The organism is Pseudomonas sp. YQ_6 (genome assembly GCF_043103245.1).
GTDB classification, from domain to species: domain Bacteria; phylum Pseudomonadota; class Gammaproteobacteria; order Pseudomonadales; family Pseudomonadaceae; genus Aquipseudomonas; species Aquipseudomonas alloputida.
The window spans coordinates 56,204-113,874 of record NZ_JBICJR010000054.1; the positions used below are offsets into that span (position 1 = coordinate 56,204).

A 57,671-nucleotide genomic window follows, 5' to 3' on the forward strand; every position below is an offset into this window, starting at 1 on the left:
TCGCCACCGCCCTGGTGCTGTGCGCGGTGTTCGTACCTGCAGCGTTCATTTCCGGCCTGACCGGGCAGTTCTACAAGCAGTTCGCCCTGACCATCGCCATCTCGACCGTCATTTCGGCGTTCAACTCGCTGACCCTGTCGCCAGCCTTGGCCGCGGTGCTACTCAAGGACCATCACGCCCCCAAGGACCGTTTCTCACGGTTCCTCGACAAGCTGCTGGGCAGCTGGCTGTTCTCCCCTTTCAACCGCTTCTTCGACCGGGCCAGCCACAGCTACGTCGGTGGCGTGCGCCGCGTCATCCGCTCCAGCGGCATCGCCCTGTTCGTGTATGCCGGCCTGATGGGCCTGACCTACCTCGGCTTCTCGTCCACGCCGACCGGTTTCGTGCCGGCCCAGGACAAGCAGTACCTGGTGGCCTTCGCCCAGCTGCCGGACGCGGCCAGCCTCGATCGTACCGAAGCGGTGATCAAGCGCATGAGCGAAATCGCCCTCAAGCAGCCTGGCGTGGCCGACTCGGTAGCCTTCCCGGGCCTGTCGATCAACGGTTTCACCAACAGCCCTAACAGCGGCATCGTGTTCACCCCGCTCAAGCCATTCGATGAGCGCAAGGACCCGAGCCAGTCGGCGGCAGCCATCGCAGCCGCGCTGAATGCCCAGTTCGCCGACATCCAGGACGCTTACATCGCGATCTTCCCACCGCCGCCGGTACAGGGCCTGGGCACGATTGGCGGCTTCCGTCTGCAAATCGAAGACCGTGGCAACCTGGGTTACGAAGCGCTGTACAAGGAAACCCAGAACATCATCGCCAAGAGCCACAATGTCCCGGAGCTGGCAGGCCTGTTCACCAGCTACCAGGTCAACGTGCCACAAGTCGATGCCGCCATCGACCGGGAAAAGGCCAAGACCCACGGTGTGGCGATCACCGACATCTTCGACACCCTGCAGGTTTACCTGGGCTCGCTGTACACCAACGACTTCAACCGCTTTGGCCGCACTTACCAGGTCAACGTCCAGGCCGAGCAGCAGTTCCGCCTTGATGCCGAGCAGATCGGCCAACTGAAGGTGCGCAACAACCTTGGCGAGATGATCCCGCTGGCGACCTTCCTCAAGGTCAGCGACACCTCCGGGCCGGACCGGGTCATGCACTATAACGGCTTCATCACTGCCGAGATCAACGGCGCTGCCGCCCCGGGCTACAGCTCTGGTCAGGCGGAAGCTGCGATCGAGAAGTTGCTGAAAGAGGAACTGCCCAACGGCATGACCTTCGAGTGGACCGACCTGACCTACCAGCAGATCCTCTCGGGCAATACCGCATTGCTGGTGTTCCCGCTGTGCGTGCTGCTGGCGTTCCTGGTGCTGGCCGCCCAGTACGAAAGCTGGAGCCTGCCGCTGGCGGTGATCCTGATCGTGCCGATGACCCTGCTGTCGGCCATCACCGGTGTGATCGTATCGGGTGGCGACAACAACATCTTCACCCAGATCGGCCTGATCGTACTGGTTGGCCTGGCGTGCAAGAACGCGATCCTGATCGTCGAGTTCGCCAAGGACGAACAGGCCAAGGGCCTCGATCCGCTGGCTGCGGTGCTGGAAGCCTGCCGCCTGCGTCTGCGGCCGATCCTGATGACCTCGATCGCCTTCATCATGGGTGTGGTGCCCCTGGTGTTCAGCTCCGGTGCAGGTTCGGAAATGCGCCATGCCATGGGTGTGGCGGTGTTCTCGGGGATGATCGGCGTGACCGTGTTCGGCCTGTTCCTGACCCCGGTGTTCTTCTTCCTGATCCGCCGTTTCGTCGAGCGTCGCCAGGCCCGCAAGGCTGAACACGCTCAAGTGCTGGAGAACCATGCATGAACCTGCTCAAACCCTTGACCCCAAGCCTGCTGGCACTGGCCCTGGCGGCCTGTGCGGTAGGCCCGGACTACCAGGCGCCAGCCACCGAACCTGCACAACTGGGCAGCGATGTGCAGGCCAGGGCCTACGACCGTAGCCGCTTCGAGAGCCTGTGGTGGAAGCAGTTCGACGACCCGGTGCTGAACCAGCTGGTGCAGGCTTCGCTGGACGGCAACCGTGACTTGCGCGTGGCTTTCGCCCGCCTGAAGTCCGCTCGCTCGATTCGAGAAGATGCCGAGAACGACCCGTTCCCGGTGGTTACCAGCCGTGCCAGCAGCGACATCGGTAAGGGTCAGATCCCCGGCCAGACCACCGAACGGGTCAATAGTGAGCGCTACGACCTGGGCCTGGACATGGCCTGGGAACTTGACCTGTTCGGGCGCATCCAGCGCCAGATCGAAGCCAGCGAAGCCCAGGAAGCAGTGGCCGCCGCCGACCTGCAACAGTTGCAGGTCAGCCTGATCGCCGAACTGGTCGATGCCTACGGGCAGCTGCGCGGTGCCCAGTTGCGCGAGAAGATCGCCCTGGCCAACCTGAAGACCCAGCAGGAATCGCGCACCATCACCGAAACCCTGCGCGATGCGGGCGTGGGCAATGACCTCGACGTGGTGCGCGCCGATGCGCGCCTGGCCGGGGTCGAAGCCACCGTGCCGCAACTGCAAGCCGAACAGGCACGAGCGCGGCATCGCATCGCCACCCTGCTCGGCCAGCGCCCTGACGCGCTCAGCGTAGACCTGTCGCCCAAGGCCCTGCCGGCCATCGCCAAGGCGCTGCCGGTCGGTGACCCGGGTGAGCTGCTGCGCCGCCGCCCGGACATCCGCAGCGCCGAGCGCCAGCTGGCGGCCGCCACCGCCAACGTTGGCGTGGCCACCGCCGACCTGTTCCCCCGCGTCAGCCTCAGTGGCTTCCTCGGCTTTACCGCCGCACGCGGCTCGCAGATCGGCTCGTCGGCGGCCAACGCCTGGGCGCTGGGCCCGAGCATCACCTGGGCGGCCTTCGACCTGGGCAGCGTGCGGGCCCGCCTGCGCGGCGCCAAGGCCGATGCCGAAGGGGCACTGGCCAACTACGAACAGCAGGTGCTGCTGGCACTGGAAGAGTCGGCCAACGCCTTCAGCGATTACGACAAGACCCAGCAGCGTCTGCTGTCGCTGATGCGCCAGAGCGACGCCAGCCGCAAGGCTGCAGAACTGGCCTCGATTCGATATCGCGAGGGTACCGTGGACTACCTGGTACTGCTCGATGCCGAACGTGAGCGGCTAAGTGCTGAAGATGCACAAGCTCAGGGTGAAGTCGACCTTTATCGCGGCATCGTTTCGATCTACAAGGCCCTGGGTGGCGGCTGGCAACCGGAGACAGTGGCCAGCGCACACTGATTCCACTGTCTCAACGACTCCTTTGGTTGGCTCCTCCCCCAACCGTTTGCCCCGCAGGCCATGGCCCGCGGGGCTTTTTTATGTTTGCCATCGTATTCACCCCAATACGCAGTGCATGGAATGCCACCTCAGGCCTGGCGCCAGGCGAGCGGCGTGCCCGGTTCGGTTGCATTTACCCCCCGGCTGGCCCAAGCTCTGCCCTTCCCGCCCCCACGGATCGTCCGATGCCCCGACGCAACCGCTACCTGATCGCCCTGCTGTTGTCGATTCTGGTATCGGCCCTGTTCGGCTACCTGTGGCGCGACGCCCCGCCAACCCCGCCGACCTTGCCAGCACACAGCTACGCCAAGGCGCTGCGCCAGGCCCACGACGGCCAACCCGGTGCCGCACGGGTGCTGTACCAGCAATTGCAACGTACCGACCTGCCTGCGATCCGCCGTGCGGCGCTGTACGCCGAGTTGCCCAACTACCCCTCGCCGCAGGCATTGAAACTGGCCCGCCAGGACCTGGAACATGCCGAGCCGCTGGTGCGTCGAGCGGCCATTGCCAGTATCCGCCGCCTGTTACCGCCAGCACAGCGCAGCCTGGTACTCGGCCCGCTGCTGGACGACAGTGAGCAAAGCGTGCGTTTTGCCGCCGTGGATGCCCTGCTGGGCCTCGATCCCGACGCCATCGGCCTCTATTTCGGCCCCCTGCAGTCAGCCCTGGAGCAATACCAGCAAGCCCTCGAGCAACAGCCTGAAGATGCCGACGCCCAAGTGCACCTGGCGCGGCTGTACCTGCACGAAAACGACTACACGCACGCTGCTGTGGCCTTGCAACGTGCGCTCGCGGTTGCCCCAGGCAACCTCGATGCCCTGGCGACTCAGGTACGCCTGCTCGAGCGCCAGGGCCACCACGACGCCTCCCGCCAGGTGCTGGGCAAAGCCCTGGCGCTGAGCCCCGACTCGGCCTTTCTGCAGTATGAGCTAGGGCTTTGGCTGAAGCGCCACGAACAGCGCGAGTACGCCTTGCTGGCCCTGTCCCGCGCCGTCGAACTGGACCCGGACAACGCCGATTACCGTTACACCCTGGCGGTCACCCTGCATGAGCTGGACCAGCTCGACGCCGCCCAGAAGCAACTGGAAACCGTGCTCAATCGCCAACCAGCCAATCGCCGGGCGCGGGTGCTGCTGATCCAGTACTGGAAAGAGTCCGGCCAACTGCAGAACGTGCAAGTATCGCTAGCCGAGCTGGAGCGCCAGAACCCGGACGACCCTGCGCTGCAACAGGGCCTGTAGGCAGTGCCTGGATTCAGTTGAACCCTGAGCCTGTGCCAGGGTCCAGTGGGTATCAGGCCACCCTAAAGGAGAGTCGTTTTGGCCAGTTCGTTGGCGCTGGATGAACGTGCCTTGATCCTCGCACCGCCACAACTGGCGGCGGATACCTCACGTCTGCTGACTTCCGCCGGCATCAACAGCCTCTGCGCGGTCGACCTGGCCAACCTGCAGGCGCGTCTGACCGAAGGTGCAGGCTTGGCGATCATTGCCGAGCAGGTGTTCAGCCAAGGCCCAAGCGCCTTGCTGCAGTCATTCATCGACCAGCAACCGAGCTGGTCGGATTTGCCCATCGTGCTGCTGAGCCAGAGCACCTGGTCGCCCGCTGGCGTGAGTCATCATCCGGTGGGCAATCTGCTATGGCTGGTCGCGCCCTACGAAAATGCCCAGTTACTGCACATGACACGGTCCGCGCTGCGCAACCGCCGGCGACAGTACGTTACACGTGATCAACTCCATGGCCTGCAGCAGCGCCTGGACAGCCGGCCTTCAACGCCGGAAGAAGAGCAGGACCGCGGTGAATTCGCCCGCTGCCAGGCACGCAAGATGGAGGCCATCGGCCAACTGGCCGGCGGCGTGGCGCATGACTTCAACAACCTGCTCACCAGCATCAGCGGCAGCTTTGAACTTATCCAGCGGCGGCTGAGCCAAGGCCGCGGCGAGGGACTGGATGGCGTTCTGTGCATGGGCCGCGAGGCCGTTTCACGCGCCGCCCGCCTGACCCACCGCCTGCTTGCCTTCTCTTCCCGCCAATCGCTGCACAGCCAACGTATAGACCTGCCTACCTTGCTCAAGACAGAGCGCCTCGAAGCTTGCCTGAGCCCGTCGATAACCCTGCAAGTGCAAGCGGCCAAAGACCTGTGGCCTGTGGAGGCGGATGACCAGCAGTTGCAAGAAGCCCTCGGCAACCTGCTGCTCAATGCCAGCGAGGCCATGCCCAACGGTGGCCTGCTGCGCATCGAGGCGAACAATAATCACATCGCCACCGAGCAAACTGCTGACGGCGCTTTGCGCACTGGCGACTATGTGCGACTGCGAATCACTGACAACGGCCAAGGCATGGCGCAAAGCACGCTGGAGCACGCCTTCGAACCGTTCTTCAGCACCAAGGCGACCGGCCAGGGCATTGGCCTGGGGTTGTCGATGGTGTACGGCTTCAGCAAGCAGTCCCATGGGCATATCACCCTCAGCAGCGAGATTGGCCAGGGAACCCAGGTGGAGCTGTATTTGCCACGCCATGTCGACCAGGCCCTGCCATCCAGCGAGCCTGTGCCGCCAAGGCAAGATGGCTGCAGCCGACAGGTGCTGATTGTCGAGGACGATCCCCATGTGCGCCAACTGCTCTGCCAGGCGCTGTGCGAAAACGGCTTCCCCTGCCAAAGCGCAGCCGACGCCAGCGAGGGACTGAAGGTGCTGCGCTCGGCACAACCGGTGGATTTGCTGATCACCGATGTCGGCTTGCCCGGCATGAACGGCCGGCAACTGGCAGAAATTGCCCGCAGCCTGCGGCCTCGATTACCGGTGCTGTTCATCACCGGTTACGCGGAAACGGCCATGGCCCGCGAAGGCTTCCTGGGCGCAGGCATGCACCTGATCTGCAAGCCCTTCGAGTTGCAGCAGTTGCAGGCGCGAGTGACACAGATTCTAGGCAAGCCTTGAAGCGCCTTACGCGTCAAGCATGCGTAGCGCCTCATCGGCAAGCAGCGCCAGCGAAAACGGCTTGTTCAACAATGCCGTGCCCGGCTGATCGAGCAATTGCGCTTCAATGGACTGATCCGCATAACCGGTGATGAACAGAATTTTCTGCTGTGCAAGCTGCATGCGCATGGCCTTCGCCACTTGCCGGCCACTGAACCCACCCGGCAAACCGATATCGGTTATGACCAGATCGAAAGGGCCGCCATGGCGGAAGCGCTCCAGTGCGCTATTGGCATCGCCCACATCCGTGACGTCAAACCCACGCTCAGTCAGGTACTCGCGCATGACCGCGCGCAGATCAAGCTCGTCATCCACCAGCAGCAGGCGCTTGCCAAGTGCCATGCGCTGCGAAAGCGGTACCGGCACGGGCTCATCCGGAACCGGCTCATGGCACCTGGGGAAAAGCATGGACACCTTGGTGCCCTGCTCTGGCGCCGACTCGATCCAGGCATACCCGCCCGACTGACGGACGAAGCCATATACCATCGACAGACCAAGCCCAGCCCCACGCCCGAGAGGTTTGGTTGTGTAAAACGGTTCGAAAGCCCGGGCGATATCCGCCGCGGCCATGCCATGGCCATCATCCTCGACATGCAAGGCCACATAGTCGCCTGGCGGCAAGCCACCTTCATCCGGGAAAAAGGCGGTCAGCCGTTCGTTGACGCTGCTGATGGTGACATTGCCCTGTTCCAGGCACGCTTCACGCGCATTGGCACACAAGTGGATCAAGGCATTCTCTAGCTGGGGTACGTCCAGGCTCACTGCCCAAGGTGCAACGTCCAGTTGCCAGTGCAAACGCATCTCTGCCCCCAGCGCCCGCAGCAACAGGGGTTCGCTCAGACGTAACTGCCGATTGAAGTCCAGTGGCCGAGGGGCCAATGGCTGATGGCGGGAAAATGCGATCAACCGATGGGTCAGGTCCATGGCACGCTGCACCGAGTCGCGCGCAACGTCCACGTAGGCCTCCACACGCTCCAGCCGCCCCTCCTGCAGGCGCCGCTGCAGCAGTTCGAGGCTGCCACCGATACCGGACAGCAAGTTGTTCATTTCATGGCCCATGCCGCCCGCCAACTGGCCAACCACCTCCATACGCTCACTGTTGTGCATCAGCGCCTCTGCCTGACGCGCAGCCTCTTCACGGTCTGCGGTGATGTCCCGGCCAACCGCCGTCAGCAGGCTGCCGTCAAACCGCGCACTCCAGCGAAACCAGTGATAGTGACCATCGCGGTGTCGCAGGCGGATCTCCAGCTGCTCCGCGTGGCTGCATTGGAACAGCCCGGACACTGCCAATCGTACTTCGGTACGCTCTGTCGGGTGCACCAGCTCCATCACCGACATCGCCTGCACCTGCTCTTGTGTCCAGCCCAGAATGCGGTACCAGGCCGGGTTGGCAGCATGCAGTTTCAATTCAGGGGTGAGCATCATCATCGCTTCACGCGACAGCAACCAGAACTGCTCTCGCTCGGCCACATGCTGCTCAACCTGGCGTTCAAAGCTCTGCATCTGATCACGCCAATGGCGGTGTGCCTCGACGCTGGCCGTGGTCTCGATCACTGTGTGCAGAAACCCTGCCACGTTACCGAGCTCATCGTGCAGGGGGGCATAACCGAATGCGCACCATAGCGGTTCGGCGCCTTCATTGCGGACGATACGCAGGGGTGGGTCCTCGACAAAATTCGACTGGCCCTCCAGTGCCTTGAAGACCCAAGGTCCCACTGCAGGCCAGATATCACTCCACAGGGTATCGAACGCCATGCCCAGCGCATCCGGCAATGCCCGCAACGCCCGGTAGCCATCGTTATGCACTACACACAGGTCGGGCCCCCAGACCACCGCGCACGGGAAGGGTGACAAATGCATCATGTCCACGGCAATGCGCAACGAAGCAGGCCAGCGCGACAATGGCCCAAGCGAGGTACGCCACCAGTCGAACTGGGAAATCCGCTCCCCCATCGGCTCGATCAATGGCAAAACAGGCGACTGCAGGATGACCTGCGGCGCGGGCTCGCGTGAATTACCGTTAGCGACCAATATCGTGACTCCAGCAATACTCAGGGTTGACCACAGCGCCGCCAAGCCTGGCACGCTCGCCCGGGGATGGGTTCAAGTTAGCACAGCACGTCCCGAACACCATGGCGGACTTGCTGGTGGCAGCTATGCTATTTAGGTTTTTCCTCGGGCCAGGGAGCACCGGCCCATTCAGGTTGCCGACGGGAGCAAGGGTCATGAGCAAGAAAATTCTGGTGGTGTTGACCAATACAGCGAAGTATCCAACCCTCAAACGGACGACCGGGTTGTGGCTGGGTGAAGCCGTTCACTTTGTCGAGAAAGTCGAAAAGGCCGGCTACACGGTCGACTATGTCAGCCCACAGGGCGGTTACGTTCCCGTCGACCCGCACAGCCTGCAGATGGCCCCGGACCTGGACTGGCAGTGGTACGACGACAAGCGCTTCATGACGCGCCTTGGCAGTACCTTGGCCCCAGGGCAGGTGAAGGCTGACGAATACAGCGTCATCTATTACACCGGTGGGCATGGGGTGATGTATGACTTCGCAGACAACCATGCTCTGCAGGAACTGGCACGCAAAATCTACGAAAAAGGTGGCATTGTCGCAGCAGTCTGTCACGGCGTTGTCGGCCTGCTGAACATCAAGCTGAGTAACAACTGCCTGCTCCTCAAAGACCGCAAGGTGACCGGCTTTTCCAACATAGAGGAAAAACTGGCCGAACTGGACGACGTAGTGCCGTTCTTGACGGAGAACGAACTTGGGGCTCGCGGCGGTGAGTACAGTAAACATGATGAGCCGTGGAAGCCGTACGTGGTCGACGATGATAGGCTTATCACCGGGCAGAACCCCGCTTCCACTGCCTTGCTGGCCGAGACAGTGCTGAAAAAGCTCAAGGGCACTTAGCTACATCAAGGCGCTCGATTTCCTACCGCTTCAACTGCAGCCGGACTACAGCAGCCCGGAAAGCAAATACATAGGCTCAGGGCTCAGCTGTTCACCACGGACAGTTTCAGAGCGGAGAACTATTAGCCTATGTCGAAAATCATGCACGCGGGGCGCAGCATGGTGGAGCTGCTGCTGCTCATTGCAGTGGCGCTGGTGCCTGTGGTTTCCGGTTTGCTGGTGATGGCTTTCCAGCTGGAAGCGAAACTTGCGGAAAACGCCAGCATTTCCGTTCAGGAGGCGGTTTTCAGTGTCGACAATGCACTGGACAGAATGCACGAGACGGCCCTGCGCACCCTGCCATTTGCAGGGGAATCTTGCGATAACGTCAAAAGTGCCTTGCAGGACCAGGTTGCCATTCGCTCCATGGTCAGGTCGCTGACCTTGCTCAAAGACAATCAACCCTACTGCAGCACGGCTTCAGGTTCGCTGGAGCATTATTCATCATTCGCGTCGTCCGGCCAGCGGGTCGCGCTGTCCTACGGCCCCCCTGACACGCGCCAGAAGCTGCTGGTCGACTTTCACCAGAAGGGCAAAAGCCATAGCATCATCGTGACAGCCTATGCCATGCAGATTCGCAATGAACTGGATGGCTTTCTGGATGGGCTGACACTGCTGGTTGAATTTGGCGACCGCTACATATGGAGCAATGGTGACAGCCGTGACCTTGAGCGCCCTTCACAGTCCGAATTCTTTACAAGCGCCATGTCGGCCAAGTATGGATACACGGTCAAAGGTGGCTACCCAGAGGGTTTCACCGCTCAGGAAATCCGCCAGTCGGTGCTGCAGATCGTCCCCTCGCTGATGCTGGTGGGGATCGTGACCGGCTCGATCGTCTACCTGGCCCTGTTCAGGGCACGTGCCAACAGACGGGGTACCGCCGCCGAACAAACATGACGACGACGGTACTCCAGGGGCGGTCAGTCTGTGCTCAGCACGCCGCGGCGTACCTGGTCACGCTCGATAGATTCGAACAGTGCCTTGAAGTTGCCCTCACCGAAGCCATCGTCACCTTTGCGCTGGATGAACTCGAAGAAAACCGGGCCAAGCAGGGTTTCCGAGAAAATCTGCAGCAGCAGGCGCTTGTCTTCGGGCTGCGAGGCACCATCGAGCAGGATGCCACGGGCTTGCAGTTGGTCGACCGGCTCACCATGGCCAGGCAGGCGCTCTTCGAGCATTTCGTAGTAGGTTTGCGGTGGCGCGGTCATGAAGCGCATGCCCAACCCCTTCAGCGCATCCCAGGTCTTGAGCAGGTCATCGGTCAGGAAGGCCACGTGCTGGATACCTTCACCGTTGAACTGCATCAGGAACTCTTCGATCTGCCCTGCGCCCTTGGAGGACTCTTCGTTGAGCGGGATGCGGATCATGCCATCAGGCGCAGTCATGGCCTTGGAGGTCAGGCCAGTGTATTCGCCCTTGATGTCGAAGTAGCGGATTTCACGGAAGTTGAACAGCTTCTCGTAGAACCCGGCCCAGTAGGCCATACGCCCACGGTAGACGTTATGGGTGAGGTGGTCGATGATTTTCAGGCCAGCACCTACCGGGTTACGATCCACGCCTTCGATGAAGTTGAAGTCGATGTCGTAGATTGAACTGCCTTCCTCGAAGCGGTCGATCAGGTAGAGCGGTGCCCCCCCGATACCCTTGATCGCCGGCAGGCGCAATTCCATCGGGCCGGTTTCGATTTCTACCGGCTGGGCGCCCAGTTCCAGGGCGCGGGCATAGGCCTCATGGGCATTGCGCACGCGAAAGGCCATGCCACATACCGACGGGCCGTGTTCAGCGGCAAAGTACGAAGCGATGCTTTTAGGTTCATTGTTCAGGATCAGGTTGATGCCACCCTGGCGATACAGGTGCACATCCTTGGAGCGGTGGGTGGCCACTTTGGTGAAACCCAGTATCTGGAATACAGGCTCAAGTACGCCAGGGCTCGGCGAAGCCAGTTCGATGAACTCGAAGCCCATCAGGCCCATTGGATTGTCGAAGATATCAGCCATGTTCGTGTCCTCATCTGCTGCGAAAATTATAGATTGCGTAGGATGTGGAACAGAAACGGCGGTGAGCACGGGATACCGCGCACGCTGCGGGCGAGGAAGTCACCTATGATCAGCTTGAACCCATGGTATGTCATATGGACCCATTCTCGGCGGGCTTGATCCTTCGGACGTGAAGGACCTTATTGTTGTATTCGTAAATCGATTCTACATTGCGTAAAATGGTTTGTCGCGTTTTAGTTGCTCGTACGCGGCGACAAACGGCTATCCTCTCGTTTTACGCCATGATAGTCAGGTCAGCATGCCCCTTACCGCCAAACGCCGCGCCGCACTCAGCTGGCGCACGCTCTTGCCTTGGGTCGTCGGCCTGCTGCCGGTCATGTGCGGCCTGGCCGTGATGAACTGGCAGGTCGAACGTGAAATGCAGGCCAGCAGCCACGCCACCACCCGCCAGGCGTTGGAACACGTCGAACACATCCTCGACAACCTGTCCCATGCCGCCAATTCGCTACTTCCTCTGACTGACAGTTCATGCGAGCAGGCCCAGCTTATGCTAAGGGCCCAGGTTACCCGCAATGCCTTCGTGCGCTCGACCAACCTGTTCAGGCACAACACCCTTTATTGCACCTCGCTGTTCGGCGAGTTCGAAGAACCGGTCAATCCTGGCGATTACGTCGACGGCAAGTTATGGCTGATGGACGGCAACTCGGTTACGCCGGGCCACCCGCTGCTGGTCTACCGTGCCAGCGACGGCGACCACGGTGCAATCACCACGGTGGATGGCGACCACCTGCTGACAGCACTGCGCCTGATCGGCCCCGATGAAGAACTGCAAATCCGCGTGGGCGACGCCTGGATGGGCAAGGACGGCGTGGTCCACAAAGGCGTCTCCCCTGCTGCCGCCAGTGCCAACGTGCTGTTAGGCTCGACGCGTTACCCTTTCAGCGTGCAGGGCGGCTACAGTGCCGACAAGCAAGGCCAACTGTTACGCAGCCACTACCCTGGCCTGTTCAGTCTGCTGCTGGTACTGGGTGCCCTGGCGGCGCTGGCATGCCGCTGGCAGATTCGCCGCGCCACCTCACCGCGTGCCGAACTGGACCGTGCCCTGCAGGCCGATGAATTCCTGCCGTATTTTCAGCCAGTGGTGCGCAAGGGCGATTACCGCTGGGCCGGTGCGGAAGTGCTGATGCGCTGGCACCACCCACGAGAAGGCCTGGTTCGCCCCGACCTGTTCATCCCCTATGCCGAACACAGCGGGCAGATTGTCGCCATGACCCGCGCGCTGCTGACACATACCGCGCAAAGCCTGGCGCCCTATGCCGGCTTGTTGGAAGACGGCTTCCATATTGGTGTCAACATCACCGCTGACCACTGCCGCGACCTCAGCCTGCTGGATGACTGCCGTACGTTCCTGCAGCACTTTCCGCCCGGCCGGGTGGTGCTGACCCTGGAACTGACAGAGCGCAAGCTGATCGAGCCTACGCCGGTCACCCTTGAGTTGTTCGAAAACCTGCATGCCATGGGCGTGATGATTGCCCTCGACGATTTCGGCACCGGCCAGTCGAGCCTCAACTACCTGCGGCAATTCAAGGTCGACTACCTGAAGATCGACCAGAGCTTCGTTGCCATGATCGGCGCCGATGCGCTGTCAGTGCACATACTCGAGACCATCATCGAGCTGTCGGGAAAGCTGGACCTGGGCATCGTTGCCGAGGGAGTGGAAACCGACATGCAGCGCGACTACCTGGCCGCGCACGGGGTGGACTTCCAGCAGGGTTACCTGTTCGCCAGGCCCATGCCGGCCGCCCAGTTCCTCGAAGCTCTGGCCACTCGCCCGGGTGCAACGCAGTTGCCGCAAGATGCGCCCCCTGAGATCATGCGCAGTTGATCAACCCGCTCAATTCCCGTATCCGAGGCATTCGTGTCAAAAGGCATTGTTTCATCGGTCATGGCGTCCTGCCTGTTCGCTGTGATGTACTTCTATACCTCCCTGCTCAAGCCACTCGATGGCGAAGAAATCTTTGGCTGGCGCACCCTGCTGACACTGCCCTGCCTCACCTTGTTCATGCTTGTCTCGAAAGACTGGAAGCGGGTGGGCGAACTGATGGGCCGGGTAAAACGCACGCCGGTGCTGTTGCTCGGCATGGTCGGCACGTCCTGGCTGATGGGGGTGCAACTGTGGCTGTTTCTCTGGGCGCCTCTGCATGGGCGCAGCCTGGAAGTGTCGATGGGTTACTTCCTGCTGCCACTGGCCATGGTTCTGACCGGGCGGCTGGTCTATGGCGAGCGCCTGTCACGCCTGCAGACGGTAGCCGTGGCCTGCGCCGCACTGGGCGTGGGCCACGAGCTTTACCAAAATGGCAGTTTTGCCTGGGAAACCCTGCTGGTAACGATCGGCTACCCGGTCTACTTCGTGCTGCGTCGACACTGCCGCACCGACCACCTGGGCGGCCTGTGGTGCGACATGTGCCTGCTGCTGCCGTGGGCGCTGTACTTCGTGATCCAGAGCCCACTTTCCAGCGCTGACCTGCAAGCACACCCCGGGCTGTATGTGTTGGTCCCGATCCTTGGCGCGATCAGCGCTTCGGCGCTTATTGCCTACGTGCTGGCCAGCCGCATGCTGCCATTCAGCCTGTTCGGTCTGCTCAGCTACGTCGAACCCGTGCTGCTGGTGGGCGTGGCGTTGCTGCTGGGCGAAACCATCGGCCCGGATCAGTGGCTGACCTACCTGCCAATCTGGGCCGCAGTACTGGTGCTGGTGCTTGAGGGCTTCAAGCACCTGCTACGTCAGCGTCGCCGTTCGGTGTAAGCCGAACCTGGCGTACCCGTCGCTCTTCAACCGCCTCCACGGTCAGCATCCAGCCATTCCAGGCTAGCCGGTCACCGACCATCGGCAGGCGGTCGAGCAAGCTCATCACCAGGCCCGCAAGGGTCTGGTAATCCTCGGTAGCACGGGCGCTGAAGCCAGTACGCGCCTGCACCTGGCTGAGATTCAGCGCACCGCTCACCACAAAGCCTTCGCCCTCCTGAACGATGCCCGGGCCTTCGACTTCACTGGCATCCGGCAGCTCACCGGCAATCGACTCAAGGATGTCGGTCATGGTCAACAGCCCGGTGAAGTCACCGAACTCGTTGACCACGAAGGCAATGTGGGTCGATTGACCGCGCATTTGCTCCAGGGCATTGAGGATGCTGAAGCTCTCCAGCAGGTTCAACGGCGCCCGGGCCATGCTTTCCAGGTCGGGCTGGCTGCCCGAGAGCAGTTCTTTCAGCAGTTCCTTCTTGTGCACAAAGCCCAAGGGCTCGTCCACGCGACCATCGCGGATCAGCGGCAGGCGCGAGTACGGCGAATTGGCCAGGGCCTGGGCAATGGCGTCGGCCGGTTGCGCCAGGTCGATCACATCAACCTCGGCACGGGCTGTCATCACCGTACGAATCGGCCGCTCGGCCAGGTTCAGCACGCCGCTGATCATGACCCGCTCACGGCGGTCGAACAGCACCTGTTCCCCGCCGCCCTCGACCAGGTCGGCAATCTCCTCGCCAACCTCGTCAGCCTCGACCCGGCGGCCGCCCAGCAGGCGCAGCACGGCATGGGCAGTGCGTTCGCGCAACGGCCGATGCTGTTGCAAGCTGCGCTTGCGGCGGGCACGGGCCAGCTGGTTGAACAGCTCGATCAGGATCGAGAAGCCGATGGCCGCGTACAGGTAGCCTTTGGGGATATGGAAGCCCAGGCCTTCGGCGGTGAGGCTGAAACCGATCATCATCAGGAAGCCCAGGCACAGCATGATCACCGTGGGGTGGGCGTTGACGAAGCGGGTCAGTGGCTTGCTGGCAACGATCATGATACCGATCGAGAAGATCACCGCGATCATCATCACGGACAACTCATCGACCATGCCGACCGCCGTGATCACGGCATCCAGCGAGAATACCGCGTCCAGTACCACGATCTGGGCAACGATCGGCCAGAACGCGGCATGGCGCAGCGTGCCGCTGGCCTGGGTCACGTGACCTTCCAGGCGTTCATGCAGCTCCATGGTGGCCTTGAACAGCAGGAACACACCACCGAACAGCATGATCAGGTCACGGCCAGAGAAGCTCTTGCCGAACACTTCGAACAGCGGTGCGGTCAGGGTGACCATCCACGAAATGCTGGCCAACAGGCCCAGGCGCATGATGAGCGCCAGGCTCAGGCCAATGACCCGCGCGCGGTCGCGCTGATGGGGCGGCAACTTGTCGGCGAGAATGGCAATGAACACCAGGTTGTCGATACCCAGCACCAGCTCGAGGACGATAAGCGTCAACAGGCCTAACCAGGCCGTGGGGTCGGCTAGCCATTCCATTAGCGGGTACTCACGAGGGGCACGTCACAAGGACGGGAGAAGGATGGCCAGAAAGGCCGAAGACTGGGGGGCTCCGCGAAGGTGCTCATATAGACCTTGATAACAAATTGGGAGAACGATGCTACAAGCACAGCAGGTTTCTGTAGTAGCGCAAAACTATTACAAAACCTGTAACAACCCTGGATCGCCATTAGCCCTGCAGGCGCGAGTCGTGCGCAGGTACTTTTGTTCAATACATCAGAACGCCGGCCACGCGAGGATAACGCCTCCCCAACCACGCGGATCTTCCTCATGAGCCTATACCTGTCCATGGCCGCCTTCGCCCTTGCGGCCTCGATCTCCCCCGGCCCGGTCAACATCGTCGCCCTTGGCAGCGGTGCCCGCCATGGCCTGCGCGCCAGCGTTGCACATGTGGCCGGCGCCACGCTGGGGTTCTGCCTGTTGCTGGTGCTGGTCGGGCTGGGCCTGCATCAACTGCTGTTGCGCTGGCCCTTGCTGGGCCTGATGTTGCACTGGGGCGGTGTGGCGTTTCTGCTGTACATGGCGTGGAAGCTGGCCAGTGACGACGGTAACCTGAACAACGCACAGCCTACCCAAGCCCCTTCAGCCTGGCACGGCGCAGCGATGCAGTGGCTGAACCCCAAAGCCTGGTTGGCAGCCGTTGCCGGGGTGGGTGCCTACACCGGCGGTGAACAGCACTTGCTGTGGCTGTTTACCTGGATCTACGGGCCGATCTGTTTCATCTCGGTGGCCTGCTGGGCCTGGGCCGGCAGCGTGATTCGCCAGTACCTGGACAACCCACGTCACCTGCGCATGCTCAATCGGAGCCTGGCCGTGTTACTGGTCGCCAGCGCGGTTTACCTGATCCTTTAAGGCTTGCACGGCTCCTGCAGGAGCGCCCAGGCTAGCGACGGCATTTCTGTAATGCCCCGGTGTCGCCGCCAGGTGCTGTTTGAATGCCCGCTGCAGGTGTGCCTGATCAGCGAACCCGGCCTCCTGTGCAACTTCAGCAATTGAGCGGCCCTGGCGCAACTGCGCCCGGGCCAGTTGCACGCGCTGGTCTAGCAGGTAGCCATGCGGCGTCAGGCCGAAGCGTTGGCGAAAGGCACGAATCAGGTAGGAACGGGACAGGCCACAGGCCCCGCAGATGTCCTCGAGGCTGAGCGGGTCACTGCGATGGGCGCGTATGAACGCTGCCGCTGCATCCAGCCGTGGATTGCCCTCGCCACCCTCGCTGGCATTACCGCCAAGCATGCCCGGCAACTCGTGAAACAGGGCCACCAGGCGGGCTTCGCGATCAGGCAGCCTGGCATCGAACAGGTCGGCAAAGGCCTGCAACAGCCGCCCATACAACACAGGCGAGCGGCTCCAGGTCTGCGTGGGCAGGGTAAAACCCACTGCCTGCAACCAAGGCTGATCGACAAACAGCATCAGGTAAGACCAGGGTTCCCCGGCAACAGGGTTGCAGGTATGCACCACGCCTGGATTCATCAACACCGTGGTACCCGCCCCAACCTCAACGCACTGGTCACTGTTGATGTAAGTGCTACGTCCCCCCGTGATCACCCCGATGGAGAAACTCTCGTGGGAGTGCGCGGCGTAGCACACCTTGCGCCCGTCCCCTACCCGTCGGGCTTCGACGAACGGCAAGGCAGGGTCGCGCCAAAACCGTGATACCTCGATCATCCTCTACTGCCCTGCCTGCCGCTGATCCATGCACGGATACTACACATTTATCGAGGGAACAGATCCAGCGTGCGCTCCACCTCGTCAATATCGATCCGGAAACCATCGCCGTCCAGCAGGCCTACCACAAAGCCGAAATGCTGGTGATCACGATCCGTCAGGTATTTGTAGTAACTGACAAAACGGTTCGGCGGCTGCAAAGTCAGCAGGCAGCCTCCAGCCTGCAGCACATTCACGCCATGCACCAACTGGCTACCCTCCACCCCGATGACCACTTTAGCCCCGGCGCAGGCCGCGACAATACTCGGTACATCGGACTTCAGCGGGTTGACGATGCGAAAACCGCGGGTCGTGCGCAGGTGTTCGGCAAGCTCCAGCTCGTTGCGCAACAGGCGCAGGTCACCATCACCGCCCCGCAACAGGAAAACCCCCGGGTGCTGCGTGTGCGTCACATGCGACAGCAGCTTGTCACCCATGGCTCGGTAGCGAGCATGCCGGCTGCGGTTGTTGCTCTGGTCATCGAACAGCACCAGCTCACGGAAGAACGCACTGCGCAGGCGCAAAGGCTTCATGTCCAGCCAGTCTTCATAGGCCGGTGCCTGGGTGAACAGCGGATACCTGGCAGAGGGGGCGGTGGTCACGGGGATGCCCTCGTTGCAGGCCAGCGCATAGGTCGGGCAATCCTCCATCAGCCAGGTGCCGAACCAGGCATTACCGTTTAGCGTGCAGTAGATCGCAGCGCGGTCGATTTCATGGTCGATGAGGATGGTCGGGAAGGTATTCGGCTTCTGTGACAGCCAGTGGCTGGCCTTGCCCTTGTACAATGCCCCATCGACCAGCCATACATCCTTGACCAGGTAGCCGCGGGTTGGCCCTTGCAACGTGTGGACACCTCCCGCCATGGTCTGCGCCGGGTGCACGTAGGGGTAAAACCGCTTGCCTTCCCAGCCCGTTACCCGCTCCAGCTGGCCAGGCAGGAAAATGGCCGGCGGCGAAACCGTGGCTTCGCCCGGGGCAATGTCCCAACTTTTGGTGGCGACGCTCTTGAGATCGATCGCCGATTTGCCGCCCAGCCGTTTGCGCGCCATGTATCGGTAGGCGGCCAAGGTCCAGCTGTGTTGCCTGCCTGCGGGCGATGCACTGAACTGCGAGATGTCGCTTCCCATGAAGCGTCCCCCCTGATGACGAAGACTGGAGCCCGGCGCCCGGCGCCAGATCAAAGCATCCCTGGCAGTTACTCAACTACTCGTGACTCTTTCCATGGTGGGCGGTGACTGCAAGCTGGCGTAACGGCTGCGCAATGTTTCCACAAACGGTTCGCCTGCCCCGCTGCCTCCGTAGAGATAAATCTTGTGCAGGCCACCAAACACCATTTCGTGATAGCGGCTGGCAACTTCCTCATCGCTTGGGCCATCGGGGAGCCCCAGATGCAACGTCAGCTTGTCGCCTTCGACCGCGAACATCGGCGTGTCCCACAGGAACTTTGCCGTACCGGTCTTGGGCAGGCGGACAAACAGGTACGCATGGTTACCCAGCGAATCGATATCACCACCGCGGCGGCGCTTCCACTTCAGCAGGCCGTCGTCCGGGCGCGCCAGACACAGGCCGATGTCGTAATAATCGAAGCCCTGTTCCAGTGCCCATTCAAGCGCCATGAAAGTGGTGATCGAATTCACCTCGCGCAATTTCTTCGCATCGGAAAACACCGCCTCGCAATAGCCAAAGCGCAACGTGCTCCAGTAACGCTTGCCGCCGCGTACCACTTCACACCCCAGGTGGCAGCCGATCACCTCATCGCCCAGCATGATCAAGTCAAGCCGGCCGACACTCTTGGCAATACGGAACACCTCTTCGGTAGGAAACTGCGCGGCATGAATGCCCTGCCGGGCCGAAGCATAAGGGCGCAGCAGATCCCGGTCGGCCATGGCGATTTCTTCGTCCGAAAGGGCTTGGCGCATGTGATAAAGCGGCCGGTTCTTGCGAATGCTGCGCCGCAGTTCGCTGTCGTAGCGGGCAGTGATGTCTTCCAGTGGGCGCCCAAGCGGCACCACGGCGCTCAGGTAGTGGGGGACTGACAGCGACCCCGACGTGGGCATTTCGCTGATGACCACGACGTGGCTGGCAGCCGCCGTGGCACTTGCACCGTCCACGATCGATGCGCTGCCCTGGCCCTTGCCACCGATCAGCAGCTTGGCCATTTCCCGTTGCTGCTTGCGGCCGATGTAGAGGATTTCGTACGGGCTCTCCTGTTGCGGGCGGAACCTGGCGACTTCCCAACGCCAGAGACAGGCACGCGCCAACATTTCTCGCATTTTGCTGGCCAGCAGCCTGATTTCGTAGCGCAGGGAGGGCGACAGGAGCTTGCGCGCCACAGTCGTCAAGGTCTTTTTCATTTCTTCTTCGGCGTCCTTTGAAGTGCACTGTTGGCCAATCGGAACAAGAGAAAAAACCCGGCAAAAAAACTTAACACTCTGATTTTTATTGTTTTACTTGAAACTTTACTATCACATTCAGTAACAATTTAAGATGGCTGCAAACGCTTTGGCAAGCGGCTTCTGGCTGACTTTTAATCAAGTTTCATGGCGTCAAATTCCCCGCATCAAACCAATGCTCAACACAACTTTTGCTATAACCATGCCCATCAAGCGTCCGCTGGCTACTTCGCTATCAATGAGTAAACTTTGATGCCTACTTTGCATCAACGCCTTTCAGTTCGCTGACTGCTTGCCGGGTAGGCATTGGCGGCCATGTTGAACCAGACTGGTGTTTTTCCGGCAGCCAGTGCATGCTCGTAGCTGAAACGATTCAACTGACTTGAAAACCGCCCTTTGATGTGAGGTGCAGTACCCATGGACCGTTTGCTCGATTCACTCTTCCCCAGCGCCGAGAACATCCCGGACACCTGGCGCCTGGGAGCCCCACTGGAACAACGCGATTACCTGGTCAACGGTGAGCTCAGGCGCTGGGACGGCCCGTTGGCCACGGTGCGCAGCCCGGTGTGGCTCAAGCAAGGCGACGAGGAGCATCAGGTCATACTGGGCAGCGCCCCGCTGCTGGATGCCGAGACCGCGCTTACCGCCCTCGATGCCGCCGTGCAGGCCTATGACAAAGGCCGTGGCGCCTGGCCGAACATGCGCGTGGCCGAGCGTATCCAGCATGTGGAATCCTTCCTTGCCCGTATGCGTGAACAGCGCCAGGCCGTGGTCAAGCTGCTGATGTGGGAGATCGGCAAGAACCTGAAGGATTCGGAGAAGGAATTCGACCGCACCTGCGACTACATCGTCGACACCATCAACGCCCTCAAGGACCTGGACCGCCGCTCCAGCCGCTTCGAGCTGGAACAAGGCACCCTCGGCCAGATCCGTCGCGCCCCGCTGGGCGTGGCCCTGTGCATGGGGCCCTACAACTACCCGCTGAACGAGACCTTTACCACGCTCATCCCGGCGCTGATCATGGGCAACACCGTGGTGTTCAAGCCGGCCAAGTTCGGCGTACTGCTGATCCGCCCCTTGCTCGAAGCGTTCCGCGACAGCTTCCCGGCAGGCGTGATCAATGTCATCTATGGACGCGGCCGGGAAACGGTTAGCGCGCTGATGGCCAGCGGCAAGGTCGATGTATTCGCCTTCATCGGCACCCACAAGGCCGCCAGCGACCTGAAAAAACTGCACCCACGCCCGCATCGTCTGCGCGCCGCACTGGGCCTGGACGCCAAGAACCCGGGCATCGTGCTGCCCCAGGTCGACCTCGACAACGCTGTCGAAGAGGCCGTCACCGGGGCGTTGTCGTTCAACGGCCAGCGCTGCACGGCACTGAAGATCCTGTTCGTGCACGAGGATGTGGTCGAGGCCTTCCTCGACAAGTTTCAGCACAAATTGGCGGCGCTCAAGCCCGGCATGCCGTGGGAACCTGGCGTGGCGCTGACACCGTTGCCCGAGCCTGGCAAGGTCGACTACCTCGATGGCCTGGTTGCCGATGCGACGGCCAAGGGCGCGCGCGTGCTCAACGAAAATGGCGGGCACAGCCGCGGCTCATTCTTCTACCCGGCCTTGCTGTACCCGGTCAGCCGGGAAATGCGCGTGTACCACGAAGAGCAGTTCGGCCCGCTGGTACCGGTGGTGCCCTACCGCGACCTGCAGACAGTGATCGACTATGTGCTGGACTCCGACTACGGCCAGCAACTGAGCCTGTTCGGCAACGACCCGGCCACCATCGGCAGCCTCGTCGACATCTTCGCCAACCAGGTCGGGCGCATCAACATCAATGCTCAGTGCCAACGCGGCCCTGACACCTACCCGTTCAACGGCCGCAAGAACAGCGCCGAGGGCACGCTCTCGGTGGATGACGCTTTGCGTGTGTTCTCCATCCGGACGCTGGTCGCCACGCGCTTCCAGGAGGCCAACAAAGCGCTGATCAGCGAGATCATTCGCAACCGCCAGTCGAGCTTCCTGACCACCGACTACATCTTCTGACCGCCGCGCTTATAGACAATCGATCTAGCATCACTGTCGATTTTCCATCTGGGCGAACGACTCTAAGCAACAGGGCGCCTTTCGGCGCCCATTGCACAGGAGAGTCGAACATGGCAGTCAAACCTATTCCCGAAGGCCAGCACAGCATCACGCCCTACCTGGCCATCAACGACGCCGCCAAGGCCATCGAGTTTTACAAGCAAGCCTTTGGGGCGGTGGAAATGTTCCGCCTCGATGCCCCGGGCGGTCGCGTTGGCCATGCCGAACTGAAAATCGGCGATTCGTCGCTGATGCTGGGCGACCCCTGCGACATGGAAGGCGGCCTCACCGCCAGCCAGAAGCTCAACGGTGCGGGTGTTGGCCTGCACTTGTATGTTGAAGACTGCGACAAGGTCTACGCCCAGGCCCTGGCCGCCGGGGGCATCCAGTTACATCCCTTGACCGACCAATTTTACGGTGACCGCAGCGGCACCCTGAAAGATCCGTTTGGCAACATCTGGTTCGTGTCCACCCACAAAGAGGACCTGACGCCCGATCAGATTCGCGCCCGTGCCGCGAAGATGTTCGGCGGTAGCAAAGCGGCGAGTTGAAAGCCGCGCGACTTTGCTTGAAGCTTGAGGCTCGTAGCTTGGAGCTGCTTCATGCGAATCATCGACAAAACCGCCACCCAGGTGCGCAGCCTGACCCCCGCTGAAGAGGAACTGCTGGTCGGCTTTGCCACCGGCAGCCTCGCCGGCCCGCGCCTGCTACAGGCCAACCAGCTACTGATGAACGTGCGCAACGCCAACCAGTGGCTGGCTTGTGACTGCCGCAACGATGCCTTGCCGGTGCTCAATGTCACTCTCAACGGCAGCACCGGCACACTTTTCCTCAAGAACAACCCGGGCACCGCCGAGCACGCGCCTGGCTGCCCGTTCACCAAGGACGAGCGGGAAGCCGCCGAACGTGAAAACGACCCCGCCCCACCCGCCGCCTGGCTGCCACCCGATACACCCTTGCGCCTGATCAGCGACTTCCGTGCTGGCACGGCCGGTGGCGCCGGCGATGGCAACGACAGACGCGAACAGCAGCGCCTGCTGTCACTGCTGCTGACCTGGATTGAAACCAGCGGGCTCAACCTTTACGCCACCCACCTGAAGAAAGACCTGACCACACAGTTTGCCGAGTTGCGCAGCGTGGCCAGCCGCTATCCGCTGCTGGAGCGGGTGCCCGCCAGCAACTACCTGGAAACCCGCCTGGACATGAAGCACATGATGATGCTCAAGTCCCGCCTGCGCGAAGCTTCTGTGTTCGGCAACCATCGCCGCCACGGCCTGCTGCTGGACTGCGTCGACCAGATCAAAGGGCGCAAGTTGTTCAACAACCGCAGCGAGGACGGCTTCGACTTCCAGGGGCATCACCTGTACTGGGGCGGGAGCCGCACCACCGGGCCGTTGCTGGCGCTGATGATCTACTCGCCGACCAGCGCCGGTAGCCATTTCTATGAGCTGATCCATGTGGCCAGTGTGCCCGTGCTGTCGCGCGCGCACTTGTTCCCGGTGTACCGCGATGAAGAACGCGAGCCGCTCAAGGCATTGGTGTCGCTGATCGACTGGATGGCCAGTAAAGGGGTGAAAGTGCAGATGCGTCGCCCCGTGATCGGTGGGCAGGTGATGGATGAACTGGTGCTGACCTCGGACCAGGACCGGGTGTTGTCAGTGTCGCTGCTGGAACAGCCCATCGGCCCCGAGCCGGATACCGAGAACTTCAAGCGCTACGCCGACTTCAAAAGCCTGGAAACATTCCGCAAGTTCGTTGCCGGCTTTTTCATGCGCGAGCGTTGAAACCCACTCGCTGGCTCGCGCAGTTCCCTGCAGGAATCGCCCTGCCCTTTGGGCGGGGCGGTCACGCAGCGAACACAGGCGGCAAGCAGCTAGACACGCTTGCATTGGCCACACAGGCGCGTCAGCCCAGGAACAGCTTGTACGCCGGGTTGTCAGTCTCGTCCCAGTACCGATATCCCATCTCGTCCAGCGTCACCGGCAAGCCCGCCAACTCGTCCTCTGGCACTTCCAAAGCAGCGAACACCCGCGCCTGCGCCGCACCATGGTTGCGGTAATGGAACAGGCTGATGTTCCAACGCTTGCCCAACCGCTCCAGAAACCCCAGCAACGCCCCTGGCCGTTCGGGGAACTCGAAGCGCAGTACCCGCTCATCAGCCCCTGACGCGGCATGCCCACCCACGGTATGGCGCACATGCAGCTTGGCCAGCTCATTGTCGGTCAGGTCCAGCACGCTGTACCCCTGCTCCCGCAAGCTGGCCAGCAACTGCTCACGGGGGTCATGCACCGGGTGGGTCTGCACGCCCACGAACAGGCGCGCCTCCTTGCCGGGGTAGAAGCGGTAGTTGAATTCTGTGATCTGCCGCTTGCCCAGTGCCTGGCAAAAGGCCCGGAAGCTGCCCGGCTGTTCCGGAATTGTCACCGCGATGATCGCCTCGCGCTGCTCGCCCAACTCGGCCCGCTCGGCCACATGGCGCAAGCGGTCGAAATTGACGTTGGCCCCGGAGTCGATGGCCACCAGGGTCTGTCCCTGCACACCTTCACGCGCCACGTACTTCTTGATACCGGCCACGGCCAAGGCCCCGGACGGCTCGGTGATCGAACGGGTGTCGTCGTAGATATCCTTGATCGCCGCGCACAGTTCGTCACTGCTCACCGTCACCACCTCGTCGACGAAGTGGCGGCACAGCTCGAAGCAATGGGCGCCGATCTGCGCCACCGCCACACCATCGGCAAAGGTGCCGACCTGCGGCAGGATGACGCGTTCGCCGACGGCCATGGCAGCCTGCAGGCAGTTGGAATCCACCGGTTCGACGCCGATCACCTTCACGTCAGGGCGCAGGTACTTCACGTAGGCGGCGATACCGGCGATCAAGCCGCCACCGCCCACGGGCACAAAGATAGCGTCCAGCGCCCCCGGGCGCTGACGTAGGATTTCCATGGCCACGGTACCCTGCCCGGCGATCACATCCGGGTCATCGAACGGTGGCACGAAGGTCGCGCCTTCGCTGTCGGCCAGCTTCAGTGCGTGGGCCAGCGCATGGGGGAAGCTCTCGCCATGCAGCACCACATGCCCGCCGCGCGAACGCACGCCTTCCACTTTCAACGATGGCGTGGTGGTGGGCATGACGATGGTTGCCTTCATACCCAGATGCGATGCGGCCAAGGCCACGCCCTGGGCATGGTTGCCCGCCGAAGCGGTGATCACCCCGCGCTCACGCTGCACATCAGTCAGTCGCGACAGGCGGGTGTAGGCCCCCCGGATCTTGAACGAAAACGTAGGCTGCAGGTCTTCGCGCTTGAGCAACACCTGGTTGCCCAGGGCAGCAGACAAGGCCGGGGCCGGTTGCAGGGGCGTTTCAATGGCCAGGTCGTACACCGGCGCCGCAAGAATGCGCCGCACCTGCTCCGACAGCAATTGCTGGGGGGTGACGGTAGTACGAGGGACACTGAAACTGGTCATCGATGACTCCTTGGCTATTTTTACGTTGCCCAGGAGTCAGAGAGAAAAAACCCGCCTCCAGGGCGGGTTCGGTGCACGTACGCGCTAGCCCGCCAAGCTGATAATGGCGGTAATAATAATGGCGTTCACGTGCGGGAATGTATTCATGGGGTAGGAACTTAGCCTGCCTCGCAGCCGAAAGTCAACACTTGGCCTGCTGCGCCGAAAGCGGCACATCGAACACCTTGTCGAAGCCCCACTGGAAGACAAAGGCGTAAACGAAGAAGAACACGAACAACGCCAGGTTGGTCAGCAGTGCGGCCCACAGGCTCACGTCCAGCCAGTACGCCACCAGCGGCAACAGGATCACCACCAGCCCACCCTCGAAGCCCAGCGCATGCAGCAGGCGCCGCAGGAAAGTGCGCTCACGTTTGAGCTGGCGCGCTTCCCAACGTTCGAATGCCCAGTTGTAACCCATGTTCCAGCTCATCGCGATGCCTGACATGAGCACCGACAGCACGGTCGACTGCGCCATGCCGGCGCCGAACGCCAGCTCCAGTGCGGGCGCCACGCAGGCGACGGCGATGGCCTCATAGAGAATGGCCTGGACGATCTTGCGGGCCTTACCTTGCATGTTCAGCTCCCTGAATGAACGACCTGTAAAGCTACAAGATGCAGCCCGCAAGAAACAGCCCGAAATTTGGACAATCCCGCATTCGGCTGCTTGTATCTATCCCGTACATGACAGTGACATCTCCTGCACCTTCGTCGAGGGAACGAGCGAGGATAAGACGATGGCCCACTCTGCCCTGCCGGTGGCTGACACATGAGCCTGGTATTCATCGATTTTCTCACTTACCTGCTGTTCGGCCTGAAGCTCCTGGCGATCACCCTTGCCTCGTTGATGTTCCTGCTGGGCCTGGACGACCTGTTCATCGATCTGTGCTATTGGGGGCGCACGCTGATCCGGCGTTTTCGCATCTACGGCAAGTTCGAAAGGGCCGATGAGAAGCGCTTGTACGAAGTCCCGGAAAAACCTTTGGCCATCATGGTCCCCGCCTGGAACGAAGTTGGCGTGGTCGGTGAAATGGCGCGCCTGGCCGCTTCGACCATCGACTACGAGAACTACCAGATCTTTGTCGGCACCTACCCCAACGACCCGCAAACCCAGGCGGACGTGGACGCGGTGTGCCTGCACTTCCCCAACGTGCACAAAGTGGTCTGCGCCCGCCCCGGTCCCACCAGCAAGGCCGACTGCCTGAACAACATCATCGACGCGCTGCTGCGCTTCCAGCAGGACGCCGGCATCGAGTTCGCCGGTTTCATCCTGCATGACGCCGAAGACGTGATCTCGCCGATGGAGCTGCGCCTGTTCAACTACCTGCTGCCGAGCAAGGACATGATCCAGATCCCGGTGTATCCCTACGCACCGGAGTGGAAGGGCTTTACTGCCGGCCACTATGTCGACGAGTTTGCCGAAAACCACGGCAAGGACGTGATCGTGCGCGAAGCGCTGACCGGCCAGGTCCCCAGTGCCGGCGTCGGCACCTGCTTCAGCCGCCGCGCCATCAGCGCACTGCTCGAGGACGGCGACGGCATCGCCTTCGACGTTCAAAGCTTGACCGAAGACTACGACATCGGCTTTCGCCTGAAGCAAAAAGGCATGAAGTGCATTTTCGCCCGCTACTCCATTACCGACCCGGCGCTGACCCTGAAGCAGGAATGGCGCCCAGGCATGAGCCGCGAATTCTCCCAGGTGATCTGCGTGCGCGAGCACTTCCCGCGTGACTGGCAGCATGCCATCCGGCAGAAGTCGCGCTGGATCGTCGGCATCGTGTTCCAGGGCACCAGCAACCTCGGCTGGAGCCGCAAGGGCGCGCTCAACTATTTCCTCTGGCGTGACCGCCGCGGGCTGTTCGCCTACCTGCTGAGCTTCCTGGTCAACCTGTTACTGCTGGTGTTGCTGGCCATGTGGCTAGTCACGGTCATTGCGCCGGAGTCGTGGCGCTTCATGTCGATCCTCAGCGACAGCTGGTTGCTGTCGACCCTGCTGTGGCTGAACGGCCTGATGCTGCTCAACCGGCTGTTCCAGCGCGCCTGGTTCGTCACCCGCTTCTATGGCATCGGCGAGGGCCTGCTGTCGGCCCCGCGGATGATGTGGAGCAACTTCGTCAACTTTTTCGCCAACCTGCGTGCACTGCGCCAGGTAATGGAAATGGGCGATTCGCGGCGCGTGGCCTGGGACAAGACCACCCACGAGTTCCCCGCCATCGCCTCCCCGGCTCGCACACCACTGGGCCAGCGCCTTGTGGCCAAGGGCCTGATCACCGACGAACAGTTGCAGCAGGCCATCACCAGCCCGGTTCGTCGGCGCCTGGGCCGCGAATTGCTACTGCGTGGCTGGCTGAACAGTGAGCAGTTGGTGGCCACCCTGGCCGAACAACTGGACCTACCCTGGGCACCGCTGAACCCGTTCAAGCTCAGCCCGCAACTGATCGCCAAACTACCGCGCAAGCTGGCCACCCATTACGGCGTACTGCCCGTGGACGAAGACGGCGACACCCTGATCCTGGCCAGTGAAAGCCCGGTCAGCCAGGTGTCGCTGGGTGTGATCAGCCGCCAGCTGAAACGCCCGGTCAAGGCACGCCTGGCCCCCCAGGGCCGGGTCACGCTGGGCCTTCGCTACCACTACCCAAGCCCCTGGCAGCATCAAGAAACCCGAGACATGCTGGCTGTGCTTGAACGCCACCAGGACGACGAAGCGCTGCTGGAGCGGGTCAGCCATCACCAAGTCATGCTAGGCGCGCTGCTGCAGGTGCGCGGCATGGTCCCTGTCACCCTGTTCAACCAGGCGTTGATCGACTTCGACCCCGAACACCAAAGCCTCGGTGAGCACCTGATTGCCCGCGGCATCATCACCAGGCAGGTGCTGGAGCAGGCCCTGATCGAACAGGCCAGCGAACAGCAAGTGGCGATTGATCTGACCCGGGAGGTGGCATGAAGCCGCGTTTTTCCCTCACCTTCACTGGCCTGCTGCTGTGCTCCGCCGCCCTGCCCGTTGCCGCTTCGGCGCCGATGACCGACTTCCAGCGGTTCACCAGCTTTCCGTTTATGGACCGCAGCTATCGCGAGGCCAGGAAAGACAACTGGGCTGAAGTCGAGCGCCTTACCCGCCATGTCCTGGGCCGGGTGCCGAACAACGACGAAGCCCGCGCCCTGCTGGTCGAAGCCCTGGCCCACCAGCGCCGTTACAAGGAGGCCCAAGCGCTGGCTGAGCAGCTAGGCGACAGCCCCGAATACGCCGACGCCCTGCTGGAGCTGCGCCTGACCTGGATCGAGCAGGACCCGCCACCGGCCAGCCAGGTGGAACAATGGCTGGCCGCCAGCGACGGCAACCACCGGGTACAGCTGTGGCAGGCCTACAGCCTGAGCCTGGCCAAGTTTGGTGGCGCCGCCAAAGCGCTGGGCTGGCTCAACCAACTGCCGCCCGGTGGGGACGGCCAGGTCCTGCGCCTGGCCCGGGCCACCTTCGCCGAACAGCTGCGCAACTGGAAAGAAACCATCGAGCAACTGCAGCCGCTGGCCGACACAGGCCAGTTGCCTGCCCAGGACTGGCAACGCCTGGCCAATGCCTATATCCAGCAAGTCGACGAAAAGGGCCTGACTGCGCTGCTGGCCCACGCCCCCTCCCCCGCAGCGGCCAACCAGACGCGGCTGGCCATGGCCAACCGCGCCATTGCCGTCGGCCACCACCAGCAAGCCCAACGCTGGCTGCAGTCGCTACCGCCAGATCAACTGCAGCAACCCGAGCAGCGCCAGCAACTTTGGCAACTGGCCCGCGAAGGCGACGATGCAGCGCTGGTGCGGCGCCTGAGCAACGACCTGCAGCGCCCCTGCCTTGAAACGGTCGACTGGCTGTCACATCAAGACCCGGACCTGGCCCGGGAACAGTTCAAGGCTTGCTCCGCCAGCGCCGACCCTCGGGCCTATGCCGTGCTCAAGCAGCGCCTGTATGGCGCCCCGCCGCCGCCCCCGCAGCCGCGCACCGCCGCTGAATGGGAACAACGCTATCGGCAGACCGGCGACCTCGCCGCCCTGGAACAAACCACCTTCCTGTTGACCGAACAGGGCCACGGCGATCACGCACGGCACTTGCTGGAGCAGGCCTACGACCGCCACCAGGGCCGCCTCGGCCCATCGCTGCTACAGCGTCTGGCCAACCTGTATGCCCGTGACGACGGCCCCCTGGACAGCCGCCGCATGCTCGGCCTGATACCCCGGGTCAACGCCAACACCCGCGCCCAGTTGCTCGGGCGGCTGGCTGAGGCCGGCCAGTGCGATGCCGTGCGCCAGGCAGTGCCGGCCACCCCGAGCGAACCTGGCCAGTACCGCGCCCTCGGCCGTTGCGCCATGCCCGACCAGCCGGGTGAGGCGGTGGTCTACTACCAGGCTGCCGAGCGTTTGGGCGACCCTGGCAACCGTCTACCGCTGGCCTACGCACTCGAAGCGGCCGGCGACTCCGAAACCGCCCAGCCCATCTGGCGCAGCCTGCCAGACAGCGCCTTTACCGATAATGCCCGCCTCACCGCTGCCCGCGGCGCGCTGAATGCAGGCGACGCCGATGCAGCACGCCGCTACTGGGACGCTGCCGCGCATCAGAGCGCTGATGACTGGGCGCTGGGCGCCGCCATCGCCCAGCGCCAAGGTGACCCGCAGGCCGCGCTGGGCTTCCAGCGCCAGGCGCTGGCGCACAGCCCGCGCGCCGACCACTACTACGCCGCGTCCAGCACCGCGCAACTGGCCGGCGACAGTGCGCAGAGCACCGCCTGGCTGGCCGAAGCCGTGCGCCTGGCCCCCAACCAGCCGCGCTATCGCGCCGACTACGGCATGCGCCTGGCTGGCTCGACAGACAAGGCTCAGCGCATGCAATCGATCCCCTACCTTGAACACGCCACTCACGACTTCCCCGAGGACTACCGCCTTGGCGAAACACTCGCCTTGCGCTACGACGAACATGCCGACAGCGCTGCGGCACGCCGCGAACTGCGCCGCATCCTCGACGTAGAGCAGAACCTGGTCGACGGTGATGACGAATACGGCAGCCTGGAGGCCCGCAAATACCGCCAGCGCCGCGCCCACGAGAGCCTGTCACGGCGCGACACCATTACCCTGGCCAGCACCTGGTCGCCGGCCGGCACCTCGACCAACGACAAGTTTCTCGACAACGGCCAGCGCAGCGGCAGCTCGCGCCGGGCGCAATCGCAGAACGTGCAGCTGGCCATGTGGGACCATGCCCTGGGCGAGGAGCCCAGCCGCAATGGCAGCACCCTGTCAGTGTATGGCCGGGTACTGTTCGGTGGCCAAAGCCGCACCGACTATGCCCAGAGCATGGGAACCGGTGTCGGCCTGCGCTACAAGCCGCTCGGCCAGGCCAACCTCAACCTGTATGCCGAGCTTTACCACCAGCGGCAGATCGACGAAGCACACTATCGCGGCCTCAGCCTTGGCCAGTTGCTGAGCCCGGCCAAGGTCGGCGGCAACTGGGGCGATTTGCGCCACCACGCCGAATCGAGCAATGACCTGCTGCTGCGCGCCACCGCCTCGTTCCTCGACCAGGGAGGCTGGCGCAACGATTGGCGCATCGATGAGGACGACTGGAACGAACGGTTCCTCTACCTCGATGCTGCCTGGTGGACCCGCGCCGGCGACCATGCCTGGCTGTCGCGCTACCAGCAGGGCCACGCCTGGAAGCTGCCGGGCAGCTCGCCGCAAACGCTCATGCCCTACGGCTTTGTCGAGTTCTCCAGCCAGGACCCCAGCAACGACTGGCGCCAGGACGCCCGCGTCGGGGTTGGCGTGCGCTGGCAATGGTGGTTCGACGACGACCGCTACAACGCCTACCGCGGCTCGCTGAAAGTGCGTGCCGAGTACCAGCAATCGCTGGGCGGTAACCTCTACGAGCGCGCCAACGGTGTGCTGGTCGGTGCGGAGATGACCTTCTGATGCGTACGCTCATCGCCTTCTGCCTGCTGGCCCTGTGCCTACCGGCCACAGCTGACCAGCGCCTGTTCTACCAACCCCTTAACCGCGATGCCAGCGTCACACCCGCCCAGTGGCAGCAACTGTGGCAAGCCACCGCGGCCAAGGGTGGCAAAACCCTGATCGTGCAATGGAGTGCCTATGGCGACAGCGATTTCGGCGGTGCCCAGGGCTGGCTGGCCAACAGCCTGCGCACCGCGCGCGCCGAGGGCTTGCAGCTGGTGCTGGGGCTGTACATGGACCCGGCCTACTACCAGCGACTCGACGAGCTGGATGGCGAGGGCCTGAACAGCTACTGGAAAGCGCAGCTGGGGCGGTCGCTCAGCCAGTACCAGCAACTGCGCCAGGCCTGGCAATTGCCAGTGGACGGCTGGTACCTGCCCATGGAACTGGACGACCAGCATCTACGCGAGACCGAACGGCGCGATGCGCTGTACAGCCAGTTGCAGGCCTTCAACCGCCAATTGGACAAGCCGTTGCATATCAGCGCCTTCAGCACAGGCAAGCTGTCGCCGCGGGTCAATGCCGTCTGGCTGGATCAACTGGCCGGCTTGGGCTTGACTGTGTGGTGGCAGGATGGCGCCGGCACCGGGCGTTTGCCGGCGTTGGTGCGTCAGGGCTATGAGCAGGCGTTGCCGTGCCGGGTGGGTGTGGTGCGCGAGGCGTTCCGCCAGGTGAGCGCACCCGAGCAGGCGTTTCGGGCGGAGCCTGCCGAACCCAGGCTGAGTAGCGGGTGCCATGCCGAGGCAGTGTTTGCGTTGCGCTACCGGCCCTGGGCCCGGGGTATCTTGCCACAGCAATGAATCGCCAGGGCCGGCCTCTTCGCGGATAAACCCACGGGTCTCCCGCACCGTACGGCCCCTGTAGGAGCGGGTTTACCCGCGAAAGGTCCAGGCCTGAAAAAGTAGTAGCCTTCGGAGCCAACCGATGTTCAAGACCATCGAAGCCCACGTACGCCAGCAGGTCGCGCCCGCCGCCCTGCGCGCCGAGTTCCGCCAGCACGAATTCGAGTCCATGCGCTCGTTCTGCCTGCTGGTATTCTCGATCAGCGTCCTGATCTGGCTGGTCTTCGACCTGATCGTCAGCTTCCTCGGCGACCAGGGCTTCACCTGGCTGTCCTTCCTGTTCATCGCCCTGCTCGGCAGCCTGATCGTAGTGCTGCGTTTCACCCGCCGCAGCCATCACTTCGACGTGCTCAACCTGCTGTTCATTACCGTCATCACCCTGGGCATGCGCCTGGTGATCGAAGGCATCCCGATAGCCCTGCGCCCAGTTTGGTTGGTGCTCGGGGTGTCCACCGTGCTGTATGCCATGTCGGTGCTGCCGGTGCGGCGCTGGTCATTCTTCTGCGCCATGGTCATCACCTGGGTGATGCTTAATCCGTTCTACCACACCCGCATCGAGCCCGATGCGCTCGAAGGCGCCATGCTGATCAGCTATGCCGTGTTTCTAAGCGGCCTGGTCAGCTACAGCTACCTGCAGATCCGCAATGCCAAGCTGCACAATTTCTACCTGTCCAAGGTGTTGCTGGAGCAGGCCTACGTCGATGCCCTGACCGACATTCCCAACCGCCGCTCGTTCATGGCCCAGGCCGACCGCCAGCTACGGATGGCGACGTCCGGGCAGTACCTGGCCATGATCGATATCGACAATTTCAAGCGGGTCAATGACCGTTTCGGCCATGACGTGGGCGATGAAGTGCTCAAGCGCGTGGCCCTGCATATCAAGACAAGCATGGCCGATCAGGCGTTTGCCCGGCTGGGAGGTGAAGAGTTTGCGATCTTCTTTGAAGGGCTGGATCAGCAAGGGGCCGAGCAGCGAGTGGCAGCGCTGTGCCAGCGCGTGCGCGAGGACACTGGCGAGCACCCGGTCACCATCAGCATTGGCCTGGCCAAGATCAACCGGGGAGAGAGCCTGACCACCGCGCTGGTCCGCGCCGACCAGGCGTTATATGAAGCCAAGCACACTGGCAAGGACCGCTTTGTGTCGTGGTCCAGCGAGCTGGCAGAGCAGGATTAGCAGGCCCGTCTCTTCGCGGTTGCAGCGCCCCTATCCTCCGGCGGGTAAACGAATCCTGAACTGCGCCCCACCCAGCGCCGACTGCGCCAGGGTCAAGGTGCCACCCTGCCCCTCGATCGCCCGGCGGCTGATTGCCAACCCCAGGCCAAAACCACCGGTGTTGCGATCGCGGCTGCGGTCCAGACGGTAGAACGGCTGGAAAACCCGCTCGCGCTCCTCCACAGGGACGCCAATCCCGTCATCCTCCACCGTCAGCAGACAGGCGCCATCGGCTTCCAGGCGCAAGCGCAGCAACAGGCTTTCATCGCAATAGCGCATGGCATTGCGCACCAGGTTCTGCACCGCGCGCGCCGTCAGCCGCGGGTCCAGTACAAAGCGCGGCAACTCACCCTCGGCCCGCACTTCCCATTGGATACCCCGGCCATCGAGCTCCTCGGCAAAGCCGCCAAGCACACTGTCGACCAGCTCCAGCAGCGATACCTCCACCCGCTCCCGCGCCTGGTCGGCGTTGTACAACCGACTATAGGACAGCAGCTCCAGCACCAGTTCATCCAGCTCGCGCACATGCCCGACCAGCTCCAGCAGGCGCTTGCGGCTGGCTGGCGGCACTTCGTCGAACAGCAGCACCAGGCCGAAGTCCAGCCGGGTCAGTGGCGTGCGTAACTCGTGCGATACCGCATTGAGCAGTTCACGCTGCTGGTTGACATGGCGTTCCAGGTCACTGGCCATGGTGTCGAATACCCCGGCCAGTTCACCAATGTTGGAGTGAGGCGAAATGTGCGTACGCTCGGCCATCTGCCCCTGGCCCAGGCGCCGAGCGGTCTCCTTGAGGCGCTCCAGATCACGCCAGTGCGGCCAGACCCACAGCAGCAGGCAACCCAGCATGGCTGCACCAATCAATACGGTCACGCCCCACGACAGCACGTTGATGTCCAGCGGGTCTGGCGGGGAATGCAGGCTTACCAGCCACTCCTTGTCCAGCGGCGCCAGCACCGTCTCGTAATAGCCCCACTCGGCAATGCGCACTGCGTACAGACCATGCTCCAGGCGCGCCTGCTCTTCATCGCTCAAAGCGGCCTGGTCCATGCGCTGCAACTGCAGTTCCAGCGGCGCGAAATCACTGGCCAGCTCCTGCTCCACCGCTGACCACTGCTCGCGCGGGGCCTGGCGGAACTGGCGCACGATCAACGCCTGTACACCCTTGGCCTGGTCCAGGTTGTAGGCCATGAACCGGTCGCGGAACAGGCCGACGATGGTGTCAGGGATGAACAGCAATGCACCGGCGTAGGCGACGATGATCACCAGGTACAACCGCACCAGGATCTTGAGCATGGCCGATCAGCACTCCCACTCGACACGGCTGAACAGGTAGCCCTTGCCCCACACCGTCTTGATCTTGCGCGCTTCGCCGGCGTTGTCGTCGAACTTGCGCCGCAGTTTGGAAATGGCCACGTCAACGGAGCGATCGGTGCCATTGAACTCGATGCCACGCAGTTGTTGCAGGATACGGTCGCGGTTCATCACCTCACCGGCATTGCGCGCCAGCACCACCAGCAGGTTGTACTCGCCGCTGGACAACTCCACCTCCTCCCCGCGCCAACTCACCGTGCGCTCGGCCAGGTCGATGCGCAGGCCACCAATCAGGATCAGGTCGTTGTCCAGGCGCGGTTCGTTGACACTGCTGCGGCGCAGCAGCGTGCGCACCCGGGCCAGCAGCACGCGTGGCTCACAGGGTTTGGTCACGTAGTCGTCGGCCCCCATTTCCAGGCCAAGCACCTGGTCATGGCTGTCGTCGCGGGCAGTCAGCATGAGGATTGGCAGGGTCTGCGACTCCTGGCGCAGCAGCCGGCACAGCTGCAGGCCATCGATACCCGGCAGCATCAGGTCAAGGATGACCAGGTCAGGCCTTTGCCGACGGTACTCGTCCAGCACATGATCGCCCCGGGCGATCACCTGGACATGGAAGTCGTTGCGTTGCAGGTAGCTGGCGATCAGCTCGGACAGGGCGCTGTCGTCTTCGACCAGGAAAATGTTCGGCATAGGTGCTTGGGCGTCTGGGTTGAAGTAAGCCTGTGGCGAGCACTTCGCCGGTAAACCCGCTCCTGCAGGTCCCCGTAGGAGCGGGTTCACCCGCGAAAGGGCCAGCACAGGCCCATGCAGAATATAGAACCCAACCACTCGAAAGGATCATTCTTCACACTTTTTCACACTCGCCCTACAGGTATTAACAGCCGCCCAGGCAGCGTCTGCCTTAGCATACACACGGTCATCATCGGAAGATCCGCATGCCTACTACCCTCTCCCCGTGCCTGCGCCCGTTGGCGCTCATGGCATTGCTGAGCCTGTCCCTGACCGGCTGCAGCGACAGCGCCGAGCCAGACGAACAGGCCCCCACTGCGCAAGTGCGCGTGGAAACTCTGCAACTGCAGCCACTGGCCATCAGCAGTGAACTCAGCGGCCGTATCCTCGCGCCACGCACCGCCGAAGTGCGTGCGCGGGTCGCAGGCGTGGTGCTCAAGCGGGTGTACCGCGAAGGCAGCGACGTCAAGCAGGGTGATGTACTGTTCCTGATTGATCCGGCGCCGTTCAAGGCCGACCACGACAGCGCCCGCGCCACGCTGGCCAAGGCCGAGGCCACCCGGTACCAGGCGCGCCTGCAGGAGCAGCGCTACCGCGAGCTGGTCGACGACAAAGCCGTCAGCCGCCAGGAATACGACAACGCCAAGGCCAGTTTCCTGCAGGCCGATGCCGAAGTGGCCGAAGCCAGGGCGGCGCTGGAGCGCGCCCGGCTGAACCTCGGCTATGCCACCGTGACCGCGCCGATCTCCGGCCGTATCGGCCGCGCCCAGGTCACCGAAGGCGCGCTGGTCGGGCAAAACGAAACCACCCCGCTGGCGACCATCCAGCAGTTGGACCCGATCCATGCCGATGTCACCCAGTCTACCCGCGAGCTCAACGCCCTGCGGCGCGCCCTGCGCGCCGGCGAATTGCAGCAGGTGGGCGACGGCCAGGCACGCGCCACGCTGATCCAGGATGACGGCAGCGCCTATCCGCTGCCGGGCAAGCTGCTGTTCTCCGACATCAGCGTCGACCCCAGCACCAACCAGATCACCCTGCGCAGCGAGTTCCCCAACCCGGACCTCGACCTGCTGCCAGGCAGCTACGTGCGGGTACGCCTGGAACAAGCGGTGCAACCCAAGGGCCTGAGCGTGCCGCAACGCGCCATCCTGCGCGACAGCGCCGGTATGCCCAAGGTGCTGGTGGTAGACCAGCACGCCCGGGTCAGCGACCGTCAGGTAGTACTGGGCAGCGCCCAGGGTGACCGCTGGATTGTCAGCGAGGGCCTGGCGGCCGGTGAGCGGGTGGTGGTCGAGGGCCTGCAGCACGTCAAGGCCGGTGACCAGGTGCAGGTCGACAATACGCCCACTGCCCCACCCATCGCACAGCATACCGGCCAGTGAGGGCCTGATTCATGCCGCAATTCTTCATCGATCGCCCGGTATTCGCCTGGGTGGTCGCACTGTTCATCCTGCTGGCCGGCGCGCTGGCCATCCCGCAACTGCCGGTGGCCCAGTACCCCAACGTGGCACCGCCGCAGGTGGAAATCTACGCCGTGTACCCAGGCGCCTCGGCGGCGACCATGGACGAAAGCGTGGTCAGCCTGATCGAGCAGGAGCTCAACGGCGCCGACAACCTGCTGTACTTCGAGTCGCAGAGCAGCCTGGGCAGCGCCACCATCACCGCCACCTTCGCCCCGGGTACCCACCCGGACCTGGCCCAGGTCGACGTGCAGAACCGCTTGAAAGTGGTCGAGTCGCGCCTGCCGCGCCCGGTCACCCAGCAGGGCCTGCAGGTGGAGAAAGTGTCCACCGGCTTCCTGCTGTTGGCGACCCTCACCTCCGAAGACGGCAAGCTCGATGAAACCGCGCTGTCGGACATCCTTGCACGGAACGTGATGGATGAAATCCGCCGCCTCAAGGGCGTCGGCAAGGCCCAGTTGTATGGCTCCGAACGGGCCATGCGCATCTGGATCGACCCGCGCAAGCTGATCGGTTTCAACCTCACGCCCAACGATGTAGCCGAAGCCATCGCCGCGCAGAACGCCCAGGTCGCCCCTGGCAGCATCGGCGATCTGCCCAGCCGCAGCACCCAGGAAATCACCGCCAACGTGGTGGTCAAAGGCCAGTTGAGCAGCCCCGAAGAGTTTGCTGCCATTGTCCTGCGCGCCAACCCGGACGGCTCCACGGTCACCATCGGGGATGTCGCCCGGGTTGAAATCGGCGCCCAGGAATACCAGTACGGCACGCGCCTGAACGGCAAACCGGCCACGGCCTTCAGCGTGCAGTTGTCGCCCGGCGCCAACGCCATGGAAACCGCTACCCTGGTACGGGCGAAGATGCAGGAGCTGGCGCGCTACTTCCCGGAAGGCGTCAAGTACGACATCCCCTACGACACCTCGCCGTTCGTCAAGGTGTCGATCGAGCAGGTCATCAACACCCTGTTCGAGGCCATGCTGCTGGTGTTCGCAGTCATGTTCCTGTTCCTGCAGAACCTGCGCTACACGCTGATCCCGACCCTGGTCGTGCCAGTGGCATTGATGGGCACCTTCGCCGTGATGCTGGCCATGGGCTTCTCGGTCAATGTGCTGACACTGTTCGGCATGGTGCTGGCCATCGGCATTCTGGTCGACGATGCCATCGTGGTGGTGGAGAATGTCGAGCGCATCATGGCCGAAGAAGGCTTGCCGCCCAAGCAAGCCACGCGCAAGGCCATGGGCCAGATCAGCGGTGCAATCGTCGGCATCACGCTGGTGCTGGTGGCGGTATTCCTGCCCATGGCCTTCATGCAAGGCTCGGTGGGGGTGATCTACCAGCAGTTCTCGCTGTCGATGGCGGTGTCGATCCTGTTCTCGGCGTTTCTCGCCCTCAGCCTGACCCCGGCATTGTGCGCCACCCTGCTCAAGCCCGTGGCCAAAGGCGAGCACCATGAACGCAAAGGCTTCTTCGGCTGGTTCAATCGCCGCTTCGAAAGCATGAGCAACGGCTACCAGCGCTGGGTGGTGCAGGCGCTCAAACGCAGCGGCCGCTACCTGCTGGTGTACGCGGTGCTGCTGGCGGTGCTGGGCTACGGTTTCAGCCAGCTGCCTACGGCGTTCCTGCCCACCGAAGACCAGGGCTACACCATCACCGACATTCAACTGCCGCCGGGCGCCAGCCGCATGCGCACCGAACAGGTAGCCGCGCAGATCGAGGCGCACAACGCCGAAGAACCGGGCGTGGGCAACACCACCTTGATCCTCGGCTTCAGCTTCTCCGGTAGCGGGCAGAACGCGGCGCTGGCCTTCACCACCCTCAAGGACTGGTCCGAGCGCGGCGCCGACGACAGCGCCCAGTCGATCGCCGACCGCGCGACCATGGCCTTCACCCAGCTCAAGGACGCGATTGCCTATTCGGTACTGCCGCCCCCCATCGACGGCCTCGGTGAGTCGACCGGTTTCGAATTTCGCCTTCAGGACCGTGGCGGCATGGGCCACGCCGAGCTGATGGCAGCCCGTGACCAGCTGCTCGAAAGCGCCAGCAAAAGCAAGGTGCTGACCAACGTGCGCGAAGCCTCGCTGGCGGAAAGCCCGCAGGTGCAACTGGAAATCGACCGCCGCCAGGCTAATGCACTGGGTGTGTCGTTTGCCGATATCGGCACGGTGCTGGACGTGGCCGTGGGCTCCAGCTACGTCAACGATTTCCCCAACCAGGGCCGTATGCAGCGGGTGGTGGTGCAGGCCGAAGGTGACCAGCGCAGCCAGGTCGAAGACTTGCTGAACATTCACGTGCGCAATGACAGCGGCAAGATGGTACCACTGGGTGCGTTCGTGCAGGCCAGGTGGGTCAGCGGCCCGGTGCAACTGACCCGCTACAACGGTTACCCGGCGGTGTCGATCTCAGGCGAGCCAGCCGCCGGCTATAGCTCGGGCGAGGCCATGGCCGAAGTCGAGCGGCTGGTGGCGCAGCTACCGGCCGGTACCGGCCTGGAATGGACCGGCCTGTCACTGCAGGAGCGGCTGTCCGGTAGCCAGGCACCCATGCTGATGGCGCTGTCGCTGCTGGTGGTGTTCCTGTGCCTGGCTGCGCTGTACGAAAGCTGGTCGATCCCGACTGCGGTACTGCTGGTCGTTCCGCTCGGTGTGCTCGGTGCGGTGCTGGCGGTGACCTTGCGCGGCATGCCCAACGACGTGTTCTTCAAGGTTGGCCTGATCACCCTGATCGGCCTGTCGGCGAAAAACGCCATCCTGATCATCGAGTTCGCCAAGCATCTGGTAGACCAGGGCGTAGACGCCGTCGACGCCGCCGTGCAAGCGGCCCGCCTGCGCCTGCGGCCGATCGTGATGACGTCGCTGGCGTTCATCCTCGGCGTGGTGCCCCTGGCCATCGCCAGCGGCGCAAGCTCTGCCAGCCAGCAGGCGATTGGCACCGGGGTGATCGGCGGGATGCTCAGCGCCACCCTGGCGGTGGTTTTCGTGCCGGTATTCTTCGTGGTGGTGATGCGCCTGTCCGGGCGACGCCAGGCGCATGACAGTGACGGGCAACCCGTGCCCCGCGAAAGCTGACTGGACAAGCCCCGTGTGAAATGGGAGGGTTCCCGGCAATGACTGCCCGGAACCCTTTTTCATGCCTGACGCACTCCCCCCCTGCTCCATACTCATTCTCGCCGGTGGCCGCGGCCAGCGCATGGGCGGCCGTGACAAGGGCCTGGTGGACTGGCAAGGCGAGCCGTTGATTGCACATGTTCATCGAGCGGTGCGGCCACTGAGCGACGACCTGGTGATTTCCTGCAATCGCAACCAGGCGGCTTACCGGGCATACGCCGACCGGTTGGTGGGCGATGCAGAAGCCGACTTCCCCGGGCCGCTGGCGGGGGTGATTGCCGGGCTCAGGGTGGCACGTCATGCGTGGGTGGTGGTGCTGGCTTGCGATGCGCCGCTGGTTGATCGCGAATTGATCGAGGGCCTGCTGCGGCTGGCAGTGGCCGGTAACAGCGCGGCAATGGTGCGTCAGGGTGGTTTTTGGCAGCCGATGTTCAGCGTACTGCCCAAGCGGGTGTTGCCGGTGCTGGAACAGGCCTGGGCAGCGGGTGAGCGGAGTTTGCAGAAGGCCTTGCTGCGCGAGGCGGTGCAAGGGCTGGAGTGCGCCGAGAGTGATCGCCGGCTAAGCAACTTCAACAGCCCGGAGCGGCTGCAGGACTAAGGGCATGACACCGTTAACACAGGTAATTCACTGGCCAGCAGGACCGGCCCTTTCGCGGGTGAACCCGCTCCTACGGGCGAGCGCGCAGGCGGTTCAAATCTTGAGCAAGGCAGTTGCTGTTACCCAGGGCGCGTAAAAGGTCATCTGGCAGACAGCTCTTCGACACTGATCTCGCGCATCCGGAATTTCTGCACCTTGCCCGTCACCGTCATCGGGAACGCGTCGACAAAACGGAAATACCGGGGCACCTTGAAGTGCGCAATCCTTGCCCTCGCCCACTCACGCAACTCTACCTCACTGACAGCATGCCCAGGGTGCAGCCGCACCCAGGCCACGATCTCTTCACCGTACTTGCTGCACGGCACGCCAATCACCTGCACATCGGCCACCGCCGGGTGGGTGAAGAAGAACTCCTCCAGCTCACGCGGGTAAATGTTCTCGCCGCCGCGAATGATCATGTCCTTGCTGCGTCCGACAATCCGCACATAGCCCTGCTCGTCCATCACCGCCAGGTCGCCGGTGTGCATCCAGCCCTCTGCGTCGATGCTCTCGGCGGTGGCCTTGGGGTTGTTCCAGTAACCCAGCATCACGCTGTAGCCGCGGGTGCACAGTTCGCCGATCTCGCCACGTGGGACAGTGTTGCCTTCGGCGTCCACCACCTTGCTCTCCAGTCGAGGCTGGGTGCGACCGACGCTGGTCACGCGACGCTCCAGGTCGTCAGCGGCACCGGTCTGCAAGGACACCGGGCTGGTTTCGGTCATGCCATAGGCAATCTGCACTTCGGCCATGTGCATCTCGCCAATCACCCGGCGCATCACCTCGATCGGGCAGGTCGCGCCGGCCATGATCCCGGTGCGCAGGCTCGACAGGTCGAATTCACCACGCTGCGGATGGTCCAGCTGGGCAATGAACATGGTCGGCACGCCATACAGCACAGTGGCTTTCTCCTGCGCCACTGCGCGCAGCGTGGCCAGCGGATCGAAGGCATCGCTGGGGTAAATCAGTACGCTGCCGTGGGTCATGCAGCCAAGGTTGGCCATGACCATGCCGAAGCAGTGGTACAGCGGCACCGGCACCACCAGCCGATCGTGCTCGGTAAGGCCCAGGCTTTCACCGACCATGTACCCGTTGTTGAGGATATTGCTGTGGCTAAGGGTGGCCCCCTTGGGGAAACCGGTGGTGCCTGAGGTGTACTGGATGTTGATCGGGTCGTCGCAACGCAATTGTGCCTGGCGCGCGACCAGGGCCTCGCCGCTGACAACCTCGGCACGGGCCTGCAATGCGTGCCAGGCCAGAAACCCCGGCGGTGGCGACAGCGCCAGGCTGACCACGCCACGCAGTTCGGGGAAGCGCTCGCAGATCAGCGCACCCGGTTGGCTGCTGGCCAGGCCCGGGAGCAGGCCCTGCAGCATGGCGTGGTAATCGGAAGTCTTGAATGCGTCGGCACAGATCACCCAGCGGCAGCCGGACTGGCCAAGGGCATAGTCCAGTTCGCTGGAGCGGTAGGCCGGGTTGATATTGACCAGAATCGCGCCAACCTTGGCGCTGGCGAACTGGGTGATGCACCACTCGGCGCAGTTGGGTGCCCAGATGCCAAGGCGGTCACCGGGCTGCACGCCCAGGGCCATCAGCGCGCGGGCGTGCTGGTCGACGGCGTCGGCCAGTTGCCGCCACGTGTAGCGCAGGGCCTGATGGTGAACCACCAGCGCCTCACGGTCGGGGAAGCGGGCCACGGTGGCGTCGAAGGCGTCACCGATGCATTGGGTAAGCAGGGGCTTGTCCTGGTTGCCCTGGGTGTAGCTTGGCTGGGGCATGGGCGTTCTCTTGTTGTTCTTGTGTTTTCTGTGCTGGCCTCTTCGCGGGTAAACCCGCTCCTACAAGAACCTCCACCGGCCTCAAATGTGGCGCCGTCCTTTGTAGGTTTACCCGCGAAGAAGCACACACCGGTTTAGCGAACGAACACCTGCGGCGTCGTGGTAGACATGTCACCACCCGGCAACTTGATGTTCTTTACCTTTTCCAGCGTATCCGGGTTGAACACCGCCAGGTCGTTGAAGGTGCCGCCCAGGTAAAGCTTGTCGCCCTTCTTGTCGAACGACACGCAGTAGTAGGTGTGCTCCAGATTAGCCGCCTTGATCAGCTTGCGCTGTTTGATGTCGTACTTGGCCAGGCGGTTGAGCACGCCGTAGATCTGGTTCGGGTCCTTGGGCGAGCGCAGGCCGGTGAAGTACAGCTCGGTCAGGTCGGCGAACTCCTGGGTGTGGGTCTTGCCGGTCTTCAGGTCGATGCTCAGGTAGCCATACAGCAGGTCGGCGGTGGCCGGGTCCTGCTTGTCATCCTTGAACCTGGCAATGGTGTACAGCATGGTGAACTCATGGCGCGGGCTCTGGTGCGGCCAGAAGTACAGCACGTCCGGGGCGCTGTAGCCTTTGCGGTTCCAACTGCGCAGCGGCAGGGCCACCGTGTACTTGCCGGTCTTCACGTCCATCTTGTAAATGTCCGGCCCGGCAACGTACAGGCTGCCATCGTCGGAGGCGCGCATCAGGTACACCTGGCGCGGCATCGGGAAGGTACGTACGGGCTTGGCCTGAAGGCCATCAGCGGTGCTGAACACCTCCAGCCGCGGTGGTTTGACCACGTAATGGTCGTTCAGCCTCTGGGTCGGGTTGACCGTGGCGTACACCTCTTTGCCGTCAGGGCTGATGGCGAACGAATAGATCGACCGGCCGACCTCACCGGCTACGCTGGACAGGTTGGCGTGGAAGGTGTTCTTGCAAGTGTCCAGGTCGATGCCGTAGATGTCGCCGTAATGGTTATTGAGCACGTAGGCGGTGCGATTGTCCGGCGCCATCATTGCGGTGCCAGGGCCAAACTTGTCCGGCATCCGGCAGCTCTTGTAGACCGTGTCACTGGCCACATCGACCACATGCAGGTTGTTCGGGTAGTTGGTCACGATCATGTATTCGTGGCCAGCCTTGAGTGCCGGGCCAGTGTCGTCGGCCTGTGCCAGCCCGGCGCAAGCCATGGCGGCGATGGTGAGCGCCAATGGCGCGCAGCGTCCAGCTTTCATGCGGTTTCCCCTTGTCATTCTTGTTGTGCCGTCATTTGTCTTTAGGGAACACGGTACCGAGGTTGCGCCAGTCCTCTGCCGAGTTGGTCGCCTGGGCGTTCCAGTCCTGGTAGGTGCTCATCATGTCCGGCACCTGGGCCGGCCACCAGCAAGGGTCGGAGCAGCCATACAGGTCGGCCTCCATCGGCTGGCACAGCGAGCTCACGCCGCCAAAGGCGTCCACTTCCCAGCCCGGGTCGGTAGTGGCAGTGCAGCCGGCCACTGCGCTCATTGCCATCACTTCTTCGACACGGTCTTCGGCGGCGGCCTGCTCCAGGATGCGCGCCTTGTTGTTCAGGGGCTTCAAGTGCTTCATGTCAGTGCGCCTTCCGCGGGGTGATATAGCGATCGATGAAGGCCGGGTTGGCGGCCATGATGCGGCTGTAGACTTCGATGCCGAAGTCCACCCAGTCGCGCATCAGTTCGCAGTAGTGGTAAGTCGGGTGCTGCGGGTCGCCGTAGCGCGCATAGCTTTCGTGGTAGCAGCCGCCGGAGCACAGGTTGCGAATACGGCAGCTTTCACAGCCGGTGTTGCTGCGGTCCAGGCGCTGCGACAGGAAGTCGTTGAGCTGCGCCTGCTTCACGCCCTGGTGCACGTTACCGAAGGTGGGCAGGCTGGAGCCGGTGAAGCGGTGGCACAGGTTCAACTCACCTTCATGATCCACTGCCAGCATCTTCAACCCGGCGCCACACGGCAGGGCCTTCTTGTGGCCTTCGTGGATGTCGGTGATCAACTGATGCAGGTTGGAGAACCCGATGTTGCGGTGCTCCAGTGCCGCATCCAGGTAGCGCCGGCCGAGTGCCTTCATGTTGGCGAAGACTTGCACCAGCTCGTCGCCAGTGAGGTTGAAGTCAGCCATGTCGCCAGAAGTAACCGGGGCAAAGCCGACCTCGGCGAAACCCATTTCGTTGAACAGGTGGTTCCAGATGGTTTCAACGTCGGTAATGCCACGGGTCAGCGTGACCCGCGCGCCCACCGGCCGGCTGGTGTAGCGCGACAGCAGCAGGTCGGCCTTGCGCCGCACCACGTCATAGGTGCCCTGCCCGCCCACGGTGATACGGTTGCGGTCATGCACGGTCTTGGGGCCATCGATGCTGATCGACAGGCCAAAGCGGTGAGCGTTGAGCCAATCAATGATTTCTTCGGTCAGCAAAGTAGCGTTGGTGGTCATGATGAATTCCACCTGCTTGCCCGCTTCGGCGAACCGTCGCTCGCAGTAAGCCACCATGTGCTCGATCAACGGCCGATTGGACAGCGGTTCGCCACCGAAGAACACCACGCTGTAGCGCTGCTCGTTGGGTGATTCCTTGAGCAGCATCTCCACCGAGGCTTCGGCGGTGGCGGTACTCATCTTCTTGCCGGCGGAAGGCTTGTCCAAGTCTTCCTTGTAGCAGTAGGTGCAGCTGAGGTTGCAACCGGTGTTGACGTTGAGCACCACGGTGTTAAGCGCGGTGCGCTCGACTTGCCTGAGGGCGATTTCCGGGGTCAGCGGCGAGCCGTCGCTGACCAGCTCCAGCGCGATCAGCTCGCGCAGGGTGTCCTGGATATCGTCGCCGGCAAACTGCTGGCCAAGGCGCTGCATCAGCTCCTCGGCCGAGCAGCCTTGCTGGCGCAAGGTGTCGATGATGCCGCCGGTCACCGCGTCAGCGGTGAACAGCGAACTGCTGGGGATATGGAACAGCATGCGGTCGGCATCAACCTGTACTTCGTGCAGGTTGCGTTCGACCAGATTCAGTAGTACGCCCATGGCGACCTCCCGATAATCGATCCGTTGGAAAACCGTTGCAGCCTGCCGTTACGGCAGCGGCGGGTTATTCCAGCGCTGTACGGTGACGATCATGTGCCCTTCGCCGGTCTGGCCACCGTCGGCCAGTGTGGCGATGACCTTCAGGTTACCGGCGTTGTTGGTCATCATCTTGCGCTCAGGGTTGGGCCCGGCACCGCCTGGCACGAACACACCGTCGGCCTGCATCTGCCCGGCGAACTTGACGTCTTCATCCTCGACAGCACGCTCGTTGAACGGCTCGACCTTCCAGCTGGCCGGCAGGTAGCCAATACGCAGCGGCTGGCCATTGGCATCCTTGCCCCAGGCTTCGGCCTCGAACCGCCCCTGCACTTTCGGCACGGAGGCGCCGTTCTCGCCAATGCGCGCGATGGAGAACGCCGGCACGACCTTCACTTCGTCGACCTTGTCGTAAACCGCCAGGTTCACGCCCTTGAGCGCACCTACCGCCACCTCGCGCAGCCCTGGGCTGGCATCGGCCGCGGCACGGGCCTTGACCCTTACCAGGGTCGGGGTCTGCTCCAGCACTTCGGTCACTTCCACCCCGGCGCCCAGGTCCGGCTTGCCAGTCAGGCCGCTGCCAACCAGGGTGATTTCGCTTTCGCCTCCGGCTTTGATGAACGCCGGTTGTACCGCCAGCAACTGCGCCTTGCCTTCTTTTACAGCGCTGAAGTCCAGGCCGCGCTCATCGTGATCGGCTTCGAACATACGGCCTTTCATTTCGCCATCCAGCGCGGCGAACACCTGGCGCAGGTTGTCATCGCCAACCTTCACATTGCCCCGCCATTCATAACCGTTGTACAGGATGGCCGAGCCGCTGCCGTTGAACGGTGTCCCGTCGGCGTAAGCGCCCTTGACCTCGACCTTGAAGGTATCGCCCTCTCCGGCCGTGACGCTCATCACCCCACGGACATCGCCCTTGGCCAACATATGACCGCTGAATGCCCACTGCCCCGGCAGTACGTCCGCCTTGGGTTTGGCCTTCTGCCATTCGTCCCAGGCCGCGCTGTCCATCGGGAAGCGCTTGGCAAGGTCCGGCACCACTTGCTGCAGGGCGATCGGCAGCCAGTCGCGGTCACGCGCCTGGGCCTGGTATTCAAGGGACGGCCATTGGCCAAGGTGGAAGTGGACCAGGTGTTCCCACTCCTTGGCCGGGCGCCGTTGCAAGGCGACACGGGCACCCGAGTGGCAACGGCCACAGGTCTCGCTGAGCTGGGTGTCGAAGTGCTCGACGGTATTGAGCCGACGCTCCATGGCGTAACGCACGCCATCGGTTTCGCTGGGCGCCAGGCCCTGTTTGTCGGCCAGGTATTTGACCAGCGTGCGACGGTCGTCGTCGCTGATCTGAAGCCCATGCATCACCTGCATGCGGGCGATGCTCATCAGCCAGCCTTCCGGTGTCTTGCGCTGGTGGCTGATGCGGCTATAGGTGTCGTTGCCCTCGGGGATATGGCACCCCATGCACTTGTTCTGCAACAGGCTCGGGCCCTGCTCGGCCGCCATGGCCTGGGTGCTCAGCAGCGCGGCGGCGACCAGCGCCAGTTTGCCCGCATGCCGCCGGAGTCGAGTCGTCTTCAAGGTCAGACCTCCACGGTTGTTGTTCTTATCGTTTTCGCACGCTTTGGTACAGCAGGTGTGCATGTGACGGTTGTGATACAGGAACTGTGCCAGTTAGGGTAAAAACGTTCCTTTTCAACCTGTTAAGCGGTTTTCGGGGCTTGGCCAGGAGCCGGGATGGCCATTTGCAGCGTGCCATTTCGCGACAGGGTGTTTCATGTTGAGACAGGCCCGCGAAGAGGCCGAACAGCCACTGTTTCACCACCGTCTCACACAGTCTCAATGTGCAACAGCGCAACCCGGCAATCGCAACCTTGCGCTCAGGCAAAACCCAACACCCACAACGCTTTGCGGCCATCTGCCCAGGTTGGCACGGCCATTGCGCCAGTGCCCGTCACATCCAATGACAAGAGGCACAGCCCCATGCTTTCCGAACTGCCCATCCTGCCCGCCACCCGCGCCTTTCTCGAACGCAAGCTGAAGATGCGCATCGGTGCCGAGTGGCAGCACGCCGCCAGCGGTCGCACCCTGTCGTTCCGCAACCCGGCCACCGGCGAGGTGCTGGGTGAAGTGCCGGCCGCCGAGGCCGAAGATGTCGACCGCGCCGTGCGCGCTGCGCGCCAGGCCTTCGACGACTCGCCCTGGAGCCGCATGCGCCCGCGCGAGCGGCAGAACCTGCTGTGGCGCCTGGCCGACCTGATGGAACGCGATGCGCGTCAGCTGGCCGAACTGGAATGCCTGAACAATGGCAAGAGCGCCGCCGTGGCCCAGGTGATGGACGTGCAACTGGCCATCGACTTCCTGCGCTATATGGCAGGCTGGGCCACAAAGATCGAGGGTAGCACCGTCGAAGCGTCCATGCCGCTGATGCCCAACGACCAGTTCCACGGCTTTGTGCGTCGCGAGGCAGTGGGCGTGGTTGGCGCCATCGTTGCCTGGAACTTCCCACTGCTGCTGGCCTGCTGGAAGCTCGGCCCGGCCCTCGCCACCGGCTGCACCGTGGTGCTCAAGCCTGCCGATGAAACCCCACTGAGCGTGCTCAAGCTGGCCGAGCTGGTCGACGAGGCCGGCTACCCGGCCGGCGTGTTCAACGTGGTTACCGGTACTGGCCTGAACGCCGGCGCCGCGCTCAGCCGCCATCCCGGCGTAGACAAACTGACCTTCACCGGCTCCACCGAGGTCGGCAAGCTGATCGGCAAGGCGGCCATGGACAACATGACCCGCGTCACCCTGGAACTGGGCGGCAAGTCGCCGACCATCGTCATGCCCGACGCCAACCTGCAGGAAGCCGCAGCCGGTGCGGCCACGGCGATCTTCTTCAACCAGGGCCAGGTGTGCTGCGCAGGTTCGCGGCTGTATGTGCACCGCAAGCACTTCGACAATGTGGTGGCCGACATTGCCGGGATTGCCAATGCCATGAAGCTGGGCAACGGGCTGGACCCGGCGGTGCAGATGGGCCCGCTGATTTCAGCCAAGCAGCAGGACCGCGTCACCGGCTACATCGAGCTTGGCCGCGAACTGGGCGCCACCATCGCCTGCGGGGGAGAAGGTTTCGGGCCTGGTTACTTCGTCAAACCGACGGTGATTGTCGATGTGGACCAGCGTCACCGACTGGTACAGGAAGAAATCTTCGGGCCGGTACTGGTGGCGATGCCATTCGATGACATCGACGAAGTGATCGGCATGGCCAACGACAACCCCTATGGCCTGGGTGCAAGCATCTGGTCCAACGACCTGGCCGCCGTGCACCGCATGATCCCGCGCATCAAGTCCGGCTCGGTGTGGGTCAACTGCCACAGCGCGCTGGACCCGGCGCTGCCGTTTGGTGGCTACAAGATGTCTGGCGTCGGTCGTGAGATGGGTTCAGCGGCCATCGAGCATTACACGGAGCTGAAATCGGTGTTGATCAAGCTCTGATCCTTTTTCCTGTACCGGCCTCTTCGCGGGTAAACCCGCTCCTACACCAGGTATCACATGCCCTGTAGGAGCGGGTTCACCCGCGAAGAGGCCGGCACAGGCAACAAAAAAAACAACAATAAAAACCATGGAGCAAACCCATGAGGCACACACTCGCCTGCACATTGGCCCTGCTGTTAACCGCCCCCGCCAGCCAAGCCTACGAGCTGTACAACCACGATGGCACCACCCTCAACGCCAACCTCGAAGCCCTGTTCGGCGTCTTCCATAACGATGAAAGCTTCAACCAGGCCGGCAACCGCCAGCCCGGCAGCACCGCCTGGCAGGAAGGCTACGTAAAATACGGCCTCAGCGGCAGCCAGACCCTGGCCGATAGCGGCACCCTCTACGGCGCCTTCAGCCTGCTCAGTTCCGCCACCTGGGGCGATGGCGACGCCGCCGGCCTGACCCTGGGTGACGAACGCCGCACCGCCATCGAAGACCTGTATTTGGGCTGGCGTTCGGCCAACCTGTTTCCGGCGCTGGGCGAAGATGGCGTAGACATTTCCGGTGGCCGCCAGATCGTCACCCTGGGTGATGGGTTCCTCATCCAGGGTGACCCGGTCAATCTGGGCAAGGTCGACCTGGGGGCCAACTTCGACCGCGGCGGTGCCTACTACCTGGCCGCGCGCAAGGCCTTCGACCGCACCGCCGTGCTGCGCCTGGGCGGCAACCAGGGCTGGCGCGGCGACCTGATGTGGTTGAAGTCCGACAACCACTACCAGGCCGACACTTCCCTGGCGGTCGCCAACCTGGAGCACGTCGCCGATACCGGCACCGTCGGCCTGAGCTGGATCCGCGGCCTCGACGTGGACCCGCGCTACGCACAGATCATGGGCCTGGAACACCGCGACGGCATGGACACCGCCAGCCTGCGCGGGCGCGGCAACCTGGGCGTCAAAGACCTGGAGCTGGCCGCCGAGTACGTGACTCAGGACAAGACCGGCGGGCGCGAGAATGCCTGGTACCTGGAGGGCAACTGGACCTTCTCCCAACTGCCCTGGTCACCCACCGCCACCTACCGCTACAGCCGCTTCTCCGAAGGCTTCGACCCGCTGTTCTATGGCCTGAGCCGGGGCTACGGCACATGGTTCCAGGGTGAAGTGGCAGCCAACTATGCCGGGCCCTTCAACAAGAACAGCCAGGTGCACCATGTAGCGCTGAAGGGCAAGCCACGGGACAACCTGACCGTCGGCGCACTGTACTTCGACTTCGACACACTGGACACCGACCAGGGCAACCTTGGCGGGCGCGAGCTGGACCTGTATGTGGAATGGATGGTCAACGACCACCTGCTGATCAGCCCGGTGGTGGGGTTCTACAAGCCGGAGCGCAGTGCGGCCAATGGCGGTACGCAGCTGGGTGGGCGGGATACCGGGACATACCTGCAGTTGATTGTCGGGACCTTCTTCTGATTGGAAATCACAGGGCCGCTTTGCGGCCCATCGCAGGCAAGCCAGCTCCTACAGGTATGCGCAAGATGCAGAATTGCACTGTACCTGTGGGAGCTGGCTTGCCTGCGATGGGCTGCAAAGCAGCCCCGGCAATCTCAAACCAACCCCTGCTCCCCCAGCCACCGCCGCACCATCCTCTGCTGTTCACCCGCAAGCCCCGACAACACCGCCTCAACAGGCCGGCCACTGCGTATTTTTCGCACCACAGGCGCCAGTTCCACCCCCTGCAAATGCCACACCCCCAACGGCTGGTCCGCTGTCACCACCACCTCGGCCGCATCCACCAGCCCATCACGCAGTACAGGCCGCCGCTCAACCCGCACCGCTTGCCAATCAGCCGCCTGATGCAGGGGTTGCGCATCCGGCCAGCCTTGGCGGCGTGACCAGAACGGTTGCCCCACCCGGTTTTGTTCCTGGGCATAGAAATCCCGGCCAATACGGGCAAAACGCAAGAACAGCTGCTCGACCCGCTGCTGGTGAAACTGCCGCGCCAACTCGGCCCGCTCAGGCCTGCGCAGCAACGTATTGATCACCACCGGCGCCTGCAATGCCGAAGATAGCGACTGAAAAATCCCGTTGCCCGACAGCGGGTCAACGGCCATCGCCGCATCGCCCACCCGGATCCAGTCCTGCCCGACACACTCACCCGCCAGAATGGCGGTACTGCTGCGTGCATGCACCGGTGCTGGTATCAATGCCTGATCGTCGAACAGTTCAGCGACCAGCGCGCTACGGCCCCGCAACGTCACGCAGTACGCTGCCAACCCAGCCTTTCCCGGCAGCCCGGCAGCGTCCTGGGTGACTTGCCAGTAACAACGTCCATCTTCCAGCCGTGCCATCCACGCCCAGCCATCCTCCAGGCTCTCCACCGCCGACGCAGGCGCACCGGGGCTACCCTGCCAGACATTGAGCAGGCTGACCGTTTCAGGCCCACGCAGGCGGTCTGCGGCCAGGGGCGCCTGACGGCCTCGGGCCTCGACCAGGAAATCAGCGGTCAGCACCTGCCCATCGTCCAGACGCACATGATGACCGCCCCTCTGCACGACCTCACGCACCCGCCCCTCGACCACACTCACGCCTGCGCGCTGAAGGTCTTCGCGCAGCGCCTGGTCAAAACGTTGCCGGTCGAGCAAAAACTCCTGGTTCATGTGCAGGTGCTGGCCGTTCCAGTGCACCTGGCGGGTGGCCGGCATGGCCGCCTGGCTCAAGGCCCCGCCCAGGCCTGCGTGACGCAAGCCCTCCAGCACCCGCTGCGAAACGCCTTCAACTGCCGCGAAACGGCGCCACTCCGATATCACCGTCACGGTGTAACCCAGCCGCCGCAAGCCAATGGCCGTGGCGGCACCCGCAGGGCCGGCGCCCAGCACCACAATGCGCGGCTCAACCATGGCTGGGCCCCCGTCGCTCGGGCCCGTTGAAGGCCGCATGCTCACGCAACCAGTCATGCACCTGCTGGCGGTCCATTCCCTGGGCATCACGCAGCAAGGCGGCAATCTTCCCGCTCAACGCCGCGCAACCCAGGCTCGCACCCGCCCGCTCACCCGCGCCCACGTAAGCGCCAAAATCCGCTTGTCGCGTACCCAGCCACGACCACTGGCCCGGTGCACAGCGGGCATCGCCGGTGACCCGAATGACGCCTGGGTAGCTGGCCGGGTAAACCGGCCCCCCCTGCGCCGGGCTGGATGCACACAACAGCACACCTGCGGCCAAAGCCTCGGCACAGGCCTGGTGCAGCACGGGCCGGTCCTGCTGCAAGCCCAGGCTGAGGTTGACCAGCGTGGCCCCCGACTCCACCAGCCACAGCAATGCGGCAGCCACCTGCAACGCACTGGTGCTGGCCTGGACACTGAACACCTGGGCCACCAGCACCGACACAGGACCAGCCTGGTGTTGCAAGCTGGCGAACACCGCACTGCCGTGCCCAAGTTGGTCGGGGAGCATTTCACCTTCGCGCAACTGGCCGTCTTCCAGCCAGAAACGGCGGCCGTCCAGCAAGCCGTTGGCCTGCTGCGGCGAACAGCCGCTGTCGATGATACCAACGCGCACGTCAGTGCCCATGTTTGACCACCTCCTGCGCCAGTACCTGCAACTGGCCGTCATGCAGTTGCAGATGCAGGTCGGCATCGGCCAGGGTCGAAGCCCGGTGGCTGATCAGGATGCGCGTGCGGCCGGCGAACAGTTGGTCGATGGCCGCGATCACTTCACGTTCGGTGGCCTCATCCACCGCCGAAGTGGCCTCGTCCAGCACCAGAATCGCCGGGGCCTGCAACACTGCACGAGCAATGGCGATGCGTTGTTTCTGCCCCCCGGACAACTGCTGGCCACGCTCGCCCAGCAAGCCATCCAGGCCCAGCGGCAGGCTGTCGACCAGGCTGTCCAGCCGCGCCAGGCGCACCACCCGTTCCAGTTCATCACGGCTGGCCTCGGGCACGCCATAAGCCAGGTTCTGCGCCAGGGTGCCACGAAACAGCACGATGTCCTGGCTGACCACGGCGATTCGCCTGCGCAGCGCAGCCAGGTCAAGGTCGCGCAGGTCGACGCCGTCCAGCAGGATGCGCCCGGCGTCCGGGTCGTAGAAGCGCTGCAACAGGTCGATCAGGGTTGACTTGCCCACCCCGGAGGCACCGCTGATGGCGACTTTCAGGCCACCCGGGATGCTCACCTGCACGTTGTTCAGTACCGCTCCCTGGCGCCCCTCATGGGCAAAGCTCAGCGTCTCCAGGCGCAACTCGCCGGGGCCATCGGGGATGGGCTGCGGGTTGGCGGTCTGATGTACCGCTACCGCTTCCTGCTTCAATTCCATCACCCTTCCCAGGCTGACAGCCATGCGCTGCACCGCCACGTACAAGCCCAGCAGGCTCTGCACCGGCCCAACCGCCATGCCCATGTAAGTAGAAAAAGCGATCAACGCGCCCAGTTGCCAGGTGCCCTGGATCACCCACCAGCCACCGACCAGAAACGCACAGGCGCGGCACCACGAGGTCAATGTGCCTGGGATGGCCTGGGTGAAGAATTCGGTCACCTGCACCTTCAGCAACTGGCGCATGTAACCTTCCCCAAGCTGGTCCAGGCGCCCTGCTTCCCGGCCTTGCTGGCCGGCCGCCTGAATGAACTTCATCGCCGGCAGGGTCTCGACCAGGAAAGACGACACATCCGCCGAGCGCTCACGCAAGTTGCGCACTTCGCGCTCCACCTTACGCCGCATCCAGCGCAGCCACAGCACCTCGATCGGCACCAGCAGCACCAGCAACAGGGACAACTGCCACGACAGCATCAGCATCAACGCCACCGCGCCCACCAGGCCGATCACCGCCGACACCGCCGAGAACAGCGAGTCCACGGCAAAGCGCTGGATCTCTGCCACATCGCCATCCAGCCGCGAAAGAATGTCGCCGATTCGCCGCCGCCCGTAAAAGGTCGGCGACAACTGCTGCAGATGGCGGTAAAGGTCGTCGCGCAAGGCGAACAGGATGCGCCCCGACAGGCGCGTGTGCAGGTAGCGGTTGACGCCGGCCAGCACTGTGCCCAGCAGGCCCGCGCCGATCATGATTGCCGCCATGTGCCAAAGCGTCTGGTAATCCTTGGCCAGCAGCCCCTCATCGATCAGGGTCTTGACCAGCCAGGGTTGCGCCAGCGCCAGCAGCGATGCACCCAGCGACAAGCTGAGCAAAAGGCCTATGGCGCGCCGATGGGGGCGCACGAAACCATACAGCCAGGCCAACGCCTGGCGCATGAGTACAGGGTCGCTGGAATCCACCAGCCTTGCGAACAGGCCGCCCACGTCAGCCGCGCAACTGCTTGAGCTTGCGGTACAGCGTCGCCCGGCTGATACCCAGTGCCGCGGCGGCGGCCGAGACGTTGCCCTGGTGGCGCGCCAGAGCACCGCGAATCTGTTCCAGTTCATTGTCCTTGAGGCTGCCGGAGGGCGCTGCGCTGCTGGCCAGTTCGTCCAGCAGGCAGTCGGTGAGGTGATCGAGGGTCAGCACCTGCTCGCCATCCTCGCGCATGGCCAGCGCGGTGCGCACCACCATTTCCAGCTGACGGATGTTGCCAGGCCAGTCGAAACCTTCGAGCAACGCGGTCAACGCCGGGTCGAGGGTTACGCCACGCGCATCGGCCTTGTCCAGCAGGCCCTGGATGATCGCCGCCAGGTCCTCACGTTCGCGCAGGGCCGGCAGGCGCAGCGACACGCCGTTGACCCGGTAGAACAGGTCTTCACGGAAGTGCTGCTCCTGCACCAGGCGCTTGAGGTCGCGGTGGGTGGCGCAGATCAGCGCCACGTCGATGTCCTGCTCGTCACCCGCCCCCAATGGTGCTACCCGGCGCTCCTGCAGTACCCGCAACAGGCGTGCTTGCAGGGCCAGCGGCATGTCGCCGATTTCGTCGAGGAACAGCGTGCCACCATGGGCCTGCATCAGCCGCCCGACCATGCCACCACGACGCGAACCGGTGAAGGCGCCCTCACGGTAGCCGAACAGCTCGGACTCGATCAGCCCCTCGGGAATAGCTGCGCAGTTGACTGCCACGAACGGTTTGTCGGCACGCCGGCTGGCCTGGTGCAAGGCGCGAGCGACCACTTCCTTGCCGGTACCGGTTTCGCCCAGCAGCAGCACTGGCAAACCATTGCCCAGCCCCTGGCGAGCCATGCGCAGGTTGCGCGCCAGGCGTTGATCACCACCGGCCAGAGCATCGAGTGCAGGCGCCTGTTTGCTCAAGGCCGGCTTGCTGGATGGTGTGCTGGGGGTTACCCGGCCATGGCGCGGCAGCTGTAGGGCACGGAAATAGAACTCGCCCTTGGCGGTCTGCACGCTGCTGACCCCGCCCTGCCACAGGCGAGCGATAAAGGCCGGGGAACGTTCGCCCAGCAGGTCGGTGCTGCGCCGCCCAATCAGTTCGTGACGCGGCACCTGCAACAGCTGGCAGGCACTGTCGTTGGCAGCCAGCACTTCGCCGTCCAGGCTCAGGGCCAACAGGCCGTGCCAGGCACTGTTGAGGTATTGCGGGCGGCTGTGGAAGGCCAGCACCAACTGGTCCGGGTGGCACTGGCCAAACAGGCGGCTTTCAATGTTGCCGGCCGCCAGCATAAGGGTCGACAGGCTGTCCTGCGGTTGCGCCATCACCCCTTCGCGGGTGATGTCGAGCACACCGATCACCTCGCCGCGCGGGTCGCGCAGCGGGACGGAGGTACAGGAGAACGGGCTCAGGCGGTCAAGGTAATGTTCGCCGCAGTTGATCAGCGTCGGCCGGCCTTCGACCACGGCCGTGCCGATGGCATTGGTGCCGCGCAGCGATTCGCTCCAGCAACTGCCCGGGTGCAGATCGCGCAGGCCTTCGCGTTGCAGCACGTGCTTCTGGCCTTCGATGGCCAGCACGTTGGCCTGGGCATCGCCGAGGATGACGATGCCAGCCTTGCCCTGGCGCGCGACCAGGTAGTCGAGTTCGGGGGTAACGGCATCGATCAGCAGGCGGTTGCGCTCCAGCAGCAGGCGCAGGTCATGGCCCTGCTCCAGGCCCAGGCCGACCTGTTCGCCCTGCAGACAGTCCAGGCCGTGGCCCAGGCTGCGGCGCCAGGAGGCGTCGATCTCGTCGCGCAGCATGCCCAGCGGTAGTTCGCCTTCGCTGGCCAGCTTCAGGCGGGCCTCGCGGGATTCGTGCAGCGGGTCGTGGGCGTTTGTTATAAGTTGTCGCGCCATTTTCTACTCCGGCTGTGCCCCGCAATGTGACGGGGTACGGGCTTGGGAATTTTCCGCAGTGTGCGGGAGAAATGGCTGGGCGTCATCTGGTTGGTGAACGCATCGTGGCTGGGGCATGGCGCGCGGTTTGAGTGGAGGCCCCTGGGTATCGGCGTCAATCAAATGATTGTGTTGCCTGCACCGGCCGCTTCGCGGGTAAACCCGCTCCAACAGAGCTTGCGCCAAGCTTGATACCCGTGCAATCCCGATCAAACCAGGCTCTCCCACTGTTGGAAGCGATCGTCATTCCATCAACCAAACTTAGCCTACGACGTAAATACTGAGCTCGTATTCGGTCGCTTAACTAATCGGGGGTCATAGAATTCTGGATGAGTGGAGCGCACCACGGTACTAATGAGTCGCCTGAGGCTAACCTGCGCGCTGTTATCATCAACATATTTCAACTGCCTCAGCGCATCGCGCCCGCTCCATTTTTTAAAGCTACCGCCACCATTTACAACCTTGTGCTCAATCGCACTTATCAGCAGGTCATCCGGGATTTGACTTTCACTCTTCACCCCTTGTCTCCGCGCCTGTTCAACCATGTTTTTCGCAAATGCCCCCGCGCGCGGTATTTCGTGACTTTTGCTCGTCCAAAACGTCTTGGGCACCGCCAACCCTGACGTCTCCTTTCCATAAGCCCCCAAGTAAAGTGGATGACTGCCATGAACCGGCATCGCGTCAACAGACGCCGACATAGCGGACAGCGCCGTTGGCGTTGGCTTTGGCGCACGTTGAATAGCATGCGACCGCCAGCTTACACCGTAAGGTTGCCGAGATGTCCAAGGGGAAGGTATGACTGGCACTTTCATTCGCCCGTCAGTGTCGAGGTAATTAATCGGATCTCCCTCACAATATGCGTACGCATTGATTCCATCCGCGCCAAATGGACTTATCACGTCAGGTGAAAAAAAACGCATCAACATCGAACTGTAGGCACGCACCCACTACCAAGTAGATCGCATTCAGATGCCACATCTCGATGCTCACCATTATAACCAAGGAGTGATTCTCTGGAGGCAGCCTGATCAAACCCATAAGGACTATAGCATCGAGTGTTTCGGGCCTGATGTATGGGATTTTGTCGATCTGCAGCCAGAAGCAAATGCGTTTCTTCGCAAATCTCTCCCAATACCAAATTAACATCAGCAAACACACTACAAGTCTTATCAGCACGCACCTTGGCAGCTAATCGCTGCCCCTTGTAAAAAAATTTAAACATTACCTATCCCATTCCCAACCAACCAACCAACCAACCTTTACTGAACAATGGGCCTACTTCAACACAGGCGCAACTATCAAAAATATCAGGTCGAAGATAAATCGCCTGCACGGCATCTTCGCTAACAAACCCGCGCCAAGTCCGAGGCAGCGTCAGTTCATAGGAACTGGCTTGCCCGCGAAGACACCTTAGAACCTGATCACTTGCTGCTGATTCTGGCTCAAGAAGGGGATTTCGTTCATCGGAAACTCGGCGAGTATTTGCTTCTTCTCGAATTCAATAGACGATGGCCGAAGCCTGGCACTTCAGGCCGCTGCACTACCACCAATTCATCGGAAGTCAACTGTCAAATTTATCAGTCG

At 63.0% G+C, this 57,671-nt stretch carries 41 protein-coding genes and 1 pseudogene (1 of these 42 cut by a window edge); 21 read left to right on the plus strand and 21 right to left on the minus strand.

Annotation, left to right across the window (positions count from 1 at the left end; genetic code table 11):
* The 4 genes from ACF8FG_RS18765 to ACF8FG_RS18780 form a co-directional block, all read left to right on the plus strand.
* On the plus strand, nucleotides 1-1,847 hold the 3' portion of the coding sequence (locus ACF8FG_RS18765; protein ID WP_003253849.1) for an efflux RND transporter permease subunit. The gene continues 1,333 nt to the left of window position 1, outside the view; 1,847 of the gene's 3,180 nt are visible here — the last part of the coding sequence; the start codon falls outside the window, past its left edge; its stop codon occupies nucleotides 1,845-1,847.
* Nucleotides 1,844-3,259 (plus strand): efflux transporter outer membrane subunit, encoded by a 1,416-nt coding sequence (locus ACF8FG_RS18770; protein WP_019437523.1) that lies wholly within the window; start codon nucleotides 1,844-1,846, stop codon nucleotides 3,257-3,259. The genes ACF8FG_RS18765 and ACF8FG_RS18770 overlap by 4 nt, the downstream gene beginning before the upstream one ends.
* Nucleotides 3,260-3,483: 224 nt before the next feature.
* Complete coding sequence (locus ACF8FG_RS18775) at nucleotides 3,484-4,539, plus strand: tetratricopeptide repeat protein (RefSeq protein ID WP_014590825.1); 1,056 nt, start codon at nucleotides 3,484-3,486, stop codon at nucleotides 4,537-4,539.
* Between the two features lie 78 nt (nucleotides 4,540-4,617).
* Nucleotides 4,618-6,234: a response regulator gene (locus ACF8FG_RS18780; protein ID WP_318077779.1), complete on the plus strand. Its 1,617-nt coding sequence runs from the start codon at nucleotides 4,618-4,620 to the stop codon at nucleotides 6,232-6,234.
* A gap of 6 nt (nucleotides 6,235-6,240) precedes the next feature.
* Here ACF8FG_RS18780 and ACF8FG_RS18785 read toward each other — a convergent pair whose 3' ends face one another.
* The gene (locus tag ACF8FG_RS18785) at nucleotides 6,241-8,304 is read right to left on the minus strand and encodes a PAS domain-containing sensor histidine kinase (protein ID WP_026031871.1); all 2,064 of its coding nucleotides are present in this window, start codon (nucleotides 8,302-8,304) and stop codon (nucleotides 6,241-6,243) included.
* A 194-nt stretch (nucleotides 8,305-8,498) separates the two neighbouring features.
* Here ACF8FG_RS18785 and ACF8FG_RS18790 point away from each other — a divergent pair, with 194 nt between their 5' ends.
* Complete coding sequence (locus ACF8FG_RS18790) at nucleotides 8,499-9,185, plus strand: type 1 glutamine amidotransferase domain-containing protein (RefSeq protein WP_318077780.1); 687 nt, start codon at nucleotides 8,499-8,501, stop codon at nucleotides 9,183-9,185.
* Between the two features lie 129 nt (nucleotides 9,186-9,314).
* A complete protein-coding gene (locus ACF8FG_RS18795; protein ID WP_019437519.1) occupies nucleotides 9,315-10,121 on the plus strand; it encodes a CSS-motif domain-containing protein in 807 nt (268 codons plus the stop codon).
* Nucleotides 10,122-10,144: 23 nt separating this feature from the next.
* Here ACF8FG_RS18795 and hppD read toward each other — a convergent pair whose 3' ends face one another.
* The gene (hppD, locus tag ACF8FG_RS18800) at nucleotides 10,145-11,221 is read right to left on the minus strand and encodes a 4-hydroxyphenylpyruvate dioxygenase (RefSeq protein ID WP_019437518.1); all 1,077 of its coding nucleotides are present in this window, start codon (nucleotides 11,219-11,221) and stop codon (nucleotides 10,145-10,147) included.
* Nucleotides 11,222-11,519: 298 nt separating this feature from the next.
* On the opposite strand from hppD, the gene ACF8FG_RS18805 reads away from it, so the two are divergent.
* Nucleotides 11,520-13,106: an EAL domain-containing protein gene (locus ACF8FG_RS18805; protein WP_014590820.1), complete on the plus strand. Its 1,587-nt coding sequence runs from the start codon at nucleotides 11,520-11,522 to the stop codon at nucleotides 13,104-13,106.
* A gap of 33 nt (nucleotides 13,107-13,139) precedes the next feature.
* The gene (rarD, locus tag ACF8FG_RS18810; protein WP_023389884.1) at nucleotides 13,140-14,027 is read left to right on the plus strand and encodes an EamA family transporter RarD; all 888 of its coding nucleotides are present in this window, start codon (nucleotides 13,140-13,142) and stop codon (nucleotides 14,025-14,027) included.
* Here rarD and ACF8FG_RS18815 read toward each other — a convergent pair.
* Nucleotides 13,990-15,561: a TerC family protein gene (locus tag ACF8FG_RS18815; RefSeq protein ID WP_010954303.1), complete on the minus strand. Its 1,572-nt coding sequence runs from the start codon at nucleotides 15,559-15,561 to the stop codon at nucleotides 13,990-13,992. The two genes, rarD and ACF8FG_RS18815, sit on opposite strands and share 38 nt — an antisense overlap.
* 291 nt (nucleotides 15,562-15,852) lie before the next feature.
* Between ACF8FG_RS18815 and ACF8FG_RS18820 the strand changes: the two genes are divergently transcribed.
* The gene (locus ACF8FG_RS18820; RefSeq protein WP_014590819.1) at nucleotides 15,853-16,434 is read left to right on the plus strand and encodes a LysE family translocator; all 582 of its coding nucleotides are present in this window, start codon (nucleotides 15,853-15,855) and stop codon (nucleotides 16,432-16,434) included.
* Here ACF8FG_RS18820 and ACF8FG_RS18825 read toward each other — a convergent pair.
* The 3 genes from ACF8FG_RS18825 to ACF8FG_RS18835 form a co-directional block, all read right to left on the minus strand.
* Complete coding sequence (locus ACF8FG_RS18825) at nucleotides 16,399-17,247, minus strand: AraC family transcriptional regulator (protein ID WP_019437515.1); 849 nt, start codon at nucleotides 17,245-17,247, stop codon at nucleotides 16,399-16,401. The genes ACF8FG_RS18820 and ACF8FG_RS18825 overlap by 36 nt on opposite strands.
* Before the next feature lie 47 nt (nucleotides 17,248-17,294).
* A complete protein-coding gene (locus ACF8FG_RS18830) occupies nucleotides 17,295-18,413 on the minus strand; it encodes a glycosyltransferase 61 family protein (RefSeq protein ID WP_119713559.1) in 1,119 nt (372 codons plus the stop codon).
* 72 nt (nucleotides 18,414-18,485) lie between these two features.
* Nucleotides 18,486-19,640 carry a hypothetical protein gene (locus tag ACF8FG_RS18835; RefSeq protein ID WP_019437513.1) on the minus strand — a complete coding sequence of 385 codons (1,155 nt, stop codon included), beginning with the start codon at nucleotides 19,638-19,640 and terminating at the stop codon, nucleotides 18,486-18,488.
* A 456-nt stretch (nucleotides 19,641-20,096) separates the two neighbouring features.
* Between ACF8FG_RS18835 and ACF8FG_RS18840 the strand changes: the two genes are divergently transcribed.
* The 3 genes from ACF8FG_RS18840 (at nucleotide 20,097) to ACF8FG_RS18850 (ending at nucleotide 23,539) form a co-directional block, all read left to right on the plus strand.
* The gene (locus tag ACF8FG_RS18840) at nucleotides 20,097-21,716 is read left to right on the plus strand and encodes an NADP-dependent glyceraldehyde-3-phosphate dehydrogenase (RefSeq protein ID WP_014590815.1); all 1,620 of its coding nucleotides are present in this window, start codon (nucleotides 20,097-20,099) and stop codon (nucleotides 21,714-21,716) included.
* Between the two features lie 110 nt (nucleotides 21,717-21,826).
* Nucleotides 21,827-22,306, plus strand: coding sequence for a VOC family protein (locus ACF8FG_RS18845; protein ID WP_014590814.1), 480 nt, complete (start codon nucleotides 21,827-21,829; stop codon nucleotides 22,304-22,306).
* A gap of 51 nt (nucleotides 22,307-22,357) precedes the next feature.
* The gene (locus ACF8FG_RS18850) at nucleotides 22,358-23,539 is read left to right on the plus strand and encodes a hypothetical protein (protein ID WP_014590813.1); all 1,182 of its coding nucleotides are present in this window, start codon (nucleotides 22,358-22,360) and stop codon (nucleotides 23,537-23,539) included.
* A gap of 121 nt (nucleotides 23,540-23,660) precedes the next feature.
* On the opposite strand, the gene ilvA is transcribed toward ACF8FG_RS18850, so the two are convergent.
* Nucleotides 23,661-25,220: a threonine ammonia-lyase, biosynthetic gene (gene ilvA, locus ACF8FG_RS18855; RefSeq protein WP_019437511.1), complete on the minus strand. Its 1,560-nt coding sequence runs from the start codon at nucleotides 25,218-25,220 to the stop codon at nucleotides 23,661-23,663.
* A 181-nt stretch (nucleotides 25,221-25,401) separates the two neighbouring features.
* Nucleotides 25,402-25,833 (minus strand): PACE efflux transporter, encoded by a 432-nt coding sequence (locus ACF8FG_RS18860; RefSeq protein ID WP_318081798.1) that lies wholly within the window; start codon nucleotides 25,831-25,833, stop codon nucleotides 25,402-25,404.
* Nucleotides 25,834-26,025: 192 nt separating this feature from the next.
* On the opposite strand from ACF8FG_RS18860, the gene nrfB reads away from it, so the two are divergent.
* The 4 genes from nrfB to ACF8FG_RS18880 all read left to right on the plus strand — a co-directional run bounded on the left by nrfB (nucleotide 26,026) and on the right by ACF8FG_RS18880 (nucleotide 33,257).
* Nucleotides 26,026-28,200 (plus strand): cyclic di-3',5'-guanylate-activated glycosyltransferase NrfB, encoded by a 2,175-nt coding sequence (gene nrfB, locus ACF8FG_RS18865; RefSeq protein ID WP_014590810.1) that lies wholly within the window; start codon nucleotides 26,026-26,028, stop codon nucleotides 28,198-28,200.
* Nucleotides 28,197-31,202, plus strand: a complete 3,006-nt coding sequence (locus tag ACF8FG_RS18870) for a phage receptor (RefSeq protein WP_119713558.1) — start codon at nucleotides 28,197-28,199, stop codon at nucleotides 31,200-31,202. Before nrfB ends, ACF8FG_RS18870 begins: the two co-directional genes overlap by 4 nt.
* Nucleotides 31,202-32,041: a DUF4434 family protein gene (locus tag ACF8FG_RS18875; RefSeq protein WP_014590808.1), complete on the plus strand. Its 840-nt coding sequence runs from the start codon at nucleotides 31,202-31,204 to the stop codon at nucleotides 32,039-32,041. Before ACF8FG_RS18870 ends, ACF8FG_RS18875 begins: the two co-directional genes overlap by 1 nt.
* A 124-nt stretch (nucleotides 32,042-32,165) precedes the next feature.
* Nucleotides 32,166-33,257: a diguanylate cyclase gene (locus ACF8FG_RS18880; RefSeq protein ID WP_119713557.1), complete on the plus strand. Its 1,092-nt coding sequence runs from the start codon at nucleotides 32,166-32,168 to the stop codon at nucleotides 33,255-33,257.
* 30 nt (nucleotides 33,258-33,287) lie between these two features.
* On the opposite strand, the gene ACF8FG_RS18885 is transcribed toward ACF8FG_RS18880, so the two are convergent.
* Both ACF8FG_RS18885 and ACF8FG_RS18890 read right to left on the minus strand, forming a co-directional pair.
* Nucleotides 33,288-34,589 carry an ATP-binding protein gene (locus ACF8FG_RS18885; protein ID WP_014590806.1) on the minus strand — a complete coding sequence of 434 codons (1,302 nt, stop codon included), beginning with the start codon at nucleotides 34,587-34,589 and terminating at the stop codon, nucleotides 33,288-33,290.
* 6 nt (nucleotides 34,590-34,595) lie between these two features.
* Entirely contained in the window at nucleotides 34,596-35,297 is a 702-nt protein-coding gene (locus ACF8FG_RS18890) for a response regulator transcription factor (RefSeq protein ID WP_019437505.1), read from the minus strand.
* 245 nt (nucleotides 35,298-35,542) lie between these two features.
* On the opposite strand from ACF8FG_RS18890, the gene ACF8FG_RS18895 reads away from it, so the two are divergent.
* The 3 genes from ACF8FG_RS18895 (at nucleotide 35,543) to mobA (ending at nucleotide 40,495) form a co-directional block, all read left to right on the plus strand.
* Nucleotides 35,543-36,718, plus strand: coding sequence for an efflux RND transporter periplasmic adaptor subunit (locus ACF8FG_RS18895; RefSeq protein ID WP_135199004.1), 1,176 nt, complete (start codon nucleotides 35,543-35,545; stop codon nucleotides 36,716-36,718).
* Nucleotides 36,719-36,729: 11 nt separating this feature from the next.
* The gene (locus ACF8FG_RS18900; protein ID WP_135199003.1) at nucleotides 36,730-39,858 is read left to right on the plus strand and encodes an efflux RND transporter permease subunit; all 3,129 of its coding nucleotides are present in this window, start codon (nucleotides 36,730-36,732) and stop codon (nucleotides 39,856-39,858) included.
* A 61-nt stretch (nucleotides 39,859-39,919) separates the two neighbouring features.
* Nucleotides 39,920-40,495 carry a molybdenum cofactor guanylyltransferase MobA gene (gene mobA, locus ACF8FG_RS18905; protein ID WP_014590802.1) on the plus strand — a complete coding sequence of 192 codons (576 nt, stop codon included), beginning with the start codon at nucleotides 39,920-39,922 and terminating at the stop codon, nucleotides 40,493-40,495.
* 140 nt (nucleotides 40,496-40,635) lie between these two features.
* Here mobA and ACF8FG_RS18910 read toward each other — a convergent pair whose 3' ends face one another.
* The 5 genes from ACF8FG_RS18910 to peaA form a co-directional block, all read right to left on the minus strand.
* Entirely contained in the window at nucleotides 40,636-42,309 is a 1,674-nt protein-coding gene (locus tag ACF8FG_RS18910; RefSeq protein WP_392519127.1) for a fatty acid CoA ligase family protein, read from the minus strand.
* A gap of 134 nt (nucleotides 42,310-42,443) precedes the next feature.
* Complete coding sequence (gene peaD, locus ACF8FG_RS18915) at nucleotides 42,444-43,565, minus strand: quinohemoprotein amine dehydrogenase subunit beta (RefSeq protein WP_318082104.1); 1,122 nt, start codon at nucleotides 43,563-43,565, stop codon at nucleotides 42,444-42,446.
* 31 nt (nucleotides 43,566-43,596) lie between these two features.
* Nucleotides 43,597-43,920: a quinohemoprotein amine dehydrogenase subunit gamma gene (qhpC, locus tag ACF8FG_RS18920; RefSeq protein WP_014590799.1), complete on the minus strand. Its 324-nt coding sequence runs from the start codon at nucleotides 43,918-43,920 to the stop codon at nucleotides 43,597-43,599.
* Between the two features lies 1 nt (nucleotide 43,921).
* Nucleotides 43,922-45,352, minus strand: a complete 1,431-nt coding sequence (peaB, locus tag ACF8FG_RS18925; protein WP_392519129.1) for a quinohemoprotein amine dehydrogenase maturation protein — start codon at nucleotides 45,350-45,352, stop codon at nucleotides 43,922-43,924.
* A gap of 48 nt (nucleotides 45,353-45,400) precedes the next feature.
* The gene (peaA, locus tag ACF8FG_RS18930; protein WP_026031870.1) at nucleotides 45,401-46,966 is read right to left on the minus strand and encodes a quinohemoprotein amine dehydrogenase subunit alpha; all 1,566 of its coding nucleotides are present in this window, start codon (nucleotides 46,964-46,966) and stop codon (nucleotides 45,401-45,403) included.
* 402 nt (nucleotides 46,967-47,368) lie between these two features.
* On the opposite strand from peaA, the gene ACF8FG_RS18935 reads away from it, so the two are divergent.
* Nucleotides 47,369-48,862, plus strand: coding sequence for an aldehyde dehydrogenase family protein (locus ACF8FG_RS18935; protein ID WP_392519130.1), 1,494 nt, complete (start codon nucleotides 47,369-47,371; stop codon nucleotides 48,860-48,862).
* 140 nt (nucleotides 48,863-49,002) lie between these two features.
* Nucleotides 49,003-50,316 (plus strand): hypothetical protein, encoded by a 1,314-nt coding sequence (locus tag ACF8FG_RS18940; protein ID WP_014590794.1) that lies wholly within the window; start codon nucleotides 49,003-49,005, stop codon nucleotides 50,314-50,316.
* A gap of 134 nt (nucleotides 50,317-50,450) precedes the next feature.
* On the opposite strand, the gene ACF8FG_RS18945 is transcribed toward ACF8FG_RS18940, so the two are convergent.
* From ACF8FG_RS18945 to ACF8FG_RS18970, 6 genes and pseudogenes are all read right to left on the minus strand, one after another.
* Entirely contained in the window at nucleotides 50,451-51,743 is a 1,293-nt protein-coding gene (locus tag ACF8FG_RS18945; protein ID WP_119713554.1) for an NAD(P)/FAD-dependent oxidoreductase, read from the minus strand.
* Nucleotides 51,736-52,413: a S8 family serine peptidase gene (locus tag ACF8FG_RS18950; protein WP_014590792.1), complete on the minus strand. Its 678-nt coding sequence runs from the start codon at nucleotides 52,411-52,413 to the stop codon at nucleotides 51,736-51,738. The genes ACF8FG_RS18945 and ACF8FG_RS18950 overlap by 8 nt, the downstream gene beginning before the upstream one ends.
* Nucleotides 52,403-54,136, minus strand: coding sequence for an ABC transporter ATP-binding protein (locus ACF8FG_RS18955; protein ID WP_014590791.1), 1,734 nt, complete (start codon nucleotides 54,134-54,136; stop codon nucleotides 52,403-52,405). The genes ACF8FG_RS18950 and ACF8FG_RS18955 overlap by 11 nt, the downstream gene beginning before the upstream one ends.
* Nucleotide 54,137: 1 nt before the next feature.
* A complete protein-coding gene (locus ACF8FG_RS18960; RefSeq protein WP_014590790.1) occupies nucleotides 54,138-56,048 on the minus strand; it encodes a sigma-54-dependent Fis family transcriptional regulator in 1,911 nt (636 codons plus the stop codon).
* A gap of 305 nt (nucleotides 56,049-56,353) precedes the next feature.
* On the minus strand, nucleotides 56,354-56,698 hold the full coding sequence (locus tag ACF8FG_RS18965) for a hypothetical protein (protein ID WP_230855421.1): 345 nt from the start codon (nucleotides 56,696-56,698) through the stop codon (nucleotides 56,354-56,356).
* 216 nt (nucleotides 56,699-56,914) lie between these two features.
* A pseudogene (locus tag ACF8FG_RS18970) lies at nucleotides 56,915-57,031 on the minus strand (RHS repeat-associated core domain-containing protein); the annotation flags it as partial.
* Nucleotides 57,032-57,671: the final 640 nt, after the last annotated feature.

What these genes read in the sequence shown, in the direction of transcription:
- ACF8FG_RS18945 (WP_119713554.1), bottom strand. Translation starts at nt 51,743, where the DNA reads ATGGTTGAGCCGCGCATTGTGGTGCTGGGCGCCGGCCCTGCGGGTGCC.
- ACF8FG_RS18940 (WP_014590794.1), top strand. Translation starts at nt 49,003, where the DNA reads ATGAGGCACACACTCGCCTGCACATTGGCCCTGCTGTTAACCGCCCCC.
- ACF8FG_RS18825 (WP_019437515.1), bottom strand. Translation starts at nt 17,247, where the DNA reads ATGATCGAGGTATCACGGTTTTGGCGCGACCCTGCCTTGCCGTTCGTC.
- nrfB (WP_014590810.1), top strand. Translation starts at nt 26,026, where the DNA reads ATGAGCCTGGTATTCATCGATTTTCTCACTTACCTGCTGTTCGGCCTG.
- qhpC (WP_014590799.1), bottom strand. Translation starts at nt 43,920, where the DNA reads ATGAAGCACTTGAAGCCCCTGAACAACAAGGCGCGCATCCTGGAGCAG.
- ACF8FG_RS18885 (WP_014590806.1), bottom strand. Translation starts at nt 34,589, where the DNA reads ATGCTCAAGATCCTGGTGCGGTTGTACCTGGTGATCATCGTCGCCTAC.
- ACF8FG_RS18880 (WP_119713557.1), top strand. Translation starts at nt 32,166, where the DNA reads ATGTTCAAGACCATCGAAGCCCACGTACGCCAGCAGGTCGCGCCCGCC.
- peaB (WP_392519129.1), bottom strand. Translation starts at nt 45,352, where the DNA reads ATGGGCGTACTACTGAATCTGGTCGAACGCAACCTGCACGAAGTACAG.
- ACF8FG_RS18820 (WP_014590819.1), top strand. Translation starts at nt 15,853, where the DNA reads ATGAGCCTATACCTGTCCATGGCCGCCTTCGCCCTTGCGGCCTCGATC.
- mobA (WP_014590802.1), top strand. Translation starts at nt 39,920, where the DNA reads ATGCCTGACGCACTCCCCCCCTGCTCCATACTCATTCTCGCCGGTGGC.
- ACF8FG_RS18835 (WP_019437513.1), bottom strand. Translation starts at nt 19,640, where the DNA reads ATGAAAAAGACCTTGACGACTGTGGCGCGCAAGCTCCTGTCGCCCTCC.
- ACF8FG_RS18950 (WP_014590792.1), bottom strand. Translation starts at nt 52,413, where the DNA reads ATGGGCACTGACGTGCGCGTTGGTATCATCGACAGCGGCTGTTCGCCG.
- ACF8FG_RS18815 (WP_010954303.1), bottom strand. Translation starts at nt 15,561, where the DNA reads ATGGAATGGCTAGCCGACCCCACGGCCTGGTTAGGCCTGTTGACGCTT.
- ACF8FG_RS18935 (WP_392519130.1), top strand. Translation starts at nt 47,369, where the DNA reads ATGCTTTCCGAACTGCCCATCCTGCCCGCCACCCGCGCCTTTCTCGAA.
- ACF8FG_RS18805 (WP_014590820.1), top strand. Translation starts at nt 11,520, where the DNA reads ATGCCCCTTACCGCCAAACGCCGCGCCGCACTCAGCTGGCGCACGCTC.
- peaD (WP_318082104.1), bottom strand. Translation starts at nt 43,565, where the DNA reads ATGAAAGCTGGACGCTGCGCGCCATTGGCGCTCACCATCGCCGCCATG.
- ACF8FG_RS18770 (WP_019437523.1), top strand. Translation starts at nt 1,844, where the DNA reads ATGAACCTGCTCAAACCCTTGACCCCAAGCCTGCTGGCACTGGCCCTG.
- ACF8FG_RS18790 (WP_318077780.1), top strand. Translation starts at nt 8,499, where the DNA reads ATGAGCAAGAAAATTCTGGTGGTGTTGACCAATACAGCGAAGTATCCA.
- ACF8FG_RS18845 (WP_014590814.1), top strand. Translation starts at nt 21,827, where the DNA reads ATGGCAGTCAAACCTATTCCCGAAGGCCAGCACAGCATCACGCCCTAC.
- ACF8FG_RS18830 (WP_119713559.1), bottom strand. Translation starts at nt 18,413, where the DNA reads ATGGGAAGCGACATCTCGCAGTTCAGTGCATCGCCCGCAGGCAGGCAA.
- ACF8FG_RS18890 (WP_019437505.1), bottom strand. Translation starts at nt 35,297, where the DNA reads ATGCCGAACATTTTCCTGGTCGAAGACGACAGCGCCCTGTCCGAGCTG.
- ACF8FG_RS18960 (WP_014590790.1), bottom strand. Translation starts at nt 56,048, where the DNA reads ATGGCGCGACAACTTATAACAAACGCCCACGACCCGCTGCACGAATCC.
- ACF8FG_RS18910 (WP_392519127.1), bottom strand. Translation starts at nt 42,309, where the DNA reads ATGCCCCAGCCAAGCTACACCCAGGGCAACCAGGACAAGCCCCTGCTT.
- hppD (WP_019437518.1), bottom strand. Translation starts at nt 11,221, where the DNA reads ATGGCTGATATCTTCGACAATCCAATGGGCCTGATGGGCTTCGAGTTC.
- ACF8FG_RS18875 (WP_014590808.1), top strand. Translation starts at nt 31,202, where the DNA reads ATGCGTACGCTCATCGCCTTCTGCCTGCTGGCCCTGTGCCTACCGGCC.
- ACF8FG_RS18795 (WP_019437519.1), top strand. Translation starts at nt 9,315, where the DNA reads ATGTCGAAAATCATGCACGCGGGGCGCAGCATGGTGGAGCTGCTGCTG.
- ACF8FG_RS18895 (WP_135199004.1), top strand. Translation starts at nt 35,543, where the DNA reads ATGCCTACTACCCTCTCCCCGTGCCTGCGCCCGTTGGCGCTCATGGCA.
- ACF8FG_RS18870 (WP_119713558.1), top strand. Translation starts at nt 28,197, where the DNA reads ATGAAGCCGCGTTTTTCCCTCACCTTCACTGGCCTGCTGCTGTGCTCC.
- ACF8FG_RS18860 (WP_318081798.1), bottom strand. Translation starts at nt 25,833, where the DNA reads ATGCAAGGTAAGGCCCGCAAGATCGTCCAGGCCATTCTCTATGAGGCC.
- ACF8FG_RS18900 (WP_135199003.1), top strand. Translation starts at nt 36,730, where the DNA reads ATGCCGCAATTCTTCATCGATCGCCCGGTATTCGCCTGGGTGGTCGCA.
- ilvA (WP_019437511.1), bottom strand. Translation starts at nt 25,220, where the DNA reads ATGACCAGTTTCAGTGTCCCTCGTACTACCGTCACCCCCCAGCAATTG.
- ACF8FG_RS18840 (WP_014590815.1), top strand. Translation starts at nt 20,097, where the DNA reads ATGGACCGTTTGCTCGATTCACTCTTCCCCAGCGCCGAGAACATCCCG.
- ACF8FG_RS18775 (WP_014590825.1), top strand. Translation starts at nt 3,484, where the DNA reads ATGCCCCGACGCAACCGCTACCTGATCGCCCTGCTGTTGTCGATTCTG.
- ACF8FG_RS18850 (WP_014590813.1), top strand. Translation starts at nt 22,358, where the DNA reads ATGCGAATCATCGACAAAACCGCCACCCAGGTGCGCAGCCTGACCCCC.